Here is a 57,671-nt window from a genome sequence, read left to right as displayed (position 1 = left end):
CAGGCGCTCCTCGAGCAAGGGCTGCACGCTCCAGCGCTGGGTGCGGTCGACCTGGAACAGGATGGCGAGATCGAGCTGGCGCGCGCCGGTCAGGGTGGCGAGGTTGCCGGACAGGCTCTCGACCAGGTGCAGGCGGATGTCGGGATAACGCTCGCGCATCGCCGCCATGAACGGCAGCCCCAGCAGCGCCGAGGTGCTGGGCGCCATGCCGATGCTGACGTGGCCGGACAGCCGCGCCAGGCGCGCGGCACGCACGGCGTCGTCGGCGTGGCGGATCGCCAGTTGCGCCTGGCGCCAGAAGGCGAGGCCGGCGTCGGTCGGAATCACGCCGGTCGACGTCCGCTGCAGCAGGCGCGTGGCGAGCTCGCCCTCGAGCCGGCTGATCTGCTGGCTCAGCGCCGAGGTGCCGACGCCCAGTTCCAGCGCGGCGCGGCCCATGCTGCCCTGCTCCACCACGCTGACGAAATAACGCAACTGCCGAAGCTCCATCTCTCTCCCATCGCTAAGGTTGGCCGAAGACGGCCGCCTGAAGCATAGGCGCAAAACCGGGGCCAGCGATAGCTCGGCCACGCCGAGCCCCCGGGAGGGAGCGCGCCGGGGGCATCGTGGCGGCGCAAGCCGGGCATGAGGCGCCGTTCCGCGTGCAGTGCCGCGGCAATGAAAAAGGCCGGCTCCCAGGAGCCGGCCCGCAGACCTCGTATCACTCAGGACTTCAGCGACAGCCCTTCCGCCACCGTGAACCCCTCCAGTTGCGGCTCGGCCTCCTCCGCCACCGCTTCCACCAAGGGGCTTGGCTCGCACAGTTCCGCCAGCAGCTGTTCCCGGTCGCAGGCCTTCTCCCACAGCGCGACCACCAGCGAGCACACGATGTTGCTGATGATGCTGGTCAGCGCGCGGGCTTCGGACATGAAGCGATCGATGCCCAAGAGCAGCGCGATACCGGCCAGGGGGATGTCGTGCACCACCACCAGGGTGGCGGCCAGCGCCACGAAGCCGCTGCCGGTGACGCCGGCCGCGCCCTTGGAGGACAGCAGCATGATGCCGAGCATGATCGCCGTCTGCTGCCAGGAAAGATCGATATTGCAGGCCTGGGCGATAAACAGACTGGCGAGCGACAGGTAGATCGCGGTGCCGGCCAGGTTGAAGGAGTAGCCGGTGGGCAGGACGAAACCGGCCACGCCCTTGCTGCAGCCCAGTTTCTCCAGCTTCTGCAGCACGCGCGGCAGCACCGGTTCGGTGGAAGACGTCCCCAACACCACCAGCAGTTCCTCACGGAAGTACTTGAGCGTGCGCCACAGGCTGAACCCGCTCAAGCGGCACAGACCGCCCAACACGACCACCACAAAGCCGATGCAGGCCACGTAGAAGGTCAGGATCAGCTGGCCCAGCGAGGCCAGCGAGTGCACGCCGTACTTGCCGACGGTGAAGGCCATGGCGCCGAAGGCGCCGATCAGGGCCACCTTCATCACGAAGTTGAACACGCGGAACAGGATTTGCGACATGTCCTCCAGCCAGGCCAGCAGTCTGTCGCCGCCCTTGCCGCTGGCGGCCGACAGGGCAAAGCCGGTCAGCACCGCCAGCAGCAGCACCGGCAGCACCTCGCCCTGGGTGAAGGCGCCGACGAACGAGTCCGGGATCATGTGCATGAAGAAGTCGACGGCGTTGAGCCCCTTGGCGCTATGGGTGTACTTGGCAATGCCGCTGGTATCGAGCTGGCTGGGGTCGATGTTCATCCCCGCACCCGGACGGATCACGTTCACCGCCGCCAGGCCGAAGCCCAGCGCCAGCAGCGTCAGCACCAGGAACAGGCCGAGCGTCTTGCCCAGGATGCGCCCGAGCTGGCTCTTGTCGCCCAGCGAGGCGATGCCGATGGCGATGGTGCAGAACACCACCGGCGAGATCATCATCTTCACCAGCTTGACGAAGGCGTCGCCCAGCGGCTTGAGCGCGGCGCCCTGGCTCGGGAAGAAGTGACCGAAGGCGATGCCGATCACGACGGCAATGATCACCTGCAGGTACAGGGATTTAAAAATTTTGGCTTGCATGATGTCTCCTCACTCTCTTTCTTATCGGTTCAGCCGGCTTTTTTCCAGACCGTTCCGGGAATCAGCACCTGGCCGCTGAACAGGGGCCGGGCGGTTCTGACGATGCCGACGCGGCGGATCACCGGGGGCTCGCCGGCCGGCGCGGCTTGCAGATCGACCTGCGTTTCCAGCTGGCCGGACGGGTGTTCGATGGCGATGCGGTCGGGCTGATCGGCCCGGCTACGCACCAGGCGCGAGGCCACCGAGCCGGGGATCAGGCAGGCGGCGGCGACGCACAGGGCCCCGGTCACGGCGTGGGCGGCGTGGCAGGCCCAGGGGGTGAAATAGCGCGAGCTGATGCTGCCGTCCTTGGCCGGGGCGGCCAGTACGGCGATCTTCGGCAACACGCTGGCGCTCACATCGCCCAGCCCCATGCGCCGCGCGGCGGCCTGCCGCACGGCTTCGAGGCGGGCCAGCAGTGCGGCGTTGGCATCGAGTTCGGCCTTGCTCTCGTGGCCGCTGATGCCCAGGTCGGCGGCCGCCACCAGCACGATGGGGGTGGAAAAGTCGACGCAGGACACCGCGATGCCATCCACGATGTCGAGCGCCTGCCCGGTGGGCAGCAGCTTGCCGGTCTTGGCGCCGGCGGCGTCCAGGAAGTTGAGCACGATGCCGGCGGCGGCGCCGGGCACGCCGTCGATGTGCACTTCGCCTTCGTAGGTCACTTCACCGCTCGGCGTCGGCACCAGCGCCTCGATCACCTTGCCGGTGTTGACGTTGAAGATGCGCACCGGCGTCACCGGATCGGCCGCCGGCACCAGCCCCTGCTCGATGGCGAACGGGCCGACCCCGGACAGCATGTTGCCGCAGTTGGGGTTGGTATCGACCGCGCGCTGGCTGACCGAGACCTGGGCGAACAGGTAATCGACGTCGATGCCGGGGCGCTGCGAGCGGCTGACGATGGCCACCTTGCTGGTCAGCGAGTCGCCGCCGCCGATGCCGTCGATCTGGCGCAGGTCGGGCGAGCCCATCACCGACAACAGCACGGCGTTGCGCGTCTCCGGATCGGCCGGCAGGTCGTCGGCCAGGAAGAACGGGCCTTTGGAAGTGCCTCCTCGCATCAGGAGGCAGGGAATCGGGGTCAACATGGATTGGCTCCACCACAGGCGTTGAATCAGTGACTGGATTGTGGTGAAAAGCCGGCACAAAGTTAAATGCATTTATTTATTGAATTATTGCATTTTGGTAATTTATTCATTGCAACTGGGTTGTCGATACGAATTTTCGCCGTAAAAGTCAGAATTTGACTGAAATTTGGTGCAGTTACCGGCCCAGTCAACCAGCACGACGGCAGCATCGCATGCGCAGGCCAACGCCCCGGTCAACCGCTCCAAGGCCTTGCAGCGGTCCCTGAAGCGGGGACGGCCGGCCAGCGCCGGGCGCTCCGCCACGTCACCGCCATCAGGCCGCCCTGCTTCGGCCAACCTTGGGCCTTACCTGACCGCCGCGACGAACGCCGCGAACGCCGCCACCAGGCGGTCGACCTCGGCGGGCGTGGTGTCCGGGCACACCAGCATCATGTTGTGGAACGGCGTGATCAGCAGGCCGCGGTTGAGCAGGAACAGGTGCACGATGTGCTCCAGCTCGCTGTCGAGAATCCGCACCGCCTCGCTGCCGTTGCGCGGCGGTGCGGCGGCGAACTGGAACTCGGTGCGCGCGCCGATCCGGGTCACGCACCACGGCAGCCGCTGCGCGTCGATGACGCGGCGCAGCCCTTCGGCCAACCTTTCGGCCAGACCGAACATGTGATGGTAGGCGTCGTCGGTCATCACCTCGGCGAGGTTGGCGCGCATCGCCGCCATCGCCAGCAGGTTGGCGGTGAGCGTGGTGCCAATGCCGCTGTGCCCCGGCGGCGCGTTGCGCTTGGCGGCCTCGGCCTGCCGGGCCAACTCGGCGCGGAAGCCGTACACCGCGCACGGCACCCCGCCCGCCACCGGCTTGCCCACCACCAGCAGGTCCGGCTCAAGGCCGTGGGCGCGAGTGTAGCCGCCGGGGCCACTGCTGATGGTGTGGGTCTCGTCGATCAGCAGCAGCGTGCCGTAGCGCTTGCATAGCTCTTGCGCCGCCGGCCAGAAGCCCGGCTGCGGCAGCACCATGCCGATGTTGGTCATGGCCGGCTCGGCCAGCAGGCAGGCCACCTCGCCGTCCTGCAGCGCGGCTTCCAGCGCCGCCAGGTCGTTGAATTCCACGCTGCGCGTGTGCTGGGTGATGTCGTAGACCTGGCCCAGCAAGCTGTCGCGCGTCTGCGGCCGGCCGTCCACCAGGTCGACGAACACGTCGTCCACCGTGCCGTGGTAGCAGCCGTTGAAGATCAGCACCTTGCTGCGGCCGGTGATGGCGCGCGCCCAGCGGATGGCGAAGCGGTTGGCGTCCGACGCCGACAGCGCGAACTGCCAGTACGGCAGGCCGAAGCGGCGCGCCAGCTCCTCGGCCACCCACACCCCGTCCTCGCTCGGCAGCATGGCGGTGTAGCCGCGCTCGGTCTGACGGGCGATGGCCGCGGCCACCGGCTTGGGGCTGTGGCCGAACATGGCGCCGGTGTCGCCCAGGCAGAAATCGACGTAGTCGTGGCCGTCCACGTCGCGGAAGCGCGCGCCCTGCGCCGCCGCCACGTACAGCGAGAACGGCGTGGACCAGTCGTCCATCCAGTGCAGTGGCACGCCGAACAGCAGATGGTTGGCGGCGGCGGCCGACAGCTCACGCGAGCGTGGCATGCGGCCGATGAAGGCGTCGCGCTCGGCGGCGTACAGCGCCAGCGCCTTGTCCCAGTTGATGCCGTGACGGGTAGCCATGGGGGCCTCCTTGGTCGTGTCTTGAGCGGGTTGCGGCGAACCGTGGCCGCAACCCGAAAATTCATTCAACGAGGCGTGGAGAACCTGTTGACGATCTGGCGAGCGAGAGCGCGCCAAGGCGAAAACCGAGGGGCGCGGAATGGACATCAAGTCAATGCGCCTCCCTGAATCGAACTCACGCCGTAGCGCCGAAGCGCAGCAGACCGTCAGCAGGTTCTTACACGTGCAGCTGCAGGTGCTCGCGCTCCCAGGCGGTGATGGCGCGGTTGAAGGTTTCGAATTCCTTTTCCTTCACCGCGCAGAACGCCTGCACGAATTCCTCGCCCAGGATCTCGGCCAGCTCCGGGCAGTCCTGCATCCGTTCCACCGCGTCTTCCAGGCTGCGCGGCAGCTCGTAGTCCATGTCGTAGGCGCTGTCGCTCATCGGCGCCGACGGCTCCAGCCGGTGCACCATGCCGAGGTAGCCGCAGGCCAGCGTCGCCGCCATCGCCAGGTAGGGATTGACGTCCACCCCCGGCAGGCGGTTTTCCAGGCGGCGCGCGGCCGGGCCGGACGGCGGGATGCGGATGCCGCAGGTGCGGTTGTCGTAGCCCCAGCGCACGTTGATCGGCGCCGCGGTGTGGCGGCTCAGGCGGCGGTAGCTGTTGACGTAGGGGGCGAACATCGGCATCGCCTGCGGCAGGTAGTGCTGCATGCCGCCGATGTGCTGGAAGAACAGCGCGCTGGCGCTGCCGTCCGGGTTGGAGAAGAGGTTGTCGCCGCTGTCGCGGTCCACGATGCTCTGGTGGATGTGCATGGCGCTGCCCGGCTCCCCCTCCATCGGCTTGGCCATGAAGGTGGCGAAGATGTTGTGGCGATAGGCGGTTTCGCGTACCGCGCGCTTGAACAGGAACACCTGGTCGGCCAGCTCCAGGGCGTCGCCGTGGCTGAAATTGATCTCCATCTGGCAGGCGCCCACTTCGTGGATCAGCGTCTCGACGTTGAGCACGGCCGCCTGGCAGAACGACGACAATTCCTGGAAGAACGGGTCGAAATCGTTGACCGCGTCGATGGAGAACGACTGGCGCCCCACCTCGGAGCGGCCGGCGCGCCCCGGTGGCGGGCGCAGCGGCTCGTGCGGGTTGGTGTTCTGGCGGATCAGGTAGAACTCCATCTCCGGTGCCACCACCGGGCGCCAGCCGCGGTTCTCGTACAGCTGCAGCACGCGGCGCAGCACCGCGCGCGGCGAGATGCCCACCGGGCGGCCGTCGAAATCCTCGCAGTCGTGGATCACCACCGCCACCGGCTCGATCGCCCACGGCACCAGGCGGATGGTGGACGGGTCCGGGCGGCACACCATGTCCGGGTCGTTGGCGCCGGCAAAGCGCTCGAACTCGGCGAATTCGCCGTTCACGGTGATGGTGAGCACCGCCTTCGACATCTTCATGCTGTCCTCGGCCAGAAACAGGGCTTTGGGCACGATCTTGCCGCGCGCCACGCCGGTCATGTCCGGGATCACGCACTCCACCTCGTGGATGGTGTGCTCGCGGATGAAGCTGGCCAGTGTTTCGTTCATGGTCGTTCTCCTCTGGTACGCATCCTTTGGTTCCCGTCCTTGCAAACAGAAAACCCCGGCAGAATGCCGTGGGTGCCGCCATCGTAGATTTGATCAAATATCAAAGTCAACATTTGATCAAATTTCCGGCCTCCGTGCCGCACGCTCTGGTATGCTGGCGCGACACAGACCGCCAGCCGCCGACATGAAGACCCGCACCGCCTCCACCCTGCAAGATGAAACCTACGACACGCTGCGCCATTGGCTGATGCTGGGGCGCTGGCTGCCGGGCGAGCGCCTGAAGATCGCGCCGCTGGCCGACGAACTGGGGGTCAGCCCGATGCCGGTGCGCGCCGCGCTGCAGCGCCTAGCGGCGGAAAAGGCGCTGCAGAACGTCCCCAACTGCGGGGTCATGGTGCCGCGCCTGACGGTGACGCAATTCGACGACATCCTGCACAACCGCATCCTGCTGGAAGGCGAGGCGGCGTGGCTGGGGGCGCAAAGGTTGGCCGAAGAACCGCGCCGGGAGCTGGTGGCGCTGTGCCGGGCCATGGACGCGGCGATCGCCGCCGACGACGTCAAGGCCTACCTCGACGCCAACGAGCGCTTCCATCGGCTGCTCTACGGTGCCGCCGGTTCGCCGCTGCTGCTGTCGCTGATCGAGACGGTGTGGCTTTACGTCGGCCCGATCTCCAACCAGCTGCACCAGGATCTGGCGGTGTGGAAGACCATGAACGATGCCCACCGCGCCCTGGTCGCGGCGCTGCTGGCGGGCGACGCCGAGGGCGTGCGCGCGGCCATCGCGGAGGATCTGCGCAGCGCCGGCCGCTACCTGCGCCAGCTGTGCGCGGCGGATTCGCCCGCCGGCTGACGCCCGCCGGCGCCGCCGGTTTGGCCCGCGCCCTCCCCCGGCGGCAACTCGAGCCGGCACGACCGCCCTGTCCGCCCCACGTTGCGCTCACCTATACCTACACCATCACGGTGCAATCTGTTTTCGCCCGGCATTGCGCTGCATCAACCCCATGCCGGCCGCGTAGCGCCACAATGAAAAACACCGCCAAGCGCATCATCGCGGCCGCCGCCAAGACGCGGCGACCTCCCCTGGCGGCAACCGGATAACAGGCCCAACAGGAGTGCTCACGAGTGGCAAAGTACGGCAACAGGAACCGGCTCTTGATCGCACTCGCCTTGCTGGCGGCCGCGCTCGCCGCCGGCTACGGCTGGGTGAAGCTGCACGGCAACACGCTGCCGGCCGACCTGGCCTCGGGCAACGGCCGCATCGAGGCCACCGAAGTGGACATCGCCACCAAGATTCCCGGGCACCTCACCGAAGTCATGGTCAAGGAAGGCGATCTGGTCAGCGCCAACCAGGTGCTGGCGCGCATGGACACCCAGGAACTGCAGGCCCAGCTACGCCAGGCCCAGGCGCTGGTGCAGCAGGCGCGCGAGGACGCGCGGCAGACCGAGGCGCAGGTGCTCCAGGCCGAGCAGGCCGCGCGACGCATTCAGGCCCAGGTGCGCCAGGCGCAGGAAGCGGCGCGGCGCGCGCAGGCCACCGTCAGCCAGCGCGACAGCGAGCTGGCGTTGTCGCGCCAGACCCTGGCGCGCTCGGTCGAGCTGGCCGCCAAGGGCTTCGTCTCCAGCCAGAAACTCGACCAGGACCGCGCCACGCTGCAGAGCGCCGAAGCCGCGCTGCAATCGGCCCGCGCCGGCGCCACCGAAGCCGAGGCCGCCATCGCCGCGACCCAGGCCCAGCAAACCGAGGCCGAGGCCGGCATCGCCGCGGCGCGGGCTCGTGTGACCTCCGCGCAGCAAGCGGTGGCCGTCGCCCAGGCGCGGGTCGAACAGATGCAAGTCAACCTCGACGAGAACACCCTGCGCACCCCCATCGCCGGGCGCGTGCTCTACCGCCTGGTGGAGCCGGGCGCGGTGCTGGCGGCGGGCGGCAAGGTGCTCACCGTGCTCGACCTGACCGACGTCTACATGACCATCTTCCTGCCCACCGAACAGGCCGGCCGCGTCACGGTGGGCAGCGACGCCCGCATCGTGCTGGACGCCGCGCCGCAGTACGTCATCCCCGCCAAGGTGTCGTTCGTGGCGCCGCGCTCGCAGTTCACCCCGCGCGAGGTGGAAACCCGCACCGAACGCGAGAAGCTGATGTTCCGCGTCAAGGTGCGCATCGCCCCGGCCTTGCTGCAGCGCTTCATGGAGCGGGTCAAGACCGGCCTGCCGGGCGTGGCCTACGTGCCGCTCTCGCCCGAGGCGCAGTGGCCGGAACGGCTGCAGGTCAAGCTGCCGCAATGAGTACGCCGTCCAGCGTCGCCCGGGTGGCCGGGCTGACCCACCGCTACGGCAGGACGCTGGCCCTGGACGACGTCTCGCTGGCGATTCCCGAAAACTGCATGGCGGGGCTGATCGGCCCGGACGGCGTCGGCAAATCGACCCTGCTGGCAATCCTGGCCGGTGCGCGCCGCGTCCAGGGCGGCACGGTCGCGGTGCTGGACGCCACCGACATGACGCGCGCGCGCCAGCGCCGCCGGGTGCAGCCGCGCATCGCCTACATGCCGCAGGGGCTCGGCAAGAACCTCTACCCCACCCTGTCGGTGTTCGAGAACGTCGACTACTTCGGCCGCCTGTTCGGCCAGGCGCGCGCGGAACGGGAGGCGCGCATCGCCGAGCTGCTGCACAGCACCGGGCTGGCCGAATTCCGCGACCGCCCGGCGGCCAAGCTCTCCGGCGGCATGAAGCAGAAGCTCGGGCTGTGCTGCGCGCTGATCCACGACCCCAGCCTGCTGATCCTGGACGAGCCGACCACCGGGGTCGATCCGCTGTCGCGGCGCCAGTTCTGGCACCTCATCGAGCACATCCGCCGCCGCCGTCCCGGCATGAGCGTGCTGATCGCCACCGCCTACATGGACGAAGCGGAACAGTTCGACTGGCTGGCGGCGATGGACGCCGGGCGGGTGCTGGGCAGCGGACGACCGGACGAGCTGAAAGCCCGGACCGGGCGCGACACGCTGGAGGAAGCCTTCATCGCGCTGCTGCCGGAGGACCGGCGCCGCGCCCACCGCAGCCTGGTCATCCCGCCGCGGCAGCCGCAGGACACCGGCTACGCCATCGAGGCGGAAGGGCTGACGCAGCGCTTCGGCGACTTCACCGCCGTCGACGACGTCAGCTTCCGCATCCGGCGCGGCGAGATTTTCGGCTTCCTCGGCTCCAACGGCTGCGGCAAGACCACCACCATGAAGATGCTGACCGGGCTGTTGCCGCCCAGCGCCGGGGAGGCGCGGCTGTTCGGCAAGCCGCTGGATGCGCGCGACCTGGACACGCGCACCCGGGTCGGCTACATGTCGCAGTCGTTCTCGCTGTACAGCGAGCTCACCGTGCAGCAGAACCTGGAACTGCACGCCCGCCTGTTCCAGCTCGCCGCCAGCGCGATTGCGCCGCGCCTCGACGCCCTCTGCCAGCGCTTCGGCCTCGCCCCCTACCTCGCCGAGCGTGCCGGCGCGCTGCCCCTGGGCATCCGCCAGCGCCTGTCGCTGGCGGTGGCGGTGGTGCACGAGCCCGCGCTGCTGATCCTGGACGAGCCGACCTCCGGGGTGGACCCGGTCGCGCGCGACGAATTCTGGCAATTGCTGATCGAACTCGCGCGCGAACGCGGCGTGACGATTTTCATCTCGACCCACTTCATGAACGAGGCCGAACGCTGCGACCGGGTCTCGCTGATGCACGCCGGCCGGGTGCTGGCGAGCGACACCCCGGCGGCCCTGTGCGCCGCCAGGGGCAGCGCCACGCTGGAAGAGGCCTTCATCGCCTACCTCGAAGAGGCCACGCGCCAGAGCGTGGAGGCGAGCCTGCCGGCGGCGGCGGACGAGGCGATGCCGGCCAGCCCGGTGGCGCCCTCTCCGTCCCATGGCGCCTTCTCGCTCCGGCGCATGCTGGGCGTCGCCCTGCGCGAGACGCTGGAGCTGCGCCGCGACCCGATCCGGCTGACCTTCTCCCTGCTCGGCTCGCTGCTGCTGATGTTCGTGCTGGGCTACGGCATCTCGATGGACGTGGAGGGACTGCGCTTCGGCGTGCTGGACCAAGACCAGACGCCGGAGAGCCGCGCCTACGTGCAGAACATCGCCGGCTCGCGCTACTTCGTGGAGCGCCCCGCCGTGCTCGACGCCGCCGACCTCGAGCGGCGCATGCGCTCCGGCGAGCTGTCGCTGGCGCTCGAAATCCCCCCCGGCTTCGGCAAGGATCTGCGCAGCGGCCGCGCCCCGGAGATCGCCGCCTGGGTCGACGGCGCCATGCCCTTCCGCGGCGAAACCATCCGCGGCTACGTGGAAGGGATGCACGCACACTACCTGCACGACCTGGCGCAGCAGAGCAACACCTCCGCCGTGACCTCGGCGGCCGACATCCAGGTGCGTTACCGCTACAACCAGGATTACCAGAGCCTGTACGCCATGGTGCCGGCGGTGATGCCGCTGCTGCTGGTGCTGATTCCCTCCATCCTGATGGCGCTGGGGGTGGTGCGCGAGAAGGAGCTGGGCTCCATCACCAACCTCTACGTCACGCCCTTGTCGCGCCTGGAATTCCTGCTGGGCAAGCAGCTGCCCTACATCGCCCTGGCGATGGGCAGTTTCTTCGGGCTGGTGCTGGAAGCGGTGTTCGCCTTCGACGTGCCGCTCAAGGGTAGCTTCCTCGCCTTAAGCGCCGGCGCCCTACTGTTCGTCAGCGCCACCACCGGGCTCGGCCTGCTCACCTCGACCTTCACCCGCACCCAGATCGCCGCGCTGTTCGGCACCGCCATTCTCACCATGCTGCCGACGGTGCAGTTCTCCGGCTTCACCACCCCGGTGGGCGCGCTGGAGGGGGCCAGCTACTGGATCGGCCAGTGCTTCCCTGCCAGCTATTTCCTCACCATCAGCCGCGGCGTCTTCACCAAGTCGCTGGGCTTTGCCGAGCTGGCGAGCCAGTTCCTCGCGCTGGCGCTGTTCCCGCCGGCGCTCACCACCCTCAGCCTGCTGCTGTTGCGCAAGCAGGAGAAATAGGGTCCGCCATGTCGCTGCGCACGCTCGCCAACATCTACCGCCTGGGGGTCAAGGAACTGCGCAGCCTGCTCTCGGACAAGGTGCTGCTGCTGCTCATCGTCTGGTCGTTCTCGGGGGCGATCTACGAGGCCGCCACCGGGGTCTCGCAGGAGCTGCACAACGCGCCGGTGGCGGTGGTGGATGGCGACCGCTCGCCGCTGTCGCAGCGCATCGTCGACGCGCTCTACCCGCCCTATTTCAAGAAACCGGTCCTGATCGGCGAGGCCGAGATCGACCCCGTCATGGACCAGGGGCGCTATTCCTTCGTGCTGGTCATCCCGCCCGATTTCCAGCGCGACCTGAACGCCGGCCGCCACCCGGAGCTGCAGCTCAACGTCGACGCCACCATCGTCAGCCAGGCCTTCATCGGCTCCAGCTACATCACCAACATCGCCGCCGGCGAGATCGCGGCGTACCTGGCGCCCAACCGGCAGAGCGCGCCCGCCATCCGCCTCACCACGCGCGCGCGCTTCAACCCCAACCTCACCGGGGTCTGGTTCGGCGGCGTGATGGAGGCCATCAACAACGTCACCATGCTCACCATCATCCTGGTCGGCGCCGCCTTCCTGCGCGAGCGCGAGCACGGCACGCTCGAGCATCTGCTGGTGATGCCGCTGACGCCGTTCGAGATCATGGCGGCCAAGGTCTGGGCCAACGGGCTGGCGGTGCTGATCGGCGTCACCTTCGCGCTGACGGTGGTGGTGCAGCAGGTGCTGCGGGTGCCCATCGCCGGGTCGGTGCCGCTGTTTCTGGCCGGCGCCGCGCTGTACCTGTTCTCGGCGGCCTCGATCGGCATCTTCCTCGGCACGCTGGCGCGCTCGATGCCGCAACTGGGCCTGCTCATCATCCTCACCATCATCCCGCTGCAACTGCTCTCGGGCGGCGCCACCCCGCGCGAGAGCATGCCGCTGCCGGTGCAGGACATCATGCTGGGCGCGCCGACCACCTACTTCGTCAAGCTGGCCCAGGCCATCCTGTACCGGGGGGCCGGGCTGGACGTGGTGTGGCCGGACCTGCTCGCCATCGCCGCGATCGGACTGGTGTTTTTCGTCGGTGCGCTGTCCCGCTTTCGCCGGGCCGTCACCCAGACGCAACGCTGACGGCGCCGTTGTGCCGCGTCATGGCGCTACCGTGTCGTACAGCAGATAGCGCTCGCGCAACTCGCGGAAACGCTGCAGCGCGGGCTGCCAGTCGGCCTCGATGCGGCGCGGGTCCTCGCCCCGTTGCAGCGCCGCCAGCACCTGGCGCGAACCGACCATGCCCAGCGTCTGGGCGAGTTCGAAGCGTTGCGGGTAACGCCGCTGCAGCGCGCCGATCAGCTCGATCCCCAGCAGCGGCACGCGCAGCGCCTGGTGGTCGGTGACGATGAGGCGCACGCCCTGGCAGCGCTCGCCGCGGTAGAGGCTGTCGTCCGGGACGAATTCGGCCGGCTCGAAACGCACCCCGGGGATGGCGCGGGCGTTCAGTTCTTCGGCCAACCCAGGGCCGTCGATCCACGGTGCGCCCAGCCATTCGAAGGGCCGCTCGGTGCCGCGCCCGACGCTGACGTTGGCCCCCTCCAGCAGCGCCACGCCGGGGTAGAGCCGCACCTGGCCCAGCGTGCGCAGGTTGGGCGACGGCGGCAACCACGACAGCCGGGTCTCCTCGAAGCGCATGGTGCGGCGGTAGCCCTGCATGGCGATCACCGTGAGCTCGGTGCCCAGCCGTTTCTCGGCGTTGAACAGACGCGCCAGCTCGCCCAGGGTCATGCCGTGCTGGAGCGGCAGCGGGAAATAGCCGGTGAACGAGGTCAGGTCGTCGTCGAGCAGCGGGCCGTCGACCTGTTCGGCTCCCAGCGGGTTGGGCCGGTCCAGCACGAATACGCGCAGGCCCTGCACCGCGGCCGCCTCCATGGCGTAGCCCAGGGTGCTGGCGAAGGTGTAAAAGCGCACCCCGGCATCCTGGATGTCGAACACCAGCGCATCGAGCCCCGCCAGCATGGCGGGTGTCGGGCGCCGCGTCGCACCGTACAGGCTGTACACGGGCAGGCCGGAGAACGGCTCGGTCTGCGACGCGACCTGCCCTTCCTGGTCGCCGTAAACGCCGTGCTCCGGGCTGAAGACCGCCGCCAGCGTCACCCCCGGCGCCCAGCGCAGGCGGTCGAGGGTGCGCCAGCCCCGTCCGTCCACCCCGCTCAGGTTGGTGATCAGGCCGACACGCAGGCCCGCCAGCGGCGCGAACGCCTGCGCTTCGAGCACGTCGATGCCGGTTTCCACCCTGGGGCGCTCGTCGGCCGGAAGGAGCGGCGGCGGCAGCGTGGCGGCAGCGGCCAGCACCGGGTCGGCGGCAATAGCGGCGGGTGGCCTGGGCGGCTCCAGGCTGGCCAGCAGCGCCAACAGCTGATGCCGCAGCGGCTGGGCGTCGCCGCTGCCCTCCAGGTAAACCCGGTTGCTCAGAACGATCAGGAAACGTTGCGTGACACGGTCGATCCACAGCCCGGTGCCGGTGAAGCCGGTGTGGCCGATCATGCCGACCGGGGCCAGGGCGTCGCGGTTGGCCACCAGCGGCGCCTCCAGTGCCCAGCCGATGCCGCGCCAATGCGGCGCCTCGGTGGGCGACTGCGGCTGGAACAGCAGCGCCACGCTCTGCGGCCGCAGGATGCGCTGCCAGCCCAGGTGGCCGTCGTTGAGCAGCGCGCGGGCGAAGCGCGCCAGGTCGTCGGCGCTGGCGAACAGGCCGGCGTGCCCGGACACCCCGCCCATGTGCTGCGCCGCCGGATCGTGCACCCGTCCGCGCGCAAGGTTGGCCGAAGCCGGCCGGGTCGGCGCAATGCGCGGCCAGCGCTCCGCCGTCGGCAGAAACCCGGTATCGCGCATGCCGAGCGGCTGGAAGATATGGCGCTGGCAGTAGACGTCCAGCGGCTGGCCGCTGACGCGCTCCACCAGCACCCCCAGCACTTCGAAATTGATGTCGCTGTAGAGCACCTTGCTGCCCGGTTCGGCCACCCGCCGGGTCGCCACGATGCGGCGCAGCATCTCCTCCCGGTCCCCCCTGGCCGCTCAGGTTTAGTCCCACCGGCAGGCCCGAGGTGTGCGCCAGCAGCTGCCGCAGCGTGATGGTGTCCTTGCCATGCGAGGCGAACGCCGGCCAGTAGCGGGCGGCCGGGGCATCCAGCGCCAGCCAGTGCCGCTCCACCAGCTGCAGCACCGCGGTGGTGGTGGCGACGGCCTTGGTCAGCGAGGCCAGATCGAAAATGCTGTCTTCCGTCATGCGCTCGCCCGCCGGCCCGCGCGAGCCGAAGGCCTCGGCGGTAGCGCACGCCGCCGGCATCGCCCACCACGACCACCGCCCCCGGCATGCGCCCGGCCAGTATCTGGGCACGCACCGCCGCCTCCAGCGGCGCCCACGACGGCGGCGTCGCCGCGAGCACGGGGGCCAGCCACAGCGCCAGCAGGCACGACCGCCACCACCTCATGGCCGTCCTCCTGGCGCGGGCACCGCGACCGCAGGGGCGCTGCGGCGCGCAGCTTCAAGCCGGCCTCGCTGTACTGGTTGCGCGGGTTCCACAGCATCCAGCCCCCGCTGCCCACCGCCTCGGCGGCGTCGATCTGGGCGCGGATCTCCCGGGCCCCGAAGGGGCGCCGGTCGAAGGCGTAGTCGCGGAAAGACTGCAGCCAGGGACGGAAGCGCACACCCGGCAAGGCGGTGCGCGCCATCGCCCGGCGCAGCGAGTGCTCGACGATCTCGCCCGGGCTGGCCACCGGGTTGCGGTAGCCGGGGATGCCCCAGGTAAAACCGGACGGGTACAGCATCGGGGAGAGGTAGTCGACCACCGCCCCCAGGCGCTCGATCTGCTGCCCGATGAAGGTATCGTTTTCGTTCCAGCACACGTAGCCGAACACGTCGGCCGCCACGAACACGTTGTAGGGCGCCAGGCGCTGGCGCGCCGCCGTCAGGAACCCCAGGATCGCGCCGACCCGGTTGTCGCGGGTGTTGGGACGGGAAAACACCAGCCCGGCCGTATCGGGAAACCGCAGGTAATCGAACTGGATTTCGTCGAAACCGAGCCGGGCCGCGGCTTCGGCGATGTCGAGGTTGTAGCGCCACGCCTCCTGAGAGAACGGGTCGCTCCAAGCCATCCCTTCCCGGTCGTGCCACACGCCGCCCGCCGCGTCGTGCACCGCCAGCGCGGGATGGACCGAGGCGAACGGCTGGTCCTTGAACACCACGATGCGCGCGACCAGGTACACGCCGCGCTGCTGCAGCTGGCGCACCAGCGCCGCCATGTCGCGCACCGGAACCACCTTCTGCGGCCCCAGCCCGGCGCGCTCGGGAATCGGGCTCGGGAACGCGATCTGGCCGCGGTCGCCCTTGACGTCGATAACCAGCGCGTTGAGTTCGGTGCGCTCGATCAGCCGCAGCGCCGCGCCGCGCAGCCGGGTGCTGCCGATGCCATAAGACGACAGGTAGAGCGCCTTGGGGCGAAAGGGTTGCAGGGCGACCGTCAACGCCGCCGTCCCGGGCGCCACGGCGAGCTGGCGGCGGCGATACCCGGCGGCGCGCAGCGACAGCGAGGCCGCCGGCAGCGCCAGCCGGAAGCGCCCGGCGCCATCGCTCACCACCACGCCTTGTACCGTGGCCACACTCGCCCCCGCCAGCGGCGCATGCGTGACGGCATCGACCACGACCCCCGCCAGACCAAGTGCCGGCTCGGCCCCCAGGCAGAGCACGAGCCCCAGCAGCCGGAGCAGGCGCGGCATCATGGCTTTCCCGCGGCGTGAGCCGCTGACGGCGCGGGCTGGCTGTTCTTTTTCAACAGCGCCGCGAAGGTTTTGGCGTCGTAGGCATCCACCATCAGCAGACGAGGCAGCGCCCACAGGGAGTCCCGCCACGTCACCGGCCGCGCCTCGAGCGAGAACGCCGCTAGGTAGCCGGCGGTTTGCGCCTCCTGCATCAACTCGGCGTCGTAGAGGCCGAACGGCCACGCCAGCAGGTCCACCTTGTGCCCCAGCTGCTTTTCTATCACCTGCCTGGGTCGCAGCAGTTGCTGCCGCACCAGTTGCCGATACGCCTCTGGGCTCAGGCGCCGCCGCTCCTGCAGGAAATTCGGATGCCAATAGCTGTGGGACTGGACATCGAACCCGCCGCTTTGCTGCATGCGGCGCAACTCGTCCCAGGTCAGTGCGTAGCGGGCGTTGGAAATGGCGCTCGGATAGATGAACAGCGTCACCGGCACCCGGTAGCGCTGCACCAGCGGATACATCACCTGATACACCGAGCGATGGCCGTCATCGGCGGTAATCACCACTGCCTTGGCCGGCAAGCCGGCGCGGCGCCCGTAGAGGTAGTCCAGCAGATCATGCAGTGGAATCACCGAGTAGCCCTGGCTGCGCAGCACACGCAGATGGTCCTCGAAGGTGGAGCTGCGCACGGTCATGCTGTCGGTCACGGTGGCCGCGAAACGGTGGTAGACCAGAATCGGCACACGCCATTCCGCCTGGCTCGCCATGACCGGGCCGGCCAGTGCGGCGAGCACACCGTACCGCCAGGCAAGGCGCCGTAGTCGCTGAGTCATGAAAAACCATCCACATTGTTGGCTCGCCTCGGCGTGCGACAGGCCGATCTGCCGGGTGACGAGCCCGCCGCACAAGCCGACAACCCACCATACCCCTGCCCCCTCGGCCGGGACGGCATTTCAGCTATAACGCTTCGCCGCCCGGAAGTACAGGCGCCCCGCGCCGAGCCGCGACCCGCCCCCCTCTTCCGCAACGTTCTGCCCCTCATGCCGCGCGCGCCTCGCCTAAGAACCTGTTCACGATCTGTCGCGAGCAGCCCTCAGCGGGGTGAAGAGCAGCGCAGGAACCGGAATGTACTGGAGTACATGAGGATTCCCGATCGCTGAGCCAATCACTACGTGCCAATCTTCGATTGGCTCAGTGATAGATTGGCACGCAGAGCACATGAGCCCCGATCAGGGATGCGCAGCAAGATCGTGAACAGGCTCTAAGATTCAGGATGCACCCACCCCGATTCACGAGAAAGCCGTTGCCGATGGCGCTAGAAACCGAACTCAAGCTTCGGCTCCCCCCAACCGGAATGCTGCGTTCCGGCGCTGGATGGCGCAACATGCCGCCGCTGCCGCCCCGGTCACCGAGCAGTTGCTCAGCATCTACTACGACACCCCCAGCCTGGCGCTGGCAGAGCGAGATATCGGGCTGCGGCTGCGCCGTGCCGGCGACCGCTGGCTGCAGACGGTAAAGCTGGGCGAACAAGCCGGTGCCGGCCTGCACCGGCGCCAGGAACTGGAAACGGAGGTCAGCGGGGAAGCCCTCGAGCCGGAGCGGATTGCCGACCGCACGATCCGGCAGCTGTTGACCCGGGAGGACGTCGCCAGCGCGCTCGCGCCGCTGTTCCGCACCGACATCAAGCGCACCCGCTGGATGCTGCGCGACGCCGGGAGCAACATTCTGGAAGTGTGCTTGGACCAGGGCACGATCCGGGGCCAGGCGCGGAGCATGAAACTCAACGAGGTCGAGATCGAGCTGAAACAGGGCCACGTCCAGGCCGTGTTCGATCTGGCGCTGCAGATGGCCGGCACCCTGCCCTTGATCCCCGATCCGCAAAGCAAGGCCGAGCGCGGCTATGCCTTGTGCCGCAACGCCGCGTTGCCGGCCGCGTCGAAGGCGCGGCTGCCGCCCGTGCGGGGCAAACAGACGCCGCATCGCGCCCTCAAGATGATCGTGCAGGAAACCCTGCGCCACCTACAGGCCAACGTGCCGGGCCTGCTCGATCACGACGACATGGAATGCGTCCATCAAGCGCGCGTGGCGTTGCGCCGGCTGCGTTCGGCCCGGAAGGCCTTCGCCCCGCTCACCACCGGCGACGAATGGCAGGGCATCATGACGGACGTGCAGTGGCTGGCCACCCTGTTGGGCCGGGTGCGGGACCTGGACGTGTTCCTGGGCGAGACGCTGCACGGCATCGAAGCCGCCCTGGCGCCGGATGCCAATTTCGCCCCCCTCAAAGCCGCCCTGCAAGGCCAACGCGAACGGTGCCGCCGCGAGGCGCATGCCGCCGTGATCTCGCCCCGCCACGGCCGCTTGCAGCTGCGCCTCCTGACCTGGCTGAATCAGCCGGCGCCGCGCCCCAAGGGCAAGACGCTGCCACTGCGCGACTTCGCCCGCCGCGCCTTGCAGCAACGCTGGCGGCCGTTTGCCCGCCTCGCCCGCGACTGGGCCGCGCTGAGCCAGGAACAGCGCCACGAGCTGCGCAAACGCGCCAAGAAACTGCGTTACAGCGCCGAGTTTTTCTCCCCGCTCTACCCACCCAAGCGCGTGGCGCGCTACCTGGAGCGGCTGCAGGCCCTGCAGCAAATCCTCGGCGACATGAACGACAGCGTGGCGGCGCAGGCCCTGCTGGCGCAGACCCTGGCCAAGGATGCCGCACTTCAACATGCCGGCGGACTGGTGGCAGGCTGGCTCGCCCACGGCGCTCACCACGCCGAACAGCAGCTGCCCGGCGTGCTGAAACGGCTGCAAAACACCCCGGTCTTCTGGCGCCGCCCCGACGCTGCCAAGCGGCGGCGCTGACACGGTCCTGCCCTGGCGGACGGTCCGGGCTCGCTGCCGACAGGCGCTACGCGGGAGGCTGGCGCAGCGCGTGGCGAGCGTCGTCGCGCAATTGCAGTGAGATACCCACGGCCAGGTCCAGCCGGCGCAGCAGCCACAGGCTGAGGTCATGCACAAACGGATCGGGCAAGGCCGCCGGCTCCGGAAGCAGCGCCTCCGGGATGGTGCTCATGGCCTGGCTGCCCGCCAGGGCATCGCCGATGCTGGCGGCCGCTTGCTGCAAGGCCGGGCGGACCTGCTCCAGGTTGAGGCGCTCGCGCCGCATCAGCAACATGCTCTTGACGGCGGTGAGCTGGGCCAGCAACTGGTAGCTGTGCGCCAGCAAGCGGCCCAGCGGCTCCAGCGCCGGGCGCACCGCGCGCGGTTCGGCGAGCGAGCGCTGGGTGGCCTGAACCAGGGCCGAGAGGCTGTCGTAGGCCTCGCGCCGGGCCAGCCGCCATTCCAGTTCCGGCTCGTTGTCCACCGACTGCAATTGCCCCAGCCCCAGCGCCACGCGGGCGTGGCGCGCCTGGGCCGCCATGGTCCGCGCCACCAGCTTGGGGATCTGGGTGCGCTCCCAGGAAGGCAGGACGTAGCTGAACGACCAGGCGATGGCGACCCCCAGCAGCGTATCGGCAATGCGCTCGACCACGGCAAACGCCGGGCTGCTGCCGGCATTGAGCAGGTGCGCCTGCACCAGGCCCAGCACGGTGGCGGCCACGGCGGTGATGAGATAGCGCTTGATGGCGAAGGCGTGCGCCACCGCCTGCGCCAGCGTCACGACCACCAGCAGCAGCAACGGCGGCGCATGCGTCGCCAGCAAGGCCCCGGCCAACAGGCACCCGAGCAGGGTGCCCGCCACGCGGCTGTCACGCCGCTCCAGGGTCTGGGCGAAGCTGCCGCGCAGCACCACCACGATGGTGAGCAAAATCCAGTAGTCGTGCGTCCCCCACGGCAGTGCCAGCGACAGCGCGTAGGCGCTGCCGATGGCGAGCGCGGCGCGGATGGCGTGGCGCAGCGGCGGCGCATCCCAGCGCCACAAGGCGGTGAACGGCCGCCACGACCAGGCGGTCGGGCTCACGAACATCCGCCAGGCGGCCCGCACCACGTCGAGGTCGGGCTCGGCCTCGCCGCGCGCCAGCGCGATCAGGCGCAGGGTTTCGTCGTTCATATTGCCGATACGGTTGGCCAGCCCGCGTGCCAGCACCGCCGTCAACGGCGTGGCAACGGCGCCCGGCAACGCCGCCTCCTCCTCCGCCCAATACAGGGCCGCCAGCCGCGGGCGATGGCTGGCAAACAACGCCGGCTGGCGCCGGTAGAGCATGGCATCGGCCAGCGCGTCGATTTCGTCGGCCAGGGCGTTGAGCACCTCGCGCAGCTCGTCCAGCACCAGGGCGTGGCCGGGATGCGTCTTCAGCGTATCGAGATCGAGCTCGCAGGCGAGCAGGTGGTCGCGCATTTCCAGCGCCTGCATCAGCATGCCCGCCAATTGCTGCCGGCGCGCGGTGCGCGGCGATTCGAGCAGGATGTCGCGCGCCGCTTGCAGCTGGTCAGCCAGCGCCGCCTGCTCGCGCAGCAGGCGCCCGATCAGGGGCATGCGTCCGCCCTCCTCGCCACGGCCCGCCGGGGCGAACTGCTGCGCCTGGGTGCGCATCAGCGTGCCCAGCGCCAGCAAGGTTTCAGCCAACATCTGCACGCGGTAGAACGGGTTGAGCAAGGCGTGGGCAAGCGTGGCGTACACCACGTACGCCCCGGCTCCCAGGGCGAAATACAGGGTACTGCTGAGCGCCGTGGCGCTGTGGCTGTGGGCCGGCGCCGCCATCGAGAACACCATCGCGAACATGGCTGAAATCGAGATCGGCAAGCCGCGCTTGCCCCATGCCGCGGCAAGAAAGGCGATGAAGCTGGCCGGCACCAGCAACAGCCCGAGGTAAAGCGGCGAGGTATGCAGCACTTGCACGCCGAAGAACAGCGGCACGCCGATCAGCGCCGCCGGCAACAGATGGAAGAATTTCCCGCGCTTGGGACCGGCCTGGTCGGGCGGAATGCAGACGATGACGCCGACGGACGCGGCGGAGGCGGCAAACGCGCCCAGCGTCAGATGCACCACGCCCGATATCAGCAACAGGCCCAGCGCCGCCGACAAACCGTTGGCCACGTAATAGCTGAACGCAACGCGCAGGATGGCCTGGTGGCGTCGCAAAAATGAGGGGGTATCTGCATGGTCAATGTCAATCGGCCACCCTGGCGCCGGGTACGACGGCGGAGGACATCCGTCCGGGCAGCGGCAGCGACACCCTCGTCCGGGTTGTTCTTGGTTCGTTGGGTTATACCCTGATTGGATCACGCACAGCAACGGGTCAGGAGAAGGCTGCAAGATCGCCGCCGCGCCCGAGGTTACCCACGGGCGGCGACAAGCATGGGCGACGCCACCTGACGATGAGGTCCGGATGCGGTGCCGGGATGGCGGCCGCGGAGACGACGTATCGAGAGGTGGTCGTGAACAAATATGGGGCGTTAAAGAACACCCGCTGCGAGCGAGCGGGTGTTTTCGGCGGGGTTAGCGGTCCTCTTGCCATTTCCCCTTGCCATGGCCGTTGCCGTGCTCGTTACCGGGGTAACGGCGCTCGTCGCGGCGGCCATCGCGGCGGTCGTAGTCGTGCCGGCGGTAGCGTGGCGCGTAGACGTCGTTGTACCACTCATCACGGACGAAATACACCGGCCGGCCACAGGCGCGGTATTCGGCGCAGTGCTGGCGCCAGTGCTTGGCATGGCCGGGGGGAACGCGCAGGTAGATCGGTTCGTACACCACGGGCGAGCGCCGGATGATGACGGGTTCCGCATAGATGACGGCAGGCCGCGGGAAGTTGCCGATGTCGATCTGGCCGTAGAAATTAGGATCGCCGATGCTGATCGATACCCCGACATCGGCAGCCAGCGCCGAGGAGGTTGCCGCGGCGAATAGCGAGGCTAGCAAGAGCTTTTTCATCAAAGTCCTTTCCTTGAGCTGTGGTGCAAAACGCCGGGTGACGGACATCTCCAATCCATCCCAGTCTAAGACTTAGCTGACGGCATCGCTACTTGCATAGATTGTGATCGGCGCATAACGTTCCCGGCGCGCCGGCGCTGCCGCCTGGCAAGGCACGCGCAAAGCGGCACCCTCCCGGACGGGTTCGGCAGCGAAGTCGAACTCACGGTTGCGCTGCCCGGCCTGCCGCGCGACGAGGCGCAGCGCCGGGTCCAGCCTTGTCGCGGCACAATATATCTAAAAACCAGATTAAATAGCCGTATTTTTTGCGTTATTCAATCGAAAAAATAACGCCCATACTGACAGCCATGATGAATCGGGGCCGATACCGCCCCACCAACAGGAGCCGATCATGCTGAACGTCAGGAAAGCGAACGAACGGGGACATGCCGACCACGGCTGGCTGAATAGCTACCATACCTTCTCCTTTGCCAGCTATTTCGACCCCAACCACATGGGCTGGGGGCCGCTGCGGGTCATCAACGACGACACCGTGGCCGGCGGCGGCGGCTTTCCCACCCACGGCCACCGCGACATGGAGATCATCTCGTATGTGCTGGAAGGTGCGCTGGAGCACAAGGATACCCTGGGCACCGGCTCGGTGATCGTGCCGGGCGACGTGCAGCTGATGAGTGCCGGCACCGGCATCGCCCATAGCGAATTCAACCATTCGCACCAGGAGCCGGTGCATTTCCTACAGATCTGGGTGATGCCGGAGCAAAACGGCCTGCGTCCGAGCTACCAGCAACGCCGCTTCGAGACCGAGGAAAAGCGCGGCAAGCTGCGCCTGCTGGTATCGCCGGACGGCCGCGACGGCTCGCTGAGCATTCGTCAGGACGTGGCGCTCTACAGCGCGCTGATCGACGGCGAGGAGCAGGTCGAGTGGGTGCAGACGGCGCCGCGTCTGGGCTATATCCACGTGGCGCGCGGCAGCGTGAAACTGGACGGCTATCCCTTGCAGGCCGGCGATGGCGTCAAGGTACAGGGTGACTCGCGCTTGCTGCTAAGCGAGGGCGCAGCGGCCGAGGTGCTGTTCTTCGACATGGTGCCGTAAGCGCCAGGCGGGAAGCACCGCCCCGCCCCGCTGCTTTGGGCACCAAACCGCCGGGTGCGGCGCCACATGGCGCCGCATCCGGCAAATCTCGTCCGAACACGCCCCGGCCATGTCGCCGGCACGCTGGGCGACATCAACCCGCGCTGTCCTGACGGACTGGCGCGACATCCCCGATGGCAAACCGCACCGCGTCCTCGACCCGGTCGAGCCAGACGAATTGCAGCTTCGCGCGCGCCTCGGCGGGCACGTCCTCCAGATCCTTCTGATTGCGGCGCGGCAGCATCACGGTGTGGATGCCGGCGCGCAAGGCGGCCAGCGTCTTCTCCTTCACGCCGCCGATCGGCAGCACCAGCCCGCGCAGGCTCACCTCGCCGGTCATCGCCACGTCGGAGCGTACCGGCTTGTCGGTCAACAGCGACACCAGGGCGAGGAACATCGCCACCCCGGCGCTGGGCCCGTCCTTGGGCGTCGCTCCAGCCGGCACGTGCACATGCACGTCGATGCCGGCGAGCGAATCGCCGGTCCAGAGCTTGGCCAGGGTCAGCGCCGCCTGCGCCGATTCCTTCATGACCTCGCCCAGCTGCCCGGTGAGGATCAGGCGCCCGCTGCCCGGCACCTTGCTGGCCTCGATGAACAGGATGTCGCCGCCCACCGGCGTCCAGGCGAGCCCCGTCGCCACGCCGGGCAGGCTGGTGCGCAGCGCCACCTCGCTCTCGTAGCGCAGCGGGCCGAGGATGTCCGCCAGGTCCGCGGCATCCACCGTGACGCGCTCGGCACTGGCCTTCGGCGATGCGCATCGCCACGCGGCGCAGCACCGCGCCCAGCTCGCGCTCCAGGTTGCGCACCCCGGCCTCGCGCGTGTAGTCGCGCACGATCGCGGTCAGCGCCGCATCCGTCAGCCCAGTCTGTTCGGTCGTCAGGCCGTTGGCCTCGAGCTGGCGCCGCACCAGGTAACGACGCGCGATCTCGATCTTTTCCTCCTCGGTGTAACCGGGGAGCTGGATGATCTCCATGCGGTCGCGCAAGGGTCCGGGGATGGTGTCGAGCACGTTCGCGGTGCAGACGAACATGACCCGCGACAGGTCGAAATCCACCCCCAGGTAGTTGTCGCGGAACGTGCGGTTCTGCTCCGGATCGAGCACCTCCAGGAGCGCGCTGCCCGGGTCGCCATGGAAGCCGCCGGCGCCGAGCTTGTCGATCTCGTCGAGCATCAGCACGGTATGGGTGGTGCCGGCGCGGCGCAGCGCCTGGATGATGTTGCCGGGCAAGGCGCCGATGTAGGTGCGCCGGTGCCCGCGGATTTCTGCCTCGTCATGCAGGCCGCCCAAGGCGACGCGCTGGAAGGCGCGGCCGGTGGCGCGCGCGATGGACTGGCCGAGCGAGGTCTTGCCCACGCCGGGCGGGCCGGAGAAGCACAGGATCGGGCTCTTGCCGTCCGGGTTGAGCTTGCGCACCGCGAGGTACTCCAGTATGCGCCGCTTGATCTTGTCCAGCCCGAAATGATCCTCGTCCAGCACGCGCCGCGCGGCGGCGATGTCGATCGGCTGCGGCGCCTCCGCTTTCCACGGCAGCTCGGTCAGCCACTCAAGGTAGGTGCGCAGCATGGCGTACTCGGTGCCGCCCTCGCCCACGCGCTGCAGCCGCTTCAGTTCCTTCTCGGCATGCTTCTGCACCTCGGGCGGCATCCCGGCCGTGGCGACGGCCTGCTTCAGTTCCTCGATTTCGACCGCGCTCTCCTCGTCCTCGCCGAGTTCCTTCTGGATCTGCCGCATCTGCTCGCGCAGCATGTGCTCGCGCTGGCGCTCGTCGAACTGGGCGCGCGTCTTCTCGCCGATCTCGCGCGAGAGCTTGAGCACCTCCACCCGCGCCGACAGCAGCGCCAGCACCTTGTCGAGGCGGCGCAAGAGGTCGAAGGTTTCCAGGATGTCCTGCTTTTCCTCGACCTTGACGTCGATGAGGTTAGCCACCATGTCGGCCAGGGCCGCAGGTGAATCAATGCCGCGCACCACGTCGCTCAGCTCGTCCGGCATATGGGGCAGCAGGCCGATCGCCTCGATCGCGCGTTCCTTGAGCTGCAGGAAACGCGCCTCGATCTCCGGCGTCATCATCTCCGGCTGGGCGATCAGCGCCACCCGCGCCACGAGGAAGGGCCAGCCGTCGAGGAATTCCAGCACCTGGAAGCGCGACAGCCCCTGCACCACGAGGTGATCGGCCCCTTCCTTGCCGGTGATGTAGCGTGCGATCAGTCCGGCGGTGCCCACCCAGTAGAGATCGGAAGGCCCGACCTCGGTTTTCTGCGGGTCGCGCTGCAGCAGGAAGCCCACCTGCAGCTCGTTCTTCGCGGCCTCCTGCGCCGCCGCGATGGAGGAGGCCCGCCCGACCGTCACCGGCGACAGCACGCCGGGAAACAGCACCGCGCTGCGCAGCGGGATGAGGATCATCGCGTCCTCCGGCAGACGCTTGCTGCCGGCGGCAAGCGGCGCCTCGGCCGGCGGGTGGGTGCCGGCGGGCGCCCCGGAGGTCTCGTCGGCACGCATGTGCTGCTGTGTGGGCCAGTGCTTCATCGTGGAACCTCCCTTACTTTTCTGAAGGTCAATACCAGGCAACCATCCGCCAGTTCCGGCGGGGCCGGCTCGAGGATGTGCAGGGGCAGCGGGATGTGGCGCTCGAAGCGTCCGTAGGGAATTTCGATGCGGTGGATATGGGCCGCCCGGGAGGCGGGGAAGCGCCGCTCCGCCGCCACCGTGACCCCGCCCGGCTCGAACGCCACGACGATGGCCGCCGCGGGCACGCCCGGCAGGGCGACGTAGACGATCATGGCGTCCTCGCTCTCCACCACGTCGACCGGCGGCTCGAGGCAGGGTGTGCGCGCCGGGCCGCTGCGAAAGAACTGGCAGTGCAGCCGCTCGGCCTGCTCCAGCAGAGACAGGGCGTCGCCCCACATCCAGGACATCAGGTCGCGTGATCTCATGGTGTTCATGCCTCCCATGGGGGGTAAATGGCGTTCGAGGCGCCGCTTTCAAGCCGGCTCCCGCATCAGGAAAAATCCGCCAGCATCGGGGGGACGTGGCGACGCAACAGCGCGTTGTGGGCGCTCCATTGCTCCTGCGCGTCCAGGGTTTCGAGGTAACGCACCTCGCCGGCGGCGAACACGGCGACCGGCAGGCCGTCGCGGAACAGCACGCGGTTGCCGGTGAGCGCCGCGAGCTTGGGCCCGGGGGTCAGGATGCCGACCAGGTTGAGCGGGTCGGCGCCGGACAGCGACAGCCACTCGCCAGTGGGCGGCTTGCGCCGCACCTCGCGCAGCAGCCCCACCGCCTCGGGCAGCGCGAACTGCTCGCCGGAGAAACCGGCGACGAAGCGGCCGCCGCGGATGTCGCCGCGCGCTTCGAGCCGGCGGTAGACGCGCAACAGGTCGCGCCACGGCGGCAGCCAGTCGGCCTCGCGCTCCAGCACGCGCCAGAACACCACGCCGTAGCGGCGCAGCAGGGTGCGCGCGACGTGCTCGAGCGCCTCGTCAAGGTTGGCCGAAGCCGCGCCGCGCCGCGCCAGCGCCCAGCGCCCGGCGTCCTCCATGCCGAACATCACGGTGCGGTGGTGGCGCCGGCGCGTGCTGCCGCCGCTGGGGCGGCGCCGCTCGGACGGCACCAGCAGCGCGCGCAGGCCGCCGAAGCTGTCGGCATTCACCAGCCCGACTGCCACCAGCTCGGCCAGCGCCTCTTCCACCTGCACCCCCAGCAAATGCGTGCCGTCGCGCAGTTCGTCGAAAAACGAGGCGCCGTGCTGGCGGATGCAGTCGGCCACCGCCTGGGCACGCCCGCTGAGCGGCGGCGCGTCCGGGGTGGCGGCGAGCTGCGTCCAGAGCTGGGCGTTGCGCCGGGCGAACAGGGTGATCGGCGTGGTGCGCACCGGCGTCACGCCCTTGCCCTTGCCGGACTTGTCGGGCTGAACGCTGCGCGGCGTCAGGCGCGCCCACGACAGGCGCCCGGCCAGGCACAGGTCGTCCAGCCAGGCCGGCTCGTAGGCCGGGATGCGCGCCGGCAGCAGCTCGGTCTCCCAGGCGCCGGCCGGGGCCTCGTAGCCTTCCAGCTGGGTGGCCACCGCCGCCACCGCGTCCGGCCCTTCCATGCGCGAGTCAGCTGCCACGTGCTGCCAGTCGAACAGGAAGCGCAGGAAATCGCGCGCGGCCACCGGCTCGATCTCGGCACGCAACTGCTTGACGGTGTAGCGATGGATGCGCGCCAGCAGCCGGCGCTCGCACCATTCATCGTCCGCCGCCTCGGCGGTGAAGCGCCCGCGCAGCGCGAAGCCCTCGTTTTCCAGCGCCAGCAGCGCGCCTTGCACCCTGCCCGGGTCTTCGCCCAGCGCAGCGGCGCACGCTGGCCGGGTCATCGGCCCCAGGCCTTCGAGCCGGCCGCGCACGATCTCGACCAGGGCGGTGTCCGGCGTCCAATCGCGCTGGGGCTCGCCTTCCGGAGGGGAAATCGCCGGCTGCGGCTCAAGGTGCGGCCACAGCGCCCGGAAGGCGCTCAGCCGCTCGGCGGCGATCCACAGCGCCGCGCCGTCGTGCTGCACGCGCGCCACGCGCCGCTGTTTCGCCAGTTCCGCCAGCCACTCGCCCCAGCCCGGCTGCGCCGCCACTTCCGCCGCGGTGACGAAACTCAGCCACACCAGCGCGTCGTGCAGTTCGTCGGCGTTGGCGGGGTCCGGCCAGGCTTCCTCGCGCACCCGGGCGATGGCGGCCGGGTCGAGCCGGCCGAGATCGGCGGCGGTGTCCGGGTCGAGCCAGCGCCGGCTCATCACTGCCTGGGTGCGGCGCTCTTCCAGCGGCGCGTCGTCGAGGAAGGCGTAGGGCTTGGCGGTGAGCACCTCGAGCGCCAGCGGCGAGGGCTCGGTGAGGTCGCGCGCCTCGACGCGGATGGCGCCGGATTCGATGCCGGCCAGCAGGCGCTCGAAGCCGGCCACGTCCATGGCGTCGGTGAGGCAATCGGCCAGGGTCTGGCGCACCAGCGGGTGGTCGGGGATTTCGCGCTCGCCGACCAGGTTTTCGGCGCAGGCGAGCTGGTCCGGGAAGATCGCCGTGATCAGGTCTTCGGCGTTCATGCGCATCAGCTGCGGCGGCACCTTCTTGCCGCCGCGAAAACGTGGCAGCGCCAGGGCGATGCAGGCCACCCAGCGCCAGCGCGTGATGAACATCGGCGCGTCGAGCAGCGCCTGGATCAGCACCAGGCGCGCGCTGGCCGAGTGCAGATAGCGTGCCACCTCGGCCAGATCGAAGCTGTGCGCGGTGGTGAGCGACAGCACGATGTTGTCCTCGGTGGCGGCGGCCTGCAGCTCGAAGTTGAACTTGCGGCAGAAACGCTTGCGCAAGGCGAGCCCCCAGGCGCGGTTGACGCGGCTGCCATACGGCGAGTGAATCACCAGCTGCATGCCGCCCACCGCGTCGAAAAAGCGTTCGAACACCAGGGTGTCCAGCGTCGGCAGGCAGCCCAGCGCGGCGTGCGCCGCCGCCAGGTAATCGACCAGCTGGCGCGCGGCCGGCGCGGCAACGCCCATGTCGTCGAGCAGCCAGCGCAGCGCGGTGTCGCCTTGCGGGTCGTGCAGCAAGCGGGCGGCGGCCTCGGCGCGCAGCCGCGCCACCGCCTGCGACAGCTCGTCGCTGCGCCCCGGGGCTTCGCCGAACCAGAATGGGATCGACGGCGGCTGACCGTGTGCGTCCTCCACTCGTACCGTGCCGCGCTCGATGCGCAGGATGCGGTAGGAGTTGTTGCCGAGCTGGAACACGTCGCCAGCCGCGCTTTCCACCGCGAAGTCCTCATTCACGGTGCCGATGATGTGGTTCTCCGGCTCCAGCAGCACCTGGTAGTCGGCGGTGTCCGGGATGGTGCCGCCGCTGGTCAGCGCGGTGAGCCGGGCACCGCGCCGGCCGCGCAGCACGCGGTTGATCGCGTCGTGGTGGATCAGCGCACCGTGGCGACCGCGCCGGGTGCTGTAGCCTTCGGCCAACATGGCGAGCACGGCGGCGAAATCGCCTCGCGCCAGCTCCCGGTACGGCCAGGCGCGGCGCAAGCGCTGATACAGCGCGTCCTCGCCCCAGTCCTGCGCCGCCACCTCGGCGACGATCTGCTGCGCCAGCACGTCGAGCGGCTGCGGCGGGATGGTCAGCCGATCCAGCTCGCCACGCCACACGCTGTCGAGCAGCGCCGCGCACTCCACCAGATCGTCACGCGACAGCGGGAACAGCCTCCCCTTCGGCGTGCCGGTCACGGCGTGGCCGGAGCGGCCGACCCGCTGTAGAAACGCCGAGATCGAGCGCGGCGAGCCGAGCTGACACACCAGGTCGACGTCGCCGATATCGATGCCGAGCTCCAGCGAGGCGGTGGCCACCAAGGCACGCAACTCACCACGCTTGAGACGCTGCTCGGCGTCCAGCCGCGCCTCGCGCGCCAGGCTGCCGTGATGCGCCGCCACCAGCGTCTCGCCCAGGCGCTCCGACAGATGGCGCGTGACGCGTTCGGCCAAGCGGCGCGTGTTGACGAACACCAGCGTGGTGCGATGCTCGTCGATCAGCGTGGCGAGCCGGTCGTACACCTGCTGCCACACCTCGCCCGACATCACCGCCTCGAGCGGCGAGAGCGGCACCTCCAGCGCGAGGTCGCGCCGCCGCACGTGGCCGGTATCGATGATGGTGCAGTCCGGCGCGCGGCCGCCATCCGCTGCGGCCCCGACCAGGAAGCGCGCTACCTCCTCGATCGGCTTCTGCGTGGCCGACAGGCCGACCCGCACCAGCCGGTCGCCGGTCAGCGCCGCCAGCCGCTCCAGCGACAGCGCCAGGTGCGAGCCGCGCTTGTTCGGCGCCAGCGCGTGGATCTCGTCGACGATCACGATGCGGGTGGTGGCGAGCATCCTGCGGCCCGATTCGGACCCCAACAGCACGTAGAGCGATTCCGGGGTGGTGACCACGATATGCGGCGGGCGGCGGCGCATCTTCTCGCGCTCCGCCTGCGGGGTGTCGCCGGTGCGCACCAGGGTGCGGATGTCCACCTCGGGCAGGCCGCAGGCCGCGAGCGCGTCGCGGATGCCGGCCAGCGGCGTTTCCAGGTTCTTCTGGATATCGTTCGACAGCGCCTTGAGCGGCGAGACGTAGACCACCTGCGTCTCGTCCGGCAGCCCGCCGGAGAGCCCCTCGCGCACCAGCGCGTCGATGGCGGCGAGAAACGCGGCCAGCGTCTTGCCGGAGCCGGTCGGCGCGGCGATCAGCACGTGGCGGCCAGACTGTATCACCGGCCAGGCCTGCGCCTGGGCGGCGGTGGGCGTGGCGAAGGTAGCGACGAACCAGCGCGCCACGGCGGGATGGAAGAAGGGAAGCGGATTCACGCGTCACATCGCGGCAAAGGGGGACGCTTTCATGGTAGTGCAGCCGGCAAGGAGGAAGGGGCGATGCTTGGCGCCGCCCTCCCGCCAAGTCCGCGCCGGCAACGCCTCGGCCCGCCCGCCCCGCCCCCTATGCTTCGCCGCGCAGCTGGCGCCGGTAGCGCTCCGGCGAGAACCCCATCTGCTTGCGGAACATCGCGATGAACGCCGAGGCGGTGCCATAGCTCAGGCGAGCGGCGATCTCCTGCACCGGCCAGCCCTCCTTCAGCCACGCCAGCGCCTGCAGCAGACGCACGCGGTTGCGCCACTGCACGAAGCTCATGCCCAGCTCGCTCTGGAAGCGCCGCGCCAGGGTGCGCTCGGTGCAGTACACCTGCTCGGCCCACTGCGCCAGCGTGGTGGCATCGGCCGGATCGAGCCGGATGGCGTGCAGGATTGGCGCCAATTGGCGGTCGGCACTCTCCGGCAGATAGCTGTCCTCGGCCCCCGCCCGTACCAGGTGCTCCACCAAAAGCTCCGCCTGGCGCACATCCCAGTCGCCCGCCATGGCGGTCACGCGGCGCTGGCAGAAATCCTCCAGCAAGGCGCGCACCACCGGGGTCTGTGGAATCAGGCACGGCCCGGCCGGCAGGCGTGCCGCCAGCGCGGCGTCGACGTAGACCGAGGCGTACGCCATCGCCAGCCGCACGTAAGCCTCGTGCGGCAGGTCGGCCGGCACCCACACCAGGTAGTCGGCCGGCGCGGTCAGTTTGCGCCCTTCCAGCTCCAGCTCGATCAGGCCCAGGCTGATGCGGTTGAGCTGCCCCCAGGGATGGCGGTGCAGCTCGAAGCCGGTGTGCGGCTCGAACTGGTCGTAGCGGAAATAGAGCGGCGACGGTGGCGGCAGTTGCAGGTCGGCGTCCCTATAGGGCAGGTCCATATTGTCGGCTTTGCCTCATCGTTTTGTCCGATTCGGATTATAAGCAGAGAAAACGACAGCACTACACTGGCGGCATTCCATCCGAGGAGCCGGTCATGCCCGTGCTGTTCCCCCTGCTGGCGGTGCTGATCTGGGCCGCCAATACCGTGGTGTCCAAGGCCGCCGCCACGCTGTTCGACCCCGCCGCGATCTCCTTCTACCGCTGGCTGGTGGCCGCGCTGGTGCTCAGCCCGTTCTGCCTCTCCCCGCTGTGGCGCCAGCGCCGCGCCCTGCTCCCCCATCTGCCGCGCTTTGCCGTGCTGGCCGTGCTCGGCATGGTGCTGTACCAATGCCTGGCCTATTACGCCGCGCACAGCACCAGCGCCACCAATATGGGCGTGATCTGCGCGCTGATCCCGCTCCTGGGCCTGCTGCTGAACGGCCTGGTGTTCGGCCAACGTGTCGGGCCGGCGGCGGTGCTGGGCGTGGCCCTGTCGCTGGCGGGCGTGCTCTACCTGCTGGGCCGGGGCGATCCGGCCAGCCTGCTCGCCGCCGGCGTCAACCGCGGCGACGCGCTGATCCTGGTCGGCTCGACCGCCTATGCGCTGTACGGCATCCTGCTCAAGCGCTGGGAGCCACCGTTCGGACCGTGGCTCAACCTGTACGTGCAGGTGCTGCTGGCGGTGGCGATGCTGGCGCCGCTGGCGCTCACCGCCGACAGCCTGGCCATCCCGCGGCAAGGCGTCGGGCTGGTGCTGTTCGCCGGCATCGCCTCGTCGGTGCTGGCGGCCTACTTCTGGATGCGCGGCATCGAACGGCTGGGCAGCGAACGCACCGCCATCTTCATGAACCTGCTGCCGCTGTTCACCGCCCTGATCGCCAGCGCCCTGCTCGGCGAAACTATCCACGCCCACCACTGGCTGGGCGGCGGGCTGATCCTGCTCGGGGTGAGCCTGACCCAGGGCGGCTTCGGCAGCGTGCTCAAGCGCGGGCGACTGCAGGCGGGGTGAGACCGGGCGCGCCGACGGGCAAGCCCGGCACCATGGCCTACACTGTGAAGGTGTCCGTCGCCACGGCGTTTTGCCATGCCCCACATCACCTTCGCCGCCGCCATCCAGCGCCACATCGTCTGCCCGGAACGGGAGGTCGTCGCGCCGACCGTCGGGGCGGCGCTGGAGGCGGTGTTTGCACTGCAGCCGGAGCTGCGCGGCTACCTCCTCGACGACCAGGGACAGTTGCGCCGCCACATGGCCATCTTCGTCGACGGCCACGCCATCCGCGACCGCCAGCGCCTGGGCGACCACGTTGCTCCCGACAGCCGCATCTACGTGGTGCAGGCGCTCTCCGGCGGCTGATACAGGACTCCCGCCATGAACGACCGACTCCTCGTTGCCACGCGCAAAGGGCTGTTCATCCTGCACCACCGTGATGGTCGGTGGCAGACGGCCGAAACCCATTTCCTCGGCGAACCGGTCAGCATGACGCTGGCCGACCCGCGCGACGATACGCTGTACGCCGCCCTCAACCTCGGCCATTTCGGCGTCAAGCTGTGGCGGCGCCGCGCCGGCGCCACGGACTGGGAGCCGTGCGCGGTGCCGGTGTACCCGCCGCAGCCCGCCCCGCTGCCCGAGCCCTTGCCGGATCACCCGCCCGCCGCACCCTGGTCGCTGCAGCAGATCTGGGCGCTGGAACCCGGCGGCCCCGACCAGCCGGGCGTCCTGTGGGCCGGCACCATCCCGGGCGGCCTGTTCCGCTCCGACGACGGCGGCGACAGCTGGGTGCTGAACCGCCCGCTGTGGGACCGCCCGGAGCGCGCGGAATGGTTCGGCGGCGGCTATGACGCCCCCGGCATCCACTCCATCTGCGTCGACCCGCGCGACAGCCGCCACCTCACCCTCGCCGTCTCCTGCGGCGGCGTGTGGCAGAGCCATGACGACGGCGCCAGTTGGAGCTGCACCAGCGCCGGCCTGGAGGCCGACTACATGCCGCCGGAACGGCGCGAAGACCCGAACATCCAGGACCCGCACCGCATGGTGCAATGCGCGGGCGCGCCCGAGGCGCTATGGGTACAGCATCACAACGGCATCTTCCGCTCCCGCGACGGCGGCGCGCAGTGGCAGCGGCTCTTCGCCCAACCCTCCAGCTTCGGCTTCGCCGTCGCCGTGCACCCGCTGGAGCCCGACACGGCCTGGTTCGTCCCGGCCGTCAAGGACGCATGCCGTGTCCCGGTGGACGCCCGCTTCGTCGTCACGCGCACCCAGGACGGCGGCGCCAGCTTCGAGCCCCTGGACGACGGCCTGCCGCCGCCCCCGGCCTACGATCTGGTCTACCGCCACGGCCTGGAGGTGGACGCCACGGGCCTACGCCTGGCCATGGGCTCCACCACCGGTGGGCTGTGGCTGTCCGAAAACGGCGGTGAGCACTGGCAGTGCCTGTCGGCGCACCTGCCACCGATCTATTGCGTGCGCTTCGGCTGATCCCACGGCATCGCCGCCCGGCGCCCCATGCCCGGCCGGATCATGCACCCGCCCCTGGCTTGCCCCGCATCGCCAGTGCGGGCAGAGCGGATGGCCGCCCAGTTCGGTTGTCGTGACTCCGCCCGCAAGCTGTACCACGTCCCCCGCGACCGCCCACGTCAACAATTCGCCTCCCCCGCGCTGACAGGCGAGGGGCAAACCCCGTAAAATGGCGGTCTTACTCCAAGAACATGGAAGGACCGCCATGGCCAAATCCACCAAAGCCCCGGCCAGTTTCGAAGCCTCGCTGGCCCAGCTGGAGGACATCATCCAGGCGATGGAAAGCGGCGACATGCCGCTGGAGACAGCCCTGACCTCGTACAAGCAGGGGGTCGAGCTGATCAAGTTCTGCCAAGGCAAGCTGGCCGACGCCGAGCAGCAGCTGAAAATCCTCGAAAACAACGAACTCAAAACGCTGGATCTGCCGAATGGCCAATGACAACTTCATCGGCTGGATGACCGGCATCCAGCAAACCATGGAAGACGCGCTCGCGCGCCTCCTGCCCAACCCCGAGTCCGCCCCGCAACGCCTGCACGAGGCGATGCGCTACAGCACGCTGGACGGCGGCAAGCGCGTGCGCCCGCTGTTGGTGCACGCCGCCGGCGAACTGGTTTCGGCCAACCCCGAGCACCTGGCGCGCATCGGCGCCGCGGTGGAAATGATCCATGCCTACTCGCTGGTGCACGACGACATGCCGTGCATGGACGACGACGTCCTGCGCCGCGGCAAGCCCACCTGTCACGTCGCCTTCGACGACGCCACCGCGCTCTTGGTCGGCGACGCACTGCAGACCCTGGCCTTCGACGTACTGGCCACGCCGCTGGACGGCGTCGCTGCCGCCCCCCAGCTGGAGATGGTGCGCACCCTGGCGCGCGCCTCGGGCCACGGCGGCATGGCCGGCGGCCAGGCCATCGATCTGGCCAGTGTCGGCCAGACACTGTCGCTGCCCGAGCTGGAATACATGCACTGCCTCAAGACCGGTGCCCTGATCCGCGCCGCGGTGCTGCTGGGCGCACTCGCCGGCACCCCGCTGTCGGCCGAGGAAACCGAGCGGCTCGACCACTTCGCCAAGCGCATCGGGCTCGCCTTCCAGGTGGTCGACGACGTGCTCGACGTCGATGCCGACACCGCCACCCTCGGCAAGACCGCCGGCAAGGACGCCGCCAACGACAAGCCGACCTACGTCAGCCTGATGGGCCTGGCCGAAGCGCGCGCCTTCGCCCGCGAACTGCGCGACGAAGCCTTCGCCGCACTGGACGGATTCGGCCCCGCGGCCCAACGACTCAAGGACCTGGCCGACTACATCGTCGCCCGCTCCTTCTAAAACAGCACACACGCACACACATGTACCCGCTGCTCGACACGATCAACTATCCGGCCGACCTGAAGCGCCTGGCGCGCCACGAACTGCCGCAGCTGGCAGGCGAACTGCGCCAGTTCCTGGTGGAGTCGGTGAGCAAGACCGGCGGTCACTTCGCTTCCAACCTCGGCAGCATCGAACTGACCATCGCGCTCCACTACGTCTTCGACACCCCGCACGACCGCCTGGTGTGGGACGTGGGCCATCAGACCTACCCGCACAAGATTCTCACCGGACGCCGCGGCATGATGCACACCATGCGCCAGAAAGGCGGCCTGGCGGGCTTCCCCAAGCGCGAGGAATCGGAATACGACACCTTCGGCGTCGGTCACTCCTCCACCTCGATCAGCGCCGCGCTGGGCATGGCGGCGGCGGCCAAGGCGCAGGGCATCGAGCGCAAGAGCGTGGCCATCATCGGCGACGGCGCCATGACCGCCGGCCAGGCCTTCGAGGCACTCAACAACGCCGGGGCGATGGACCTCGACATGCTGGTGGTCCTCAACGACAACGACATGTCGATCTCGCCCAACGTCGGCGCGCTCAACAACTACCTCGCCAAGCTGATGTCCGGCCGCTTCTACGCCGCCATGAAGCAGGGCTCGAGCAAGGTGCTGGGCATCGCCCCGCCGCTGCGCGAGATCGCCAGCAAGGTCGAAGAACACGTCAAGGGCATGTTCACCCCGGGCACCCTGTTCGAGGAGTTCGGTTTCAACTACATCGGTCCGATCGACGGCCACGACCTCGACGTGCTGGTCGACACGCTGAAGAACATCAAGAGCCTGAAAGGGCCGCAGTTCCTGCACATCGTCACCAAGAAGGGTCAGGGCTACAAGTTGGCCGAAAACGACCCGGTGGCGTATCACGGCGTCACCAAGTTCGACCCCGCCAACGGCCTGTCCGGCGGCAAATCGGGCAGCAGCAAGCCGAGCTACACCCAGATCTTCGGCGACTGGATCTGCGACATGGCCAAGCACGACACGCGCCTGGTCGGCATCACCCCGGCGATGCGCGAAGGCTCCGGCCTGGTGCGCTTCGAGAAAGAACATCCGGACCGCTACTTCGACGTCGCCATCGCCGAACAGCACGCCGTCACCTTCGCGGCGGGGCTGGCCTGCGACGGCATGAAGCCGGTGGTGGCGATCTACTCCACCTTCCTGCAGCGCGGCTACGACCAGCTGATCCACGACGTGGCGCTGCAGAACCTGCCGGTGGTGTTCGCCATCGACCGCGCCGGCCTGGTCGGCGCCGACGGCCCGACCCACGCCGGCGCCTTCGACATCTCCTACCTGCGCTGCATTCCCAACATGACGGTGATGGCGCCGTCCGACGAGAACGAATGCCGCCAGATGCTGTACACCGCGTTCACGCTCGACACCCCGACCGCAGTGCGCTACCCGCGCGGCACCGGCCCCGGCGCTCACATCCAGCACGAGATGAGCGCGCTGCCGATCGGCCGCGGCCACATCCGCCGCCAGGGCCAGGGCCGTGTCGCCATCCTCGCCTTCGGCAGCATGGTGACGCCGGCCTTGCAGGCCGCCGAAGCCTTCGACGCCACTGTGGCCGACATGCGCTTCGTCAAGCCGCTGGACACCGGGCTGATCAAGAGCCTGGCCGAAAGCCACGAACTGATCGTCACCGTGGAAGAAAACGTCGTCATGGGCGGCGCCGGCTCGGCCTGCGTCGAAGCCATCGAGGCCCTGGGCATCACCGCCCCTGTCTTGCAGTTGGGCCTGCCCGACGACTATGTTGAACATGGAGACCCTGCCCTGCTGCTGGCCGACTGCGGCCTCGACGCCAAAGGCATCGAAGCGAGCATCGCAGCCCGTCTGGCATCGCGATAAACCGACTAAGGAGCCGGCATGAGCGGCATCGGCGTGGAGGCATGGCTGAACCTGGAAGGCACGCCGTTCGCAGTGCTGCCGCGCTTCGTCACCAGCCTCGCCATCGGCCTGCTGCTGGGGGTGGAGCGTGAACGCAAGCAGCACCCGCTGGCCGGCATCCGCACCTTCCCGCTCGCCGCCATGCTGGGCACCATGCTCACCATGCTGGGGCAGATGACCGCCACCCCGGCACTGGTCGCCGTCGGGCTCGCCGGGGTGATCGCGCTGGGCTTTCTGCCCGAGGGACACCAGGAAGCCGAGGTGCAGGAGCCGCGCACCACCACCCTGGTCAGCCTGATGCTGGCCTACGGCCTGGGCGCCCTGGTGTGGTACAACCAGAGCGAACTGGCCATCGCCACCGCCATTCTCGCCACGGCACTGCTCTACCTCAAACCCGAACTCACCGGCATCGCCCGCAAGCTGGAGCGGCGCGACCTGCTGTCGCTGCTGCAGTTCGCCACCCTCACCTTCATCATCCTGCCCATCCTGCCCAACCGCGCCATGGGCCCCTATCTTGCACTCAACCCGCACAAGATCTGGCTCATGGTGGTGCTGATCGTCGGCGTCAGCCTGACGGGCTACCTCGCGGTGCGGCTGCTGGGCGGACGCGCCAGCGGCCCCTGGCTCGGCCTGCTTGGCGGCATGGTGTCGTCCACCGCCACCAGCACTGGTCTACGCCCGCGAGGCACGCAGCAACCCGGGATCGCTGAGTTTCGCCACCTCGGTGATCCTGCTCGCCAACATCGTGCTTTTCCTGCGGCTCATCGTGCTCGCCGCCATCCTGGTGCCGGCGGCGCTGGGCGCCATGGCGATGGTGATGCTGCCGGCGCTGGGGCTGGGGCTGATCACCGTCTTCCTGCGCTTTCGCCACGACCAGAACCAGGACGGCCATCCGGAACTGACGCTGTCCAACCCCACCGAACTCAAGCTGGCACTGGGCTTTGCCCTGATGTTCGCCGTGGTGGTGCTGTGCTCGGCCTGGCTGCACGACCTCTACGGCAGCCGCGGCATCTACGCCGTGGCGCTGATTTCCGGCGTCAACGACGTCGACCCCATCACCCTCACCGTGCTCAACCTGTTCGGCGAGCACCGTCTGGACATTCATCAGGTCATCATCAGCGTTGTGCTTGCCGTGTTCGCCAACAACCTGTTCAAATTCGGGCTGATCGCAAGCCTGGGCGGACGCACCCTGGCCTGGCGCTGCCTGCCGACCTTCATCCTTTCCGGGGCGGGCATGCTGGGCGGGCTCCTCTTGCTCGGCACCGGCGTCGCTTGACGAGCGGCCAATTCCGACTTCTTTACTCAACTATTACTCTGGCGTTATACTCGCCAAGTACCCATCTCGTGTGTTACACAATAACGCAATGAACCAAACCACCATTCCTGACGTGCAAAGCTCGCACGACAGCCGCAATATTCCCATCAACAAGGTGGGTATCAAATCCATCCGCCACCCCATCAAGGTGGCCGAGCGCGACAACGGCGTGCAGCACACCATCGGTCTGTTCAACATGTACGTGCACCTGCCGGCCCATTTCAAGGGTACGCACATGTCGCGCTTCGTCGAGATTCTCAACCAGCACGAGCGCGAAATTTCAGTGGCCTCGTTCGAGCAGATCGTGCGCGAGATGGTGCAGCGCCTCGAGGCCGTGTCCGGCTACGTCGAGATGAGCTTCCCCTACTTCGTCAACAAGACCGCTCCGGTTTCCGGGGTGCAGAGCCTGCTCGATTACGAAGTCACCTACGTTGGCGAATTGCGCGACGGCGAGTACCACTTCACCATGAAAGTGGTGGTCCCGGTGACCAGCCTGTGCCCGTGCTCGAAGAAGATCTCGCAGTACGGCGCGCACAACCAGCGCTCGCACGTCACGCTGACCGCCAGCACCCACGAGCACGTCTGGATCGAAGAGCTGATCGACATCGCCGAAGACCAGGCCTCGTGCGAACTGTACGGCCTGCTCAAGCGCCCCGACGAAAAATTCGTCACCGAGCGCGCCTACGAAAACCCGAAATTCGTCGAGGACATGGTGCGCGACGTCGCCGCCGCGATGGACCGTGACGAGCGCATCCACGCCTACGTGGTGGAATCGGAAAACTTCGAATCCATCCACAACCACTCGGCCTACGCACTGATCGAGCGCGACAAGCGCCAGGGCTGAACGCTACCGTAGCAAGCCAGGCGGCATCCCCGAGGGATGCCGCTTTTGTTTGTGCGCCACGCCAGGGCAGTATGGCTAGGGACCGGCTGCTGCGGGCGGCGACAGCAGCGCCGGCAGCCGCTCCATGATGCGCTGCGCGGTTTCCACCGGATGCTCCAGCGGGAACAGGTGCGAGCCGGCCTGTTGCGTGATCTGCATGCCGAAATGACGCCGGGCAAAAGCCAGGTCGGCCGGTTTCAGTACCCCCGACTGCTGCCCCACCACCAACAGCGTCGGCACCGTGAGACGACCGCGGTAACGAGGCAAATCATGCGGCAAACCTTCGAATACCTGGTATTCGACCAAGGGACGGAACTTGAGGCGGCGCCCGCCCTGCGCGTCGGGCACGGTGCCGTGTTCGGCGTAGTCGGCCAAGCAATCCGGATCGAATCGGGCGAATGCCGGTTTGCGGGCAAAATACTCGCGCACCCGCTGCACGCTGGGCCAGCTGTCACGCCGGCGCAGCGGATTGCCGCCCGGTGTGATCTTCTGGATGAACCCCAGGCGCTTCGCGAGCCAGACGGTACGCGAACGCAAGGGGCCGAACAGCGGCGAGTCCAGGATCACCAGCGCGCGAAACAGTTCCGGCCGGCGCATGGCGGCATACAGCAGCAACACCCCGCCCAGGGAATGGCCGACCCCGATCACCGGCCGGCCATACTGTTCGATGTGGCGAATGCACTCGTCCACCAGATACGGCCAGCCGTCGGTCACCGGATAGGCGGGGTCGTGCCCCACCGCGTCGAGATAGCCGATCTGGTACTGTTCGGCCAAGGTAGCGAGAAATTTGCGGTACACGCTCGCCGGAAAGCTGTTGGCGTGGGCGAAATGAATAATCTCCCTCATGTTTTTGCCTTGCCCCTGATTCGTGTCAGATAATTTGAGTGATGGCTGCGCTATCATACGGTTCCGCTTTCCCGGCGACGTGGGTTCCCAAAACGTCCGTCGCGGAACCTGGGCCGCGTGCCGTGGTCCTTCAGCTAGCCCCTAGAACGATGCCGTTATGTTGACCGTGACCCGATCTGCTTCGCTTTCCCTCTGGCAGCGCCTGACCCTGCTGCTGGCCTTGTTGTGCGCCTCGACGCTCGCCCTGGCGGTGGCGCAGGAAGACCTGCTGCCGCCGGAAAAGGCCTTTCCCGCCCGCCTCGAACAAAACGGCAACGAACTGCGGGTGATCTTCGAGATCGCCGACGGCTACTACCTCTATCGCGACCGCACCCACATCGTCTCGGACCCCGCCGGGCAGATCGGCGAGCCGGTCTTCCCCACTGCCGACGTGAAAAACGATCCGTTCTTCGGCAAGCAGAACGTCTACCACAAGCAAATCGCCATCACCGTGCCGCTCACGACGGCAGCCGCAGACGGGCTCAAGCTCAAAGTCACCGCCCAGGGCTGCGCCGACGTCGGCGTCTGCTACCCGCCGCTGACCCAGACCCTCACCGTGGGCGGCCGAGGCCGCCTCGACCCTGCCCTCCTGGCTGACCAGTACCGCGGTAGCAGGCACCGTCAGCGGCCAGAGCGATGCCATCCGGCTCGCCGGCCAGGGCTGGCTGACGACACTCGGCACGTTTTTCCTGGCCGGGCTCGGCATGGCGTTCACCGCCTGCATGTATCCTCTGCTGCCCATCGTGTCCTCGCTGATCGCAGGCCAGGGCAACACCCTCACCCGCCGCCGCGGCTTCCAGCTGTCGCTGACCTACGTGCAGGGCCTCGCCCTGACCTATACCGCCGTCGGCGTGGTGGCCGGCCTGACCGGGTCGCTGCTCACGGTGTGGCTGCAGCAACCGGCCGTGGTGCTCACCGCCAGCGCCCTGCTGGTGGTCTTCGCGCTGTCGATGTTCGACGTGTTCTCGATCCAGCTGCCCAGCAGCTGGCAGACTCGCTTGAGCGAAACCTCCAACCGTCTCAGCGGCGGCAAGGTCGCCACCGTATTCGGCATGGGAACGCTCTCCGCGCTGATCATCGGCCCCTGCGTGGCCCCCCCGCTGGCGTTGGCGCTGGGCTATATCGGCACTACCGGCGACGCCGTGCTGGGCGGCGCGGCGCTGTACGCCATGGCGCTGGGCCTCGGCCTGCCGCTGATCCTGATCGGCACCTACGGCGGTCATATCCTGCCTCGCGCCGGGGCCTGGATGCGCGGCGTCAAGGGCGTCTTCGGCGTGGTCATGCTGGGCCTGTCGATCTGGCTTGCCACCCCGTTCCTGCCCGGTCCGCTGGTCATGCTGCTGTGGGCGGCGCTGGGCATCGGCTCGGCAGTCTTCCTCAAGACCTTCGAGAACCTGCCCGGCAACGCCCATCCGGTGGCGAAAATCGGCAAGGCCATCGGCCTCGCGCTGTTCCTGATCGGTGCCGCCCAGCTGATCGGGGTGCTGGGTGGCGAGACCAATCCACGTTACCCGCTGAAATGGCTGAGCGGCAGCAACGCTCAGGCACGCAGCATCACCCCGGTATTCCAGCACGTCGGCAACCTCGCCGAACTCGATGCGAAACTGGCCAGTGCCGGCGGCAAACCGCTGCTGCTCGACTTCTACGCCGACTGGTGCGTCTCCTGCAAGGAAATGGACGAGTCCACCTTCGGCAACGCCCGCGTCGCCGACAAGCTGAACCAGTTTGTTCTGATCCGTGCCGACGTCACCGCCAACAGCGCCGAACAGCAGGCTCTGCTCAAGCGCTTCGGCCTGTTCGGCCCTCCCTGCATCATTCTGTTCAACGGTCAGGGCCGCGAGGCCGATCGCATCATCGGCTTCATGGAAGCCGAGCCGTTCCTGGCGAGGCTGCAAAAGCTGGTGCGCTAAGCCCCCTGCTCACCCCACATGCCGCAACATAGGATGGGGGGTAGGCACTATTCGACGCTACGCTTGCCTCGCTCAGCCAGCGCCGTAGCCCATCGCAACGGATGGGTTCTGCCGCGCGTCACCCATCCTACGGAACTGCAAAAGCTGGCGCCTTAAACCGCGTCAACTGCCGTGCCCGCCGGACAAGCCTGTTCCTCCCGGCTAGAATGACGGCTTGTCTCTTACCCGACGGGGTTCATTCATGCTGGACAAGGGTTTTGCCGGAATCGGCGTCATGGCCGTGCTACGAGTCGCCATCGTTGCACTCCTGGTCTGGGCCTGCCTGCAGGTCATCCTGCCCTTTCTCGGGGCGCTGACCTGGGCTGTGATCATCGCCATTTCCGCCTGGCCGCTGTACCAGCGCCTGACCCAGTGCCTACGCGGGCGCGGCAATCTCGCGGCCTTGCTGGTGGTTCTCCTGCTTGGCCTGGCGCTGGCCGTCCCCCTGGGGCTGATGGTGCTGACACTGACGGATACCTTGCCCCACCTGAACGGCATCGCCCACGGTCTGGCCAACTTCACCTTGCCACCCCCTCCCGCCTGGCTCGGCAAGATTCCGCTGACGGGTGAAGCGCTCACCCAGTACTGGGTAACGGCGCAGACTGACCTGCCCGGCCTGCTCGCCCGGCTCAAGCCGTGGATCAACCAGGGGGCCCTGTGGCTGTTGGGACGCGGGGCAATGCTGGGGGTCAGCCTGCTGGAAATCGTCATGGCCATCATCGTGGCCGGGCTGCTGCTGGCCAACGGCGAGGCGCTGTGGCGCATCGCCGAGCGCGTCATCAACAAACTGGGCGGAGCCTCGGCCAGCGAGCTGCCTCAAGTGGTGGCACGCACGATACGCGGCGTCACCACCGGCGTGGTCGGCACCGCACTGGCCCAGACCATCCTGTGCGTGATCGGGCTGCTGATTGCCGGGGTACCCGGCGCGCTGGCGCTCGGTTTCCTGTGTTTCGTGATCGCGGTGGCCCAACTGCCGACCCTGCTGGTCTGGCTGCCGGCGGCCGGCTGGGTGTTCTATACCGGCGCCACCGGCATGGGCGTGTTCCTGCTGCTGTGGGGCTTCCTGCTGGTCAACACCATCGACAACGTACTCAAGCCCCTGCTGATCAGCCAGGGCGCCAAGCTGCCGCTGTCACTGATCTTCCTCGGCGTCATCGGCGGCCTGCTGGCCTGGGGCATCATCGGCCTGTTCATCGGCCCCACCCTGCTGGCGATCGGCTTCACGCTGTTCCAGTTCTGGCTCAACAACGACGAAGAGACCGAAGCGAAGCCGGAACACCGCTGAAAACAACAGGCCGGAACACCGTCCGGCCTGTCATCCCTCACCTCATACCAGCTCTAGCGCCAGCGCGGTGGCCTCGCCGCCGCCGATACACAGGCTGGCCACGCCCTTCTTGCCGCCCCGGCGCTGCAACGCTGCGATCAGCGTGACCAGGATACGCGCCCCGGAAGCGCCGATCGGGTGTCCCAGCGCGCAGGCGCCGCCGTTGACGTTGACCTTGTCGTGCGGCAAGCCCAGTTCCTGCATCGCGGCCATGGTAACCACGGCGAAAGCTTCGTTGATTTCGAACAGGTCGACCTCGTCGGCCTGCCAGCCGGTCTTGGCAAACAGCTGGCGCATGGCGCCGACCGGCGCCGTGGTGAACCAGGACGGCTCCTGGGCAAAGGTGCTATGGCCGACAATGCGGGCGAGCGGCGTGAGCCCACGTGCGCGTGCCTCGTCCTCACTCATCAGCACCAGCGCCGCGGCACCATCGGAGATCGAGCTGGCGTTGGCCGCCGTAACGGTGCCGTCCGGCTTGAAGGCGGGTTTCAGGGAAGGAATCTTGTCCGGGCGAGCCTTGAGCGGCTGCTCGTCGGTATCGACCACGGTATCGCCCGGCCTGCCGGGCAACTTGACAGCGGCGATCTCGCCGGCGAAGGCACCGCTTTCGATCGCCGCCACCGCGCGCGCCAGCGAGCTCAGCGCGAACTCGTCCTGGGCGACCCGGCTGAAACCGAAGCGCTCGGCGCAAAGCTCGGCGAACACCCCCATCAGCTTACCCTTGTCGTAGGCGTCTTCCAGCCCGTCGAGGAACATGTGATCCTTGAGTTCGCCATGCCCGAGGCGCAGGCCGCCACGGGCCTTCGGGATCAGGTAAGGCGCGTTGGACATGCTTTCCATGCCGCCCGCCACCATCACCTTGGCCGAGCCGGCCAGCAGCAGATCGTGCGCCAGCATCACCGCCTTCATGCCCGAGCCGCACATCTTGTTGATGGTGGTGCAACCAGTCGCCAGCGGCAGCCCGGCCTTGAGACTGGCCTGCACGGCCGGCGCCTGGCCCTGTCCGGCGGGCAGCACGCAGCCCATGATCACCTCGTCGACGCTGGCAGCGTCGATACCGGCGCGCTCGACCGCCGCCGCCATCGCCACCGCACCGAGTTCGCTCGCCGTCAGCGGCGACAGGCTGCCCTGCAGCCCTCCCATCGGGGTCCTGGCCATTCCGACGATCACGATAGACTGGTTCTGCATGCTGCACCTCGATAAAGGGAACGTTGATTCGATTACATTACGTTAACGTCAACGTAAAATCAATCACTCTGCAGCGGCTTCATCCCAAAGGCAGCGGCGACAGGCCATGCTGAGCGCGCGCCCGGTTGCAGGCCTCCTCGAACACGCCAATACCGGCACGCATGGCGAATTCGCGACAGGGTGACGGCCGATGTTCGTAGATACCGCAGCGAACTTCCTCACCGATCTTGCCGACCAGCGCGATGCAGCGCGGCCGGGCGTAATCGGTGCCACGCAACCGCACCAGGGAGGCGGTTTCCTCGTCGGCCAGCCGCTCCGGCACACGCCCTCCCGGCTCGCAGTCGAGCTCGGAACGGTGGAAGGTAACGCGGAAGGCGGCGCAGCAGGCGCCACAGGAAAGACAGGTATTGTGCAGGCGGTCCGTCACGGGAAGCTCCAGATGCAGGCTAGTTCCAAAAAGCCGTGGCAATGAGAACGCGAAGGCCAGTGCGCAGCGCCGCAGACAGCACGGCAAGGGTCCACCGAGCGGACCAAAAATTCGCACGCGGTCCAGGTAACGCCACCGGCAACGTTATCGCTTCCAAGGCAAAGTGGAATACGGTTCGGTTTTCTGGCGGATAATGCCTTCATGCCCTTCCCGCGGCAACCCTCGGCATGGGCGAATGACGTTACTGTGGGCAAATTCAGGCCGACGGTAGAAGCTTGGCGACGCACCGACAGCGGCGCGAGACCGGTATGGGAACGCGCAACAGCGCTTATCCACCCACACTCACGGCGAGACGACACCATGCAACAGCATTGCCCCGGCTCCAACTGGCCCGACTACCGCGGCCACAGCCTGCTCAATCTCACCGCCACGTTGGCCGAAGCCCTCGGCTGCCCCATCGGCCACCCTCCGCTGCGACACCCGGCCCTGGCCGGGCTGGCGGCACGCCACCACGTGGTACTGCTGGTGATCGACGGGCTGGGAGAACAGCAGCTGCAGGCGCTCGGGCCGGAGAGCGCTCTGCGCCGGCACCAGCACGGCACGCTGACCTCGGTCTTCCCTCCCACCACGGCCGCAGCCATCACCACGCTGATGACCGGCGAGCCACCGGTGCAGCATGGGCTGACGGGCTGGCACGTTTACCAGAACAACCCGGAGCGCATTGTTGCCGCCCTGCCGCTGACGGTGCGCTGGCCGGAAGACGACACCAGCGATGCCGCCGCCGTTGCCGAGACCCTGTTCGAGACACCCGCTCTGTTCGACCGCTTCGACCGCCCGGCCACGGTGCTGCACCCGGCCTACATCAGCGACTCGCCCTACAGCCGCCAACACTCGGGACAGGCCCGGCGCCTACCCTATCGCGGCATCGAGGACATGTTCGGCCAGCTGCAACAGGTCATGCAGGCCGACGGTGGCCCGAGTTTTGTCTACGGCTACCTGCCGCAGCTCGATAGCACGATGCACGCCCACGGCACGCGAGCCGAACCGGTGCGTCTGCTGTTCGAACGGATCGATCAGGCGTTCCGGCAATTTACCGAATCACTGCGTGGCCAGGATGTCACCGTGCTGGTCACCGCCGATCACGGCTTCATCGATGCGCCGCTGGAGCGGCAGATCGACCTGGAAGACTATCCCGAACTGGTGGCCGATCTGCGCGCCCCCTTGTCCGGCGAGCGGCGCGTGGCGTTCTGCCACGTGCGGCCGGGCCGCTGCGAGGCCTTTCTCGCCAACGCCCGGCACCGGCTCGGCCACGCCGCCTGGTGCCTGGAAAGCCGGGTGCTGCTGGAGCAAGGCGTTTTCGGCCCCGGCCCGCAGCATGCGGAACTGGCCCAACGCATCGGCGAAGCGGTGCTGATCATGAAGGGCGACTGGACCCTGCGCGACCTCGTGCCCGGCGAAAAGCCCCACTACCTGCCCGGCGTGCACGCCGGCGTCAGCGCGGCGGAGATGACGGTGCCGCTGATCGTGTTCCACGGCCGCTAGGCCGCATGGACTAGGCCCCCTACCCTAATGGGGGGATGGTATCCGGCTGGCCTCCGTCGTAACGTAAGGCTATGAAAGCGAAGACTACCCTCCCTCTCGTCTACGCCTGCTCCGGCTGTTCCAGCGCCGCCCAGATGGCCAACGATTTTGCCCTGAAGCTGACCCGCGAAGGCTTGGCCGAGATGTCCTGCATCTCGGGAGTCGGGGGCGGCGTGCCGGCGCTGGTGCGGATGGCCCGCTCCGGCCGGCCGGTGCTGGCACTGGACGGCTGTCCGCTGGCCTGCGTCAAGGCCTGTCTCGCCAACGCCGGGGTCAGCGCCGACCGGCACGTGGTGCTGTCCGAATTCGGCGTGGTCAAGCGCAAGCACCACGATTACGACGCCGCCGAGGCCGAACGGCTGTGGCCACGGATACAGACCGAGTCGGAAGCCCTTGCCGACCAGCCCCGGGACCACGAAAAAAAGGCTGAACCGCCTGGGTTCAGCCTGTGCCGAAATTCTCTTCCAGCTCGCGGATCGCTTGCCGGGTAACCCTGGCGGGCACCACCACACGGCGCACCGGCGGCATCTCGCCCAAGAGCACCTCTTCGAAGCAGATCGGGTGGCCATTGCCGGACTCGTCATCCGGCTGCAACACCCCCATGCGATCAAGGTTGAGCGTGACGCTGCGGCTGCTGAAATAATCGGCCGGATGCTCCAGGATCTGCCGCACCTCGCGCAGCTTGCCGTCCAGGGTCAGCTCGGCCTTGAGTGCCGCCAAGTCGGTACGCACCGCCTCGAAACGGCTTTGCAGCGCCAGCGGTGAATCGGGCAAGGCCGGCCCCTGGTCCGCCATGGCATCCACCACGAGCTGGCCGGGAGCGCGCAGGGTCTTCAGTTTCAGCTCGACGCGCAGCAGCTCGCTTTCCAGCTCGACCCGCTGTGCCTCCTTGTCGCGCAAGCGACGGGCGATCACCTCGGTGAGGCGCTCTCCCCCCGCTCGGCCAGGCGCGGGACAAATTCATCGAGCGTGGCGCTGGGCAGGGTCAGGCGGTGGTTGTCGAAGCTGACCACCAGTTGCGGCACCTCGGCGACCACCTCGCCGTTCTGGCTGACCATGCCAAGGCGCTGGTTGTCGCTACGCTGCATGATGAGCAGGCAGAAAGCCACATCGCCGTTGCCGGGCCGGGCGAAGAAGGCGTCCAGTTCGGAACTGGTCTGCAGCAGATCGAGCAGACTGGCGGGCGAGGAAAAGAACATGCCCAGGCGACGGTCGCTGGTGAAGCCGCGCCAGGACAGCTCTAGCACCTCCGGCAGATCCTGCGTCAGCTGCTCGGCAAAATCCAGCGTGCGCGCCATGCCCCGCAGCAACACGCGCGGATAGCCGGTGACCAGGCGCAGGCGCGGCTCGACTATCTCCACCACCCTCTCCAGTTCGGCCTGCAGCTGCCGCCGTGGCTTGGCTGAACCGTGACGGGGGCTCAGGAACAGGTCGACCAGTCGCTTCAGCATACGGAATTACCAAGTGAAAGAGGACGGGTTGGATGGCGCGTCAGAACTGCTCGTCTTCGCGCAGGTAGCGCCATTGGCCAGTCGGCAGATCGCCCAGCATGACGTTGCCGATACGCACCCGCTTCAGCCCCACCACGTACAGGCCGACCTGCTCGCACATGCGACGAATCTGGCGCTTCTTGCCTTCGCGCAGGATGAAACGCAGCTGGTCTTCGTTCTGCCAGCTGACCTTGGCCGGGCGCAGCGGCTGGCCGTCGAGCGACAGGCCGTGGTTGAGCAGTTTCAGGCCTTCGGGGCTCAACTCGCCGGTGACGCGTACCAGGTACTCCTTTTCCACGGTGGAATTCTCGCCGATCAGCCGTTTGGCCACCACGCCGTCCTGAGTCAACACCAGGAGGCCGACCGAATCGATATCGAGCCGGCCGGCCGGCGCCAATCCCTTGAGGTGGTTGGGGCTGAATCGGATGCCGCTCTTGTCGCCCTCCCAGTGATTGGCCGGTACCGCCAGCATGGCGGCGGGCTTGTAGCCCTTTTCCGCCTGGCCCGAGACATAGCCCACCGGTTTGTTGAGCAGGATAGTGACGCGCTCCAACTGCGCCTTCTTCGCGCGCGGGTCGAGTTCGATGTGTTGATGCGGCAGCACCTTGAAGCCGAGCACCGCCACCTGGCCGTCCACTTTCACCCAGCCCTGCTCGATGTAGCTGTCGGCTTCGCGGCGCGAACAGATGCCAAGCTCGGCGAGACGTTTAGAAAGGCGTACGGGTTCCATGGCACATCCTGAAAGAAAAAGCGGCTGCATGGCCGCCCGGTTGATCTGGCCCGTATTGTAGGAGATAAGGCGGGCGGAGGCCATGACGGCATGCGCGCGGCAGGGCGTCGACGGTCCGCTCAAGGCGGCAAAAAAACCGGGCCCGCCGCTGGCGGACCCGGACAAGGGACCAATTACCAATATCGAAGCAAACCTGAAATCGGAGAAGGCGCGACGTCAAGACAGCCGAAACTCCCCAAAAAGCGTACAGCGCCCGAACCGGATCCGCCGAGGGCGGAAGCGCCGGTTCACATTCAGTGCTTGATAGGTCGTCACTATAGCGGCGGATTCGACATCGCGATATTCGTAAAAATTCTTATAATTCTAATTGAAACTCAAATAACAAATAAAAACCAATATGCATCAGCGGCTGTCGCGCTGCTGTTCGGCGGCAAACAGGAAATCCAGCAACGCCGGCGCGCTATCAAGCAGGTTGCGATTGCTGCCGTGAAACTCCGGGTGCCACTGAAAACCGGCGACAAAACCCTCTCCCTTCCAGCGGATGGCTTCGACGATGCGGTCCTGCGCCGACACCGCCTCGATCGCCAGGTCGTTCCCCAGGTCCTTCACCGCCTGGTGATGAATGCTGTTGACATGGGCCGCGGCATACTCGGGATACAGTTGCGCCAAGTGAGACTCCGGCAGGATTTCGATGCGGTGGGAATACTTGTCGTAGAGGTCGGCATCGACATGCGGATGGGCGTCCGGATGCTGGGTCAGGATGTCCTGATACAGCGTCCCGCCCATGGCGACGTTGATCAGTTGGGCCCCGCGACAGATGCCCAGCACCGGCTTGCGCTGGAACACGAATTCCCAGAACAGCTCGATTTCGTAGAGGTCGCGAATGCGGTCGCCCGACCACTCCGGTCGCAATGCCTCCTCGCCGTAGCTCAGCGGGCAGACGTCGGACCCGCCCTGCAGCAGCAGGGCGTCGAGTTCGTGTACCACGCTCTTGATCGACAGACTGGAGCGCTGCACTTCCCCGCCCGTCTCGAGGGTCGGCACCATGAAGGCCAGCGCGCCGTGTGCCATCACCCAGTGCGCGATGGACTGCTCGATGTACTGGAGCACCTTGTTGCGGAACCCCAGCTCCTTGGGCGGGGTATGCATCAGCCGTGCCGATAGCCCTATCTTGAGGGGTCTCTTTTCCATAGGTCTGTGCTTTACTGGCTCCAACGCAGGCACTGCTGCCGCACCACCTCGGGCAGCAGGTTTTCCTGGCGCTGCAGCGCGCGTATCCAGCCGGCATCGTTGCCGCGATTCAGAGCATCGAGGCGCAACTCTCGGCAGGCGCCGTCGCTGCCCAGCTCGATGGCGTGCGGCTCCAGCATATCGAGCGTCAACAGGATGTCGTCGCGGATGGTGCGATGCTCCAGCGTGCGCGGATCGACAAACACGCCGTCGAAGCCGAAACGGCAGGCCTGGAAACGGTTGAAGCTGTACACCAGGTAATCGTCCTCGAGCGGCCGGTCGGGTTTTTCCACCAGCTGGCGGCGCACGATGGCCTGAATGTAGGCGGCGATGCGGGCCGCCTTCTCCACGCTCAACGGCGTATCCATCACGCGCACCTCGATGGTGCCGTATTCAGGCTTGGGCCGGATATCCCAATAGAAGTCTTTCATGCTTTCGACCACGCCGGTCCGCGTCATGTGCTCGAAGTAGCGCGTAAAATCGTCCCAGCAGAGCAGGAACGGTGCCCGACCCGAGAGCGGAAAGGCCGTCACCGAATTGATGCGGGCCGAATCGAAACCGGTATCCACTCCCTGCACGTACGGTGAGGAGGCCGACAGCGCGATGAAATGCGGAATGTAGCGCGACAAGGCGTGCAGCATGCACAGCGCCTCATCGGGGCCGGGACAGCCGATGTGCACATGTTGGCCGAACACGGTGAACTGCTTGGACAAATAACCGTACAGCTCATTCAGATGCAGAAAGCGCGGCGTTTCGAAGATCTGGCGCTGGGTCCACTGCTGAAACGGATGGGTGCCGCCGCCGCACAGGCCGAGGTTGAGCTTGTCGGCGGCGCGCAGCAGCTCGTTGCGGATCAGCTCGAGCTGATCGATCAGCTCCTGGTAGCTGTTGCAGATGCCGGTCGACAGTTCGATCATGCAGTCCGTGATTTCCGGTTTGACCTCGCCCGGGATATCGACCCCTTTCATCAGACGCAGCAGGTCTTCCACGCTGGGAGCAAGGTCGTAGTCGTGACGGTTGACCACCTGAAGTTCCAGTTCCACTCCCATGGTCAGAGGGCGGGACGTGGCAAAACGTTCCAGGCTCATGATTTGATCTCCGCGCTGCGCTCCAGCGCCCATTTCACCAGCAGCGGCCCGGCCAGCTCCATCAGTACCACGGCACCGAGCAAGACCGAGTTCAGCTCCTGGCGCAGCGTGGGGAAGGAGAACCCCAGATCCGTCGCCAGCACGAAGGCCACGATCGATAGCGGCGTCAGCGCCAGCGACAGCGTCACGCCCTGGCGCAGGCTGAGCCCGCTCAGCCGGGCAAACGCCAGCACCCCGACCAGCTTGGCCACGAAGCGACCCGACAGCAGAATCACCGCCATCACGGCTCCGCTCAGCAACTGTCCTGGCGATAGCATCATGCCGCTCACCACGAACAGCACCACCACCAGCAGGCTGCCGGCGGCGCTGAAATGATCGGGGCAGACCCAGGGCCGCAGCCGCCGGCTGCGGAACACCACTCCGGCCAGCAGCGGTGCCAGCAAGGTGGAGAGGTTCAGCATCTGCAGCAAGGCGGTGGCGAGCAGGATCAGGCCGAACAGCAGCACGGTGGCCGCCTCGCTCTGCACGTCCATACTGCGCGACAGCCGCTCCACGCCCCCCGCCAGCAGCAAGGCCACCAGCAGCGACCCGGTCAGCACGTACAGCGGCACGCTGATCGCCAGCAGCGGGTTGCCGGCGGCACTGTGCATCCAGCCGGTGAGCAGCTTGACCAGCAGGATGGCGTAGATGCTGTTGAGCGTGGTCATGAGCAGCAGGCGCTCGGTGACCTGCCCTACTGACTGGAACTCGCTGACTACCCGGCTGACGATGGCCGGTGACGCCGCCATGGCGATGGCGGCCACACTCAGCGCCACTGGCGGCGAAACGCCCCACCAGGACAGCAGGGAGCCCACCACGATGAAGCTCAAGCCCGCCTCGGCGACGCTGCTGGCCAAGAGCCAGGGGTTGCGCCGCAACCAGCGCACGTCGACGCGGGCGCCCAGCTCGAACAGCAGCAGCGCCAACGCCAGGTCCAGCACCACGCGCAACCCGGAATCGTCCACCCGGAGCATGGGCTCCACTCCGGCCAGGCGGATCGCCATGCCGGTGGCGGAATACGCCACGATGCGCGGAAAACCCAGGCGCCGGTAACACCACTCGCCGGCCAGCCCGGTCAACACCAGCGTCACCGCGATCCAGAACACACCACCGACCGGCAAAGGCCAGGAAGGCAGGAAACTCTGCGCTGCACCCAGGGCCATGGCGTTCTCCAACGTCATTTCACGTATTACCACCATAGAACACTTTGCCGCCGCACAACGCCGGGGTGGGCCTTTCCCGGTACGACTTCGGCGCGCATAATGCCGGCTCTTCCGCCTCTGGCCCGCCCCATGCTGCCGATTCTCTACCGCGACGAACGCCTGATCGCCATCCACAAGCCTTCAGGCCTGCTGGTGCACCGCACCGTGCTCGACCGTCACGAAACCCGCTTCGCCATCCAGCTGCTGCGCGACCAGATCGGCCAGCGCGTCTACCCGGTGCACCGTCTCGACAAGGGCACCTCGGGCGTGCTGTTGTTCGCGCTCGACCGCGACATGGGACGCGAGATGAGCTGGCAGTTCGAGCGCCAGCAGGTCGACAAGCGCTACCTGGCGGTGGTGCGCGGCTGGCCGGACGAACAGGGCGAGATCGAGCACGCGCTGACGCGCCGCCCGGACGATCTGGAATGGGTGGGCGAGAAGGTCGACACCGCGCCGCAAGCGGCGCTGACGCGGTTTCGCCGCTTGGCCACGGTGGAGCTGCCCTACGCCGTCGACAAGTACCCGCACAGCCGCTACGCCCTGGTCGAGCTGACGCCGCAAACCGGCCGTCGCCACCAGCTGCGCCGCCACCTCAAGCACATCGCTCATCCCATCATCGGCGACGCCACCTACGGCAAGGGCCGGCACAACCGGCTGTTCGGCGAGCTGTTCGGCTGCCAGCGCCTGCTGCTGGCCTGCATGGAAATGCGCTTTGCCCACCCGGCCAGCGGCGAAACCGTGACCCTGACCGCGCCGCTGGCCGACGATTTTGCCGGCGTGGTGCGCGCCCTGGGCTGGGAGGACGCGCTGCCGTCCGCGTGGCTGGGGAGCGCGGCTTCGGCCAACCTTTGAGCAGGCGCCCGCGCCGCTCCGCGCCCGAGCGGGGTGCCGTGTGGCCACCGCTGCGCACCGGCATGTGCCGCCTGGCGCGGCCAGGTTCTGGCAGCGGCGTCGCCGGCCATCGGCTACAATCTGCGCCTGACCGAAGAAAGACCGATTCATGCTGAGTTACCGTCACGCCTTTCACGCCGGCAACCACGCCGACGTGCTCAAGCACTTTGTCGAAGTCGAACTGCTGCGCTACCTCGGGCAGAAGGACAAGCCCTACTGGTATGTCGACACCCACGCCGGGGCCGGCTGCTACTCGCTGGAAGAAGGCTACGCCACCAAGAACGCCGAATTCGAGAGCGGCATCGCGCGGCTGTGGCAGCGCGACGACCTGCCCGAGGCGCTGGCCGGCTACGTCGAGGTGGTGCGCCGTCTCAATCCGGACGGCCGGCTGCGGCTCTACCCCGGCTCGCCCCTGGTGGCCAGCGAGGTGATGCCGGCCGGCGACAAGCTGCGCCTGTTCGAACTGCACCCCACCGACAGCCAGATCCTGCAGAACAACTTTGCCGATGCCGGGCGCCGGGTGCAGGTGCAGGCCGCCAACGGCTTCGAAGGCATCAAGGCGATCCTGCCGCCGCCGCCGCGCCGCGCTCTGGTGCTGATCGATCCGCCGTACGAGGACAAGCGCGACTACCAGCACGTGGTGACGGCGCTCAAGGAAGGGCTGAAGCGTTTCGCCACCGGCACCTACGCGGTGTGGTATCCCTGCCTGCAACGCCAGGAAGCGAAGGAGCTGCCGCAGCAGCTGAAGAAGCTGCCGGTGAAGAGCTGGCTCAACGTCACGCTGTCGGTGCAAAGCCCCTCCAAGGATGGCTTCGGCATGCACGGCAGCGGCATGTTCATCCTCAACCCGCCGTGGACGCTACACGCCACGCTGCAGCAGGTGATGCCGTACCTGGTCGAGGTGCTGGGGCTCGACAAGGGAGCCGGCTTCACGCTGGAGCAGCACGAGAACTGAGGCTTCGGCCAACCTTATCTGTTCCCGCACGACAAAAAGCCCACTTTCGTGGGCTTTTTGCTGTCGGCTCGGTGCGCAAGCGCGCCAGGGTTCACTGCGTCACGGTGGCGCGAGGCTTGGCACCGATCATGTTGCCCTTGATGGCGAATACCTGCGCCAGCGCCGCCGTGGCCTGCTGGTCGCCCGCCAGCGGCGCGGGGTAGAAGGCGATGTGCTGCACGCCCCGGCTGTAGAGCTGGCTCACCGTCTTGGCCATCGGCTCGCCCGGCAGCGTGGCAAAGCGATCGCACCCCGGCGCCGCCAGATCGAACACGGTCTTGGTCAGGCCGCCCGGATGGTTGGCCGCCAGGCGCAACACCTCGTGCAGGGCACGCTCCGGCACGCAGCCATCCTCGGCGGGCGCCACCGCGGCGACGGTGAAATCGTAACTGGACAGCATCTGCCGGAACGCCTGGGCGTACTGGTTCGCCCCCTGGGTGCTCAGCAGCGGGGCGCGGTAAAGGGTTCGCGCCGTCTTGAGGTCGGGGTGCTCGCGCCGCACGATGGCGGCCAGTTCCAGGGCAAAGCGGTCCCACTGCCCGGTCATGCCCGGTTCTTGGCGGCCGCTTGCCGCGTCGCCAGACGCCGGTTCCTCGCTGAACAGCAAACCGTCGATCGGCCCGGCCAACGCCATCTCTTCGTAGAGCTGGCGCAGCAGCTGGCGCCCGCGCGCGCTGAACGGCGACAGCCGCGCCGTGACGGCGCCCGGACGCTCGACCGCGCCCGAGGCGGCCGCGCTGACCAGCAACGGCCCCCAGGCGTACACCGCCTGCACCGAGGTACGGGTCTTGATTTGCCAGACCACGCGGTTGAGCAGGTCGGCCCGCATCGGCAGACGCCGCGAGGGGAAGTACACGGCATCGGCGGTGCCGTTGCCGTCATGATCGGCGAACGCCTTCAGGTAAACGGTATTGACCCCGCTGGCGACGATGCGCTCGAGCAGATTGCCGAGGTTCTGATTCTGGCGATCCGGGTCCGGGTCGTAGATGTCGTCGATCGCGACATGCATGATCTTGCCGGGCAGCGTGATGACCTCGTGAGGCCCGGCACGCAGGGCCAGATCGGTGGCCAGATCGCTGAGGCTGGTATCACTTTCCAGCAGGATGCGGCGCAGCCCGGTCAGCGCGATGCGGCCGGTATTGGGGCCATCGTCCAGCGTCAGGTCGACTACCAGCCCCAGCTTGGCGGCAATCTCGACCAGCGACTGGTTATAGCTGCCGTACGGCCACACCATGATGCGCGGGGTCTGGCCGGTGTAGCGACGCAGGAAGGCGTTGTTATGGCGCAGGTCGGCCGCCACCCGGGCGCGGTATTCCTTCTCGGTTTCATAGCGGCCATCCCGGAAAATGCGGGTGGTGGCGGCCGGCTGGGTGTTGCCCTGGGGATTGGCCACCACGCCTTCATGCAGACCATAGGTGTGACTGGCGACTTCCACCAGCCCGCTTTTCACCATTTCCCTGATCTGGCTTTGCGACAGGAAGCGACTGCGCGGAACCGCCTGGCCGGCGAAGTTGACCATGCCGTCCTGCGGCTCCAGCCAACTGCCGACCAGGGCGATCTGGGCCGGCGCGTTGAACTGCTTCAGAATCGGGAAAACCTGGCTGTAGACATCCTCGTAGCCGTCGTCGAACGACAGCAGCACGGCCTTGGGCGGCAGCGGCTTCTTGCCGGCGCGATCCGCCAGCACGTCGTCGACGCTGACGAAGTGATAACCGTTGCTCTTGAACCACTGCATCTGGGCCAGGAAGGTGGCCGGGCTGATGGCGTACTGCGGAATCAGCGCCTGTTCTTTATCGGTGATTTCGTGATAGCCCAGTATCTGCAGCTGGGACGCCGCCAGGGTCAGGGTGGATGTCAGGGCGATAAGCAGGCCCATGGCAAGGGACAGGATGCGATTCATTGTCATCGGGTAGGTAGTTGCAACTAGCGGGTGAGGCAGGAATTGGACGTTGGCCAGTGGAGTCGACCCGCTGACATTACGATTTGTTACATCATAACAAAGAAGACGTCACAATCCGTAGCGGAACAGGTATCTGTTTGTTACTAATTGTAATTTGATGCAGAAGAAGCCCCGCCGGGGCCGGCGACCAGCACCATTCCGGCTGCCATCGCCGCAAAATTCAGAACAATAGCATATTTTGCACTGCCCGCCAAAGCAGCCGCACTGCCAACGTGGCCACCGGGCCACGCCAGATGCCCGCCCGACCGACACACTCTTTCCTTGCGGCGCCCCGACAAAACAAAAATGCCAGTCAGATCGACTGACTGGCATTGAACCGGCGGGCTTTGGCCGTGCTTACTTCAGCAGCTGGCTGATGTCCTTGGCTTCCCAGTGCGGGAAGTGCTTGCGCACCAGCGCGTTGAACTCCAGCTCGAAGGCACGCAGGCGGGCCAGTTCGTTGGCATCCTGGGCACTGCTGTCGCTCTGCGCGGCGCCGGTGATCATGCCGGCGCCGGCGGTGGCGTTGGACAAGCGATCGATCACGATCAGGTTGCCGCTGCCACGGCACTGGCGGTAGGCGTCGAACACCACCGGCGCATTGACGACGACGCGGCACAGGCCGAACTCGTTGAGCTTGAGCTCGTCGGCGGCATACTGCTCCATGGTGTTGACGTCGACGCGGTGCAGGATGTGCTCGACACGGCCGAACACGTTCTTGCCGGCCAGCTTGAAGGCGTACTCCTTGCCCACCTGCAACGGCACCTCGTTCATCCACACGATGTGGGCATCGAACGCCGCCGAGACCTGGGGTTCCACCTCGCCACTACGCACGATCATGTCGCCGCGCGAGCAGTCGATCTCGTCTTCCAGCGTCAGCGTGACGGCCTGGCCGACGTGGGCACTGGCCAGATCGCCGTCGGCGGTGACGATGGCCTTGACCTTGCTGGTCTTGCCCGACGGCAACACCATAATCTGGTCGCCCGGATGCACGCGGCCGGAGGCGATGGTGCCGCAGAAGCCGCGGAAGTCCAGGTGCGGGCGGTTGACGTACTGCACCGGCAGGCGGAAGGCGTCGAGCGCGGCGTCGTGCGACAGCTCGACCGATTCCAGCAGCTGCATGAAGGTGGCACCGTCGTACCACGGCGCGCGTTCGCTCGGCTTCACCACGTTGTCACCGCGCAGCGCCGAGATCGGCACGAAGCGGATGTCCGGAATCGCCAGGTGTTCGGCGAAGGCGAGGTAATCGTCGCGGATCTTGTCGAACACCTCCTGGCTGAAGTCGACCAAGTCCATCTTGTTGATCGCCACGATGACGTGGCGGATGC

Annotated in this window: 45 protein-coding genes and 4 pseudogenes (2 of these 49 cut by a window edge); 22 read left to right on the top strand and 27 right to left on the bottom strand. The window is 67.8% G+C overall.

Features of this window, described 5'->3' with window-relative positions; genetic code table 11:
- The 5 genes from ABKF58_RS12055 to ABKF58_RS12035 form a co-directional block, all read right to left on the bottom strand.
- Positions 1-489: the 5' portion of a LysR family transcriptional regulator gene (locus ABKF58_RS12055; RefSeq protein WP_008954562.1), read on the bottom strand. It extends 438 nt beyond the left edge of the window; 489 of the gene's 927 nt are visible here — the first part of the coding sequence; the start codon lies at positions 487-489; its stop codon lies beyond the left edge, outside the window.
- A 215-nt stretch (positions 490-704) separates the two neighbouring features.
- On the bottom strand, positions 705-2,045 hold the full coding sequence (gene dctA, locus ABKF58_RS12050; protein ID WP_482580893.1) for a C4-dicarboxylate transporter DctA: 1,341 nt from the start codon (positions 2,043-2,045) through the stop codon (positions 705-707).
- A 29-nt stretch (positions 2,046-2,074) separates the two neighbouring features.
- A complete protein-coding gene (locus ABKF58_RS12045) occupies positions 2,075-3,172 on the bottom strand; it encodes a 4-oxalomesaconate tautomerase (RefSeq protein ID WP_482580891.1) in 1,098 nt (365 codons plus the stop codon).
- 345 nt (positions 3,173-3,517) lie between these two features.
- On the bottom strand, positions 3,518-4,876 hold the full coding sequence (locus ABKF58_RS12040; protein ID WP_482580889.1) for an aspartate aminotransferase family protein: 1,359 nt from the start codon (positions 4,874-4,876) through the stop codon (positions 3,518-3,520).
- A gap of 217 nt (positions 4,877-5,093) precedes the next feature.
- Entirely contained in the window at positions 5,094-6,431 is a 1,338-nt protein-coding gene (locus ABKF58_RS12035) for a glutamine synthetase family protein (protein WP_482580887.1), read from the bottom strand.
- 184 nt (positions 6,432-6,615) lie between these two features.
- Between ABKF58_RS12035 and ABKF58_RS12030 the strand changes: the two genes are divergently transcribed.
- The 4 genes from ABKF58_RS12030 (at position 6,616) to ABKF58_RS12015 (ending at position 12,591) form a co-directional block, all read left to right on the top strand.
- Positions 6,616-7,281, top strand: coding sequence for a GntR family transcriptional regulator (locus tag ABKF58_RS12030; RefSeq protein WP_008954557.1), 666 nt, complete (start codon positions 6,616-6,618; stop codon positions 7,279-7,281).
- 302 nt (positions 7,282-7,583) lie between these two features.
- On the top strand, positions 7,584-8,714 hold the full coding sequence (locus ABKF58_RS12025) for an HlyD family secretion protein (RefSeq protein WP_482580885.1): 1,131 nt from the start codon (positions 7,584-7,586) through the stop codon (positions 8,712-8,714).
- Positions 8,711-11,452 carry a ribosome-associated ATPase/putative transporter RbbA gene (gene rbbA / locus ABKF58_RS12020; RefSeq protein ID WP_482580883.1) on the top strand — a complete coding sequence of 914 codons (2,742 nt, stop codon included), beginning with the start codon at positions 8,711-8,713 and terminating at the stop codon, positions 11,450-11,452. Before ABKF58_RS12025 ends, rbbA begins: the two co-directional genes overlap by 4 nt.
- Before the next feature lie 8 nt (positions 11,453-11,460).
- Entirely contained in the window at positions 11,461-12,591 is a 1,131-nt protein-coding gene (locus ABKF58_RS12015; RefSeq protein WP_482580881.1) for an ABC transporter permease, read from the top strand.
- 18 nt (positions 12,592-12,609) lie between these two features.
- Here the strand turns inward: ABKF58_RS12015 and ABKF58_RS12010 are convergent, their stop codons facing one another.
- The 4 genes and pseudogenes from ABKF58_RS12010 to ABKF58_RS11995 form a co-directional block, all read right to left on the bottom strand.
- Positions 12,610-14,505: an exo-beta-N-acetylmuramidase NamZ domain-containing protein gene (locus tag ABKF58_RS12010; protein WP_482580879.1), complete on the bottom strand. Its 1,896-nt coding sequence runs from the start codon at positions 14,503-14,505 to the stop codon at positions 12,610-12,612.
- A 94-nt stretch (positions 14,506-14,599) separates the two neighbouring features.
- Positions 14,600-14,740: pseudogene (locus ABKF58_RS12005) on the bottom strand (serine hydrolase); the annotation flags it as partial.
- Entirely contained in the window at positions 14,737-16,233 is a 1,497-nt protein-coding gene (locus ABKF58_RS12000; protein WP_482580877.1) for a putative glycoside hydrolase, read from the bottom strand. The pseudogene ABKF58_RS12005 and the gene ABKF58_RS12000, both read right to left, overlap by 4 nt.
- Positions 16,230-17,045, bottom strand: a complete 816-nt coding sequence (locus tag ABKF58_RS11995) for a polysaccharide deacetylase family protein (protein ID WP_482580876.1) — start codon at positions 17,043-17,045, stop codon at positions 16,230-16,232. The genes ABKF58_RS12000 and ABKF58_RS11995 overlap by 4 nt, the downstream gene beginning before the upstream one ends.
- A 541-nt stretch (positions 17,046-17,586) precedes the next feature.
- Here ABKF58_RS11995 and ABKF58_RS11990 point away from each other — a divergent pair.
- The gene (locus tag ABKF58_RS11990) at positions 17,587-19,059 is read left to right on the top strand and encodes a CYTH and CHAD domain-containing protein (RefSeq protein WP_482580875.1); all 1,473 of its coding nucleotides are present in this window, start codon (positions 17,587-17,589) and stop codon (positions 19,057-19,059) included.
- 46 nt (positions 19,060-19,105) lie between these two features.
- Here ABKF58_RS11990 and ABKF58_RS11985 read toward each other — a convergent pair whose 3' ends face one another.
- Positions 19,106-21,280, bottom strand: coding sequence for an FUSC family protein (locus tag ABKF58_RS11985; RefSeq protein ID WP_482580873.1), 2,175 nt, complete (start codon positions 21,278-21,280; stop codon positions 19,106-19,108).
- 357 nt (positions 21,281-21,637) lie between these two features.
- Complete coding sequence (locus tag ABKF58_RS11980; protein ID WP_482580872.1) at positions 21,638-22,066, bottom strand: hypothetical protein; 429 nt, start codon at positions 22,064-22,066, stop codon at positions 21,638-21,640.
- Between the two features lie 391 nt (positions 22,067-22,457).
- On the opposite strand from ABKF58_RS11980, the gene ABKF58_RS11975 reads away from it, so the two are divergent.
- Positions 22,458-23,159 (top strand): pirin family protein, encoded by a 702-nt coding sequence (locus tag ABKF58_RS11975; protein WP_482580870.1) that lies wholly within the window; start codon positions 22,458-22,460, stop codon positions 23,157-23,159.
- Positions 23,160-23,292: 133 nt separating this feature from the next.
- Here ABKF58_RS11975 and ABKF58_RS11970 read toward each other — a convergent pair whose 3' ends face one another.
- The 5 genes and pseudogenes from ABKF58_RS11970 to ABKF58_RS11950 form a co-directional block, all read right to left on the bottom strand.
- Positions 23,293-23,865 carry a S16 family serine protease gene (locus ABKF58_RS11970; protein WP_482584368.1) on the bottom strand — a complete coding sequence of 191 codons (573 nt, stop codon included), beginning with the start codon at positions 23,863-23,865 and terminating at the stop codon, positions 23,293-23,295.
- Between the two features lie 130 nt (positions 23,866-23,995).
- Positions 23,996-25,600: pseudogene (locus tag ABKF58_RS11965) on the bottom strand (LON peptidase substrate-binding domain-containing protein); the annotation flags it as partial.
- Between the two features lie 119 nt (positions 25,601-25,719).
- Complete coding sequence (locus ABKF58_RS11960) at positions 25,720-26,130, bottom strand: Hsp20/alpha crystallin family protein (protein ID WP_482580869.1); 411 nt, start codon at positions 26,128-26,130, stop codon at positions 25,720-25,722.
- A gap of 65 nt (positions 26,131-26,195) precedes the next feature.
- Entirely contained in the window at positions 26,196-30,536 is a 4,341-nt protein-coding gene (locus ABKF58_RS11955) for a DEAD/DEAH box helicase (protein ID WP_482580867.1), read from the bottom strand.
- Between the two features lie 127 nt (positions 30,537-30,663).
- Positions 30,664-31,452, bottom strand: a complete 789-nt coding sequence (locus ABKF58_RS11950) for an AraC family transcriptional regulator (protein ID WP_482580865.1) — start codon at positions 31,450-31,452, stop codon at positions 30,664-30,666.
- A gap of 95 nt (positions 31,453-31,547) precedes the next feature.
- On the opposite strand from ABKF58_RS11950, the gene ABKF58_RS11945 reads away from it, so the two are divergent.
- From ABKF58_RS11945 to folE2, 9 genes and pseudogenes are all read left to right on the top strand, one after another.
- The gene (locus ABKF58_RS11945) at positions 31,548-32,441 is read left to right on the top strand and encodes a DMT family transporter (protein ID WP_482580863.1); all 894 of its coding nucleotides are present in this window, start codon (positions 31,548-31,550) and stop codon (positions 32,439-32,441) included.
- A gap of 75 nt (positions 32,442-32,516) precedes the next feature.
- Entirely contained in the window at positions 32,517-32,786 is a 270-nt protein-coding gene (locus tag ABKF58_RS11940; protein WP_008954541.1) for a MoaD/ThiS family protein, read from the top strand.
- 15 nt (positions 32,787-32,801) lie between these two features.
- Complete coding sequence (locus ABKF58_RS11935; RefSeq protein ID WP_482580861.1) at positions 32,802-33,908, top strand: WD40/YVTN/BNR-like repeat-containing protein; 1,107 nt, start codon at positions 32,802-32,804, stop codon at positions 33,906-33,908.
- Between the two features lie 244 nt (positions 33,909-34,152).
- Complete coding sequence (locus ABKF58_RS11930; protein ID WP_014087782.1) at positions 34,153-34,386, top strand: exodeoxyribonuclease VII small subunit; 234 nt, start codon at positions 34,153-34,155, stop codon at positions 34,384-34,386.
- Entirely contained in the window at positions 34,376-35,272 is an 897-nt protein-coding gene (locus ABKF58_RS11925; protein ID WP_482580858.1) for a polyprenyl synthetase family protein, read from the top strand. Before ABKF58_RS11930 ends, ABKF58_RS11925 begins: the two co-directional genes overlap by 11 nt.
- Before the next feature lie 20 nt (positions 35,273-35,292).
- Positions 35,293-37,149 carry a 1-deoxy-D-xylulose-5-phosphate synthase gene (gene dxs / locus ABKF58_RS11920; protein WP_482580856.1) on the top strand — a complete coding sequence of 619 codons (1,857 nt, stop codon included), beginning with the start codon at positions 35,293-35,295 and terminating at the stop codon, positions 37,147-37,149.
- An 18-nt stretch (positions 37,150-37,167) separates the two neighbouring features.
- A pseudogene (locus ABKF58_RS11915) lies at positions 37,168-37,836 on the top strand (MgtC/SapB family protein); the annotation flags it as partial.
- Between the two features lie 76 nt (positions 37,837-37,912).
- Positions 37,913-38,464 carry a DUF4010 domain-containing protein gene (locus ABKF58_RS11910; protein ID WP_482584367.1) on the top strand — a complete coding sequence of 184 codons (552 nt, stop codon included), beginning with the start codon at positions 37,913-37,915 and terminating at the stop codon, positions 38,462-38,464.
- An 88-nt stretch (positions 38,465-38,552) separates the two neighbouring features.
- A complete protein-coding gene (gene folE2, locus ABKF58_RS11905; RefSeq protein ID WP_008954535.1) occupies positions 38,553-39,347 on the top strand; it encodes a GTP cyclohydrolase FolE2 in 795 nt (264 codons plus the stop codon).
- A gap of 75 nt (positions 39,348-39,422) precedes the next feature.
- Here folE2 and ABKF58_RS11900 read toward each other — a convergent pair whose 3' ends face one another.
- On the bottom strand, positions 39,423-40,232 hold the full coding sequence (locus ABKF58_RS11900; RefSeq protein ID WP_482580855.1) for an alpha/beta fold hydrolase: 810 nt from the start codon (positions 40,230-40,232) through the stop codon (positions 39,423-39,425).
- Between the two features lie 157 nt (positions 40,233-40,389).
- On the opposite strand from ABKF58_RS11900, the pseudogene ABKF58_RS11895 reads away from it, so the two are divergent.
- The 3 genes and pseudogenes from ABKF58_RS11895 to ABKF58_RS11885 form a co-directional block, all read left to right on the top strand.
- Positions 40,390-40,767 (top strand): annotated as a pseudogene (locus ABKF58_RS11895) (protein-disulfide reductase DsbD domain-containing protein); the annotation flags it as partial.
- A gap of 85 nt (positions 40,768-40,852) precedes the next feature.
- The gene (gene dsbD, locus ABKF58_RS11890) at positions 40,853-42,181 is read left to right on the top strand and encodes a protein-disulfide reductase DsbD (RefSeq protein WP_482584366.1); all 1,329 of its coding nucleotides are present in this window, start codon (positions 40,853-40,855) and stop codon (positions 42,179-42,181) included.
- A 241-nt stretch (positions 42,182-42,422) separates the two neighbouring features.
- Complete coding sequence (locus tag ABKF58_RS11885) at positions 42,423-43,505, top strand: AI-2E family transporter (RefSeq protein ID WP_482580854.1); 1,083 nt, start codon at positions 42,423-42,425, stop codon at positions 43,503-43,505.
- 42 nt (positions 43,506-43,547) lie between these two features.
- Here the strand turns inward: ABKF58_RS11885 and ABKF58_RS11880 are convergent, their stop codons facing one another.
- Positions 43,548-44,732, bottom strand: coding sequence for an acetyl-CoA C-acyltransferase (locus ABKF58_RS11880; protein ID WP_482580853.1), 1,185 nt, complete (start codon positions 44,730-44,732; stop codon positions 43,548-43,550).
- 79 nt (positions 44,733-44,811) lie between these two features.
- On the bottom strand, positions 44,812-45,159 hold the full coding sequence (locus ABKF58_RS11875) for a YkgJ family cysteine cluster protein (RefSeq protein WP_482580851.1): 348 nt from the start codon (positions 45,157-45,159) through the stop codon (positions 44,812-44,814).
- Positions 45,160-45,519: 360 nt separating this feature from the next.
- On the opposite strand from ABKF58_RS11875, the gene ABKF58_RS11870 reads away from it, so the two are divergent.
- Both ABKF58_RS11870 and ABKF58_RS11865 read left to right on the top strand, forming a co-directional pair.
- Complete coding sequence (locus ABKF58_RS11870; RefSeq protein ID WP_482580849.1) at positions 45,520-46,701, top strand: alkaline phosphatase family protein; 1,182 nt, start codon at positions 45,520-45,522, stop codon at positions 46,699-46,701.
- Positions 46,702-46,772: 71 nt separating this feature from the next.
- Positions 46,773-47,231: a putative zinc-binding protein gene (locus tag ABKF58_RS11865; protein ID WP_482580847.1), complete on the top strand. Its 459-nt coding sequence runs from the start codon at positions 46,773-46,775 to the stop codon at positions 47,229-47,231.
- Here the strand turns inward: ABKF58_RS11865 and ABKF58_RS11860 are convergent.
- From ABKF58_RS11860 to ABKF58_RS11835, 6 genes are all read right to left on the bottom strand, one after another.
- Entirely contained in the window at positions 47,182-47,655 is a 474-nt protein-coding gene (locus ABKF58_RS11860; RefSeq protein ID WP_482580845.1) for a hypothetical protein, read from the bottom strand. The two genes, ABKF58_RS11865 and ABKF58_RS11860, sit on opposite strands and share 50 nt — an antisense overlap.
- Positions 47,652-48,191, bottom strand: a complete 540-nt coding sequence (locus ABKF58_RS11855; protein ID WP_482580844.1) for a hypothetical protein — start codon at positions 48,189-48,191, stop codon at positions 47,652-47,654. The genes ABKF58_RS11860 and ABKF58_RS11855 overlap by 4 nt, the downstream gene beginning before the upstream one ends.
- A gap of 40 nt (positions 48,192-48,231) precedes the next feature.
- Complete coding sequence (locus ABKF58_RS11850) at positions 48,232-48,960, bottom strand: pseudouridine synthase (RefSeq protein WP_008954526.1); 729 nt, start codon at positions 48,958-48,960, stop codon at positions 48,232-48,234.
- Positions 48,961-49,362: 402 nt separating this feature from the next.
- On the bottom strand, positions 49,363-50,151 hold the full coding sequence (locus ABKF58_RS11845) for a gamma-glutamyl-gamma-aminobutyrate hydrolase family protein (protein ID WP_014087794.1): 789 nt from the start codon (positions 50,149-50,151) through the stop codon (positions 49,363-49,365).
- Positions 50,152-50,162: 11 nt separating this feature from the next.
- A complete protein-coding gene (locus ABKF58_RS11840) occupies positions 50,163-51,278 on the bottom strand; it encodes a YbdK family carboxylate-amine ligase (RefSeq protein ID WP_482580841.1) in 1,116 nt (371 codons plus the stop codon).
- Positions 51,275-52,480, bottom strand: a complete 1,206-nt coding sequence (locus tag ABKF58_RS11835) for a cation:proton antiporter (protein WP_482580839.1) — start codon at positions 52,478-52,480, stop codon at positions 51,275-51,277. The genes ABKF58_RS11840 and ABKF58_RS11835 overlap by 4 nt, the downstream gene beginning before the upstream one ends.
- Before the next feature lie 129 nt (positions 52,481-52,609).
- Between ABKF58_RS11835 and ABKF58_RS11830 the strand changes: the two genes are divergently transcribed.
- Positions 52,610-53,371, top strand: coding sequence for a tRNA pseudouridine(65) synthase TruC (locus ABKF58_RS11830; RefSeq protein WP_482580837.1), 762 nt, complete (start codon positions 52,610-52,612; stop codon positions 53,369-53,371).
- A gap of 148 nt (positions 53,372-53,519) precedes the next feature.
- A complete protein-coding gene (locus ABKF58_RS11825; RefSeq protein ID WP_294864950.1) occupies positions 53,520-54,365 on the top strand; it encodes a 23S rRNA (adenine(2030)-N(6))-methyltransferase RlmJ in 846 nt (281 codons plus the stop codon).
- A 91-nt stretch (positions 54,366-54,456) separates the two neighbouring features.
- On the opposite strand, the gene pgaB is transcribed toward ABKF58_RS11825, so the two are convergent.
- Together pgaB and cysN are read right to left on the bottom strand one after the other, a co-directional pair.
- Complete coding sequence (pgaB, locus tag ABKF58_RS11820) at positions 54,457-56,310, bottom strand: poly-beta-1,6-N-acetyl-D-glucosamine N-deacetylase PgaB (RefSeq protein WP_482580835.1); 1,854 nt, start codon at positions 56,308-56,310, stop codon at positions 54,457-54,459.
- A gap of 390 nt (positions 56,311-56,700) precedes the next feature.
- Positions 56,701-57,671: the 3' portion of a sulfate adenylyltransferase subunit CysN gene (cysN, locus tag ABKF58_RS11815; protein ID WP_008954519.1), read on the bottom strand. The gene runs 466 nt beyond the window's last position; 971 of the gene's 1,437 nt are visible here — the last part of the coding sequence; the start codon falls outside the window, past its right edge — the gene reads right to left on this strand; its stop codon occupies positions 56,701-56,703.

The organism is Pseudogulbenkiania sp. AW2-16, assembly GCF_056824575.1.
This window is presented reverse-complemented; position numbering and strand designations above follow the sequence as displayed.

Bases quoted from the DNA above. Each gene is read 5' to 3' on its own strand.
- ABKF58_RS11880 (WP_482580853.1), bottom strand. From the start codon at position 44,732: ATGCAGAACCAGTCTATCGTGATCGTCGGAATGGCCAGGACCCCGATG.
- ABKF58_RS12015 (WP_482580881.1), top strand. From the start codon at position 11,461: ATGTCGCTGCGCACGCTCGCCAACATCTACCGCCTGGGGGTCAAGGAA.
- ABKF58_RS11865 (WP_482580847.1), top strand. From the start codon at position 46,773: ATGAAAGCGAAGACTACCCTCCCTCTCGTCTACGCCTGCTCCGGCTGT.
- ABKF58_RS11935 (WP_482580861.1), top strand. From the start codon at position 32,802: ATGAACGACCGACTCCTCGTTGCCACGCGCAAAGGGCTGTTCATCCTG.
- rbbA (WP_482580883.1), top strand. From the start codon at position 8,711: ATGAGTACGCCGTCCAGCGTCGCCCGGGTGGCCGGGCTGACCCACCGC.
- ABKF58_RS11845 (WP_014087794.1), bottom strand. From the start codon at position 50,151: ATGGAAAAGAGACCCCTCAAGATAGGGCTATCGGCACGGCTGATGCAT.
- ABKF58_RS11995 (WP_482580876.1), bottom strand. From the start codon at position 17,045: ATGACTCAGCGACTACGGCGCCTTGCCTGGCGGTACGGTGTGCTCGCC.
- folE2 (WP_008954535.1), top strand. From the start codon at position 38,553: ATGAACCAAACCACCATTCCTGACGTGCAAAGCTCGCACGACAGCCGC.
- ABKF58_RS11945 (WP_482580863.1), top strand. From the start codon at position 31,548: ATGCCCGTGCTGTTCCCCCTGCTGGCGGTGCTGATCTGGGCCGCCAAT.
- ABKF58_RS11930 (WP_014087782.1), top strand. From the start codon at position 34,153: ATGGCCAAATCCACCAAAGCCCCGGCCAGTTTCGAAGCCTCGCTGGCC.
- ABKF58_RS12045 (WP_482580891.1), bottom strand. From the start codon at position 3,172: ATGTTGACCCCGATTCCCTGCCTCCTGATGCGAGGAGGCACTTCCAAA.
- ABKF58_RS11980 (WP_482580872.1), bottom strand. From the start codon at position 22,066: ATGAAAAAGCTCTTGCTAGCCTCGCTATTCGCCGCGGCAACCTCCTCG.
- ABKF58_RS11960 (WP_482580869.1), bottom strand. From the start codon at position 26,130: ATGAGATCACGCGACCTGATGTCCTGGATGTGGGGCGACGCCCTGTCT.
- ABKF58_RS12030 (WP_008954557.1), top strand. From the start codon at position 6,616: ATGAAGACCCGCACCGCCTCCACCCTGCAAGATGAAACCTACGACACG.
- ABKF58_RS11870 (WP_482580849.1), top strand. From the start codon at position 45,520: ATGCAACAGCATTGCCCCGGCTCCAACTGGCCCGACTACCGCGGCCAC.
- ABKF58_RS12000 (WP_482580877.1), bottom strand. From the start codon at position 16,233: ATGATGCCGCGCCTGCTCCGGCTGCTGGGGCTCGTGCTCTGCCTGGGG.
- ABKF58_RS12035 (WP_482580887.1), bottom strand. From the start codon at position 6,431: ATGAACGAAACACTGGCCAGCTTCATCCGCGAGCACACCATCCACGAG.
- ABKF58_RS12010 (WP_482580879.1), bottom strand. From the start codon at position 14,505: ATGCTGCGCCGCATCGTGGCGACCCGGCGGGTGGCCGAACCGGGCAGC.
- ABKF58_RS11835 (WP_482580839.1), bottom strand. From the start codon at position 52,480: ATGGCCCTGGGTGCAGCGCAGAGTTTCCTGCCTTCCTGGCCTTTGCCG.
- ABKF58_RS11975 (WP_482580870.1), top strand. From the start codon at position 22,458: ATGCTGAACGTCAGGAAAGCGAACGAACGGGGACATGCCGACCACGGC.
- ABKF58_RS12040 (WP_482580889.1), bottom strand. From the start codon at position 4,876: ATGGCTACCCGTCACGGCATCAACTGGGACAAGGCGCTGGCGCTGTAC.
- ABKF58_RS11900 (WP_482580855.1), bottom strand. From the start codon at position 40,232: ATGAGGGAGATTATTCATTTCGCCCACGCCAACAGCTTTCCGGCGAGC.
- pgaB (WP_482580835.1), bottom strand. From the start codon at position 56,310: ATGACAATGAATCGCATCCTGTCCCTTGCCATGGGCCTGCTTATCGCC.
- ABKF58_RS11830 (WP_482580837.1), top strand. From the start codon at position 52,610: ATGCTGCCGATTCTCTACCGCGACGAACGCCTGATCGCCATCCACAAG.
- ABKF58_RS11940 (WP_008954541.1), top strand. From the start codon at position 32,517: ATGCCCCACATCACCTTCGCCGCCGCCATCCAGCGCCACATCGTCTGC.
- dctA (WP_482580893.1), bottom strand. From the start codon at position 2,045: ATGCAAGCCAAAATTTTTAAATCCCTGTACCTGCAGGTGATCATTGCC.
- ABKF58_RS11855 (WP_482580844.1), bottom strand. From the start codon at position 48,191: ATGCTGAAGCGACTGGTCGACCTGTTCCTGAGCCCCCGTCACGGTTCA.
- ABKF58_RS11840 (WP_482580841.1), bottom strand. From the start codon at position 51,278: ATGAGCCTGGAACGTTTTGCCACGTCCCGCCCTCTGACCATGGGAGTG.
- dxs (WP_482580856.1), top strand. From the start codon at position 35,293: ATGTACCCGCTGCTCGACACGATCAACTATCCGGCCGACCTGAAGCGC.
- ABKF58_RS11990 (WP_482580875.1), top strand. From the start codon at position 17,587: ATGGCGCAACATGCCGCCGCTGCCGCCCCGGTCACCGAGCAGTTGCTC.
- ABKF58_RS11825 (WP_294864950.1), top strand. From the start codon at position 53,520: ATGCTGAGTTACCGTCACGCCTTTCACGCCGGCAACCACGCCGACGTG.
- ABKF58_RS11925 (WP_482580858.1), top strand. From the start codon at position 34,376: ATGGCCAATGACAACTTCATCGGCTGGATGACCGGCATCCAGCAAACC.
- ABKF58_RS11850 (WP_008954526.1), bottom strand. From the start codon at position 48,960: ATGGAACCCGTACGCCTTTCTAAACGTCTCGCCGAGCTTGGCATCTGT.
- ABKF58_RS11885 (WP_482580854.1), top strand. From the start codon at position 42,423: ATGCTGGACAAGGGTTTTGCCGGAATCGGCGTCATGGCCGTGCTACGA.
- ABKF58_RS11950 (WP_482580865.1), bottom strand. From the start codon at position 31,452: ATGGACCTGCCCTATAGGGACGCCGACCTGCAACTGCCGCCACCGTCG.